The sequence below is a fragment of the Burkholderia sp. GW821-FHT14F03 genome (assembly GCF_058803765.1).
This window is the reverse complement of record NZ_JBXAPG010000012.1, coordinates 17,704-75,374: the sequence shown is the minus strand read 5'-3', so window position 1 is coordinate 75,374 and position 57,671 is coordinate 17,704. Positions and strand designations below refer to the sequence as shown.

At 68.0% G+C, this 57,671-nt stretch carries 45 protein-coding genes and 4 pseudogenes (1 of these 49 running past the window's edge); 27 read left to right on the top strand and 22 right to left on the bottom strand.

The genetic code is table 11. The annotated features are described in order from the left end of the window. The 4 genes in view from cbiE to cobM are tightly spaced (at most 31 nt apart) and all read left to right on the top strand, a layout consistent with a single transcriptional unit that may run on beyond the window. Positions 1–182 carry the 3' end of a precorrin-6y C5,15-methyltransferase (decarboxylating) subunit CbiE gene (gene cbiE / locus AC1RQF_RS10375; protein WP_274003234.1) on the top strand. The gene continues 1,042 nt to the left of window position 1, outside the view, so only the last 182 of its 1,224 coding nucleotides appear in the window; its start codon lies off the left edge, out of view; the stop codon is at positions 180–182. Beyond that, entirely contained in the window at positions 182–1,270 is a 1,089-nt protein-coding gene (locus AC1RQF_RS10370; RefSeq protein WP_492871967.1) for a cobalt-precorrin-5B (C(1))-methyltransferase, read from the top strand. Before cbiE ends, AC1RQF_RS10370 begins: the two co-directional genes overlap by 1 nt. Then, positions 1,267–1,992 (top strand): cobalt-precorrin-6A reductase, encoded by a 726-nt coding sequence (locus AC1RQF_RS10365; protein ID WP_492871965.1) that lies wholly within the window; start codon positions 1,267–1,269, stop codon positions 1,990–1,992. Before AC1RQF_RS10370 ends, AC1RQF_RS10365 begins: the two co-directional genes overlap by 4 nt. Positions 1,993–2,023: 31 nt before the next feature. Next, positions 2,024–2,752 carry a precorrin-4 C(11)-methyltransferase gene (cobM, locus tag AC1RQF_RS10360; protein ID WP_492871964.1) on the top strand — a complete coding sequence of 243 codons (729 nt, stop codon included), beginning with the start codon at positions 2,024–2,026 and terminating at the stop codon, positions 2,750–2,752. Here cobM and AC1RQF_RS10355 read toward each other — a convergent pair whose 3' ends face one another. Continuing rightward, complete coding sequence (locus tag AC1RQF_RS10355; protein ID WP_492871963.1) at positions 2,753–3,922, bottom strand: MFS transporter; 1,170 nt, start codon at positions 3,920–3,922, stop codon at positions 2,753–2,755. Between the two features lie 127 nt (positions 3,923–4,049). Here AC1RQF_RS10355 and AC1RQF_RS10350 point away from each other — a divergent pair, with 127 nt between their 5' ends. Beyond that, positions 4,050–4,541: a MarR family winged helix-turn-helix transcriptional regulator gene (locus AC1RQF_RS10350; RefSeq protein ID WP_274003225.1), complete on the top strand. Its 492-nt coding sequence runs from the start codon at positions 4,050–4,052 to the stop codon at positions 4,539–4,541. 19 nt (positions 4,542–4,560) lie between these two features. On the opposite strand, the gene AC1RQF_RS10345 is transcribed toward AC1RQF_RS10350, so the two are convergent. Next, positions 4,561–5,265, bottom strand: a complete 705-nt coding sequence (locus AC1RQF_RS10345) for a glutathione binding-like protein (protein WP_492871962.1) — start codon at positions 5,263–5,265, stop codon at positions 4,561–4,563. Between the two features lie 484 nt (positions 5,266–5,749). Between AC1RQF_RS10345 and AC1RQF_RS10340 the strand changes: the two genes are divergently transcribed. After that, entirely contained in the window at positions 5,750–7,495 is a 1,746-nt protein-coding gene (locus tag AC1RQF_RS10340; RefSeq protein ID WP_492871960.1) for a VWD domain-containing protein, read from the top strand. An 81-nt stretch (positions 7,496–7,576) separates the two neighbouring features. Here AC1RQF_RS10340 and AC1RQF_RS10335 read toward each other — a convergent pair whose 3' ends face one another. Then, complete coding sequence (locus AC1RQF_RS10335; protein ID WP_492871959.1) at positions 7,577–8,482, bottom strand: sigma-70 family RNA polymerase sigma factor; 906 nt, start codon at positions 8,480–8,482, stop codon at positions 7,577–7,579. Positions 8,483–8,703: 221 nt separating this feature from the next. Between AC1RQF_RS10335 and clpP the strand changes: the two genes are divergently transcribed. Next, the gene (clpP, locus tag AC1RQF_RS10330; protein ID WP_274003218.1) at positions 8,704–9,369 is read left to right on the top strand and encodes an ATP-dependent Clp endopeptidase proteolytic subunit ClpP; all 666 of its coding nucleotides are present in this window, start codon (positions 8,704–8,706) and stop codon (positions 9,367–9,369) included. A gap of 25 nt (positions 9,370–9,394) precedes the next feature. On the opposite strand, the gene AC1RQF_RS10325 is transcribed toward clpP, so the two are convergent. The 10 genes from AC1RQF_RS10325 to osmF all read right to left on the bottom strand — a co-directional run bounded on the left by AC1RQF_RS10325 (position 9,395) and on the right by osmF (position 23,271). Beyond that, a complete protein-coding gene (locus tag AC1RQF_RS10325; protein WP_274003216.1) occupies positions 9,395–11,026 on the bottom strand; it encodes a methyl-accepting chemotaxis protein in 1,632 nt (543 codons plus the stop codon). 856 nt (positions 11,027–11,882) lie between these two features. Continuing rightward, positions 11,883–12,797 (bottom strand): GNAT family N-acetyltransferase, encoded by a 915-nt coding sequence (locus AC1RQF_RS10320; RefSeq protein ID WP_274003213.1) that lies wholly within the window; start codon positions 12,795–12,797, stop codon positions 11,883–11,885. Further along, positions 12,794–14,056 (bottom strand): phenylacetate--CoA ligase family protein, encoded by a 1,263-nt coding sequence (locus AC1RQF_RS10315; protein ID WP_492871958.1) that lies wholly within the window; start codon positions 14,054–14,056, stop codon positions 12,794–12,796. The genes AC1RQF_RS10320 and AC1RQF_RS10315 overlap by 4 nt, the downstream gene beginning before the upstream one ends. A gap of 30 nt (positions 14,057–14,086) precedes the next feature. Next, a complete protein-coding gene (locus AC1RQF_RS10310) occupies positions 14,087–16,492 on the bottom strand; it encodes an acyl-CoA reductase (protein ID WP_492871957.1) in 2,406 nt (801 codons plus the stop codon). Position 16,493: 1 nt separating this feature from the next. After that, entirely contained in the window at positions 16,494–17,624 is a 1,131-nt protein-coding gene (locus AC1RQF_RS10305; protein ID WP_274003207.1) for a LuxE/PaaK family acyltransferase, read from the bottom strand. Further along, complete coding sequence (locus AC1RQF_RS10300) at positions 17,621–18,868, bottom strand: MFS transporter (RefSeq protein ID WP_274003206.1); 1,248 nt, start codon at positions 18,866–18,868, stop codon at positions 17,621–17,623. Before AC1RQF_RS10300 ends, AC1RQF_RS10305 begins: the two co-directional genes overlap by 4 nt. A gap of 596 nt (positions 18,869–19,464) precedes the next feature. Then, entirely contained in the window at positions 19,465–20,223 is a 759-nt protein-coding gene (locus AC1RQF_RS10295; protein ID WP_274003205.1) for an ABC transporter permease, read from the bottom strand. A gap of 17 nt (positions 20,224–20,240) precedes the next feature. Then, a complete protein-coding gene (locus AC1RQF_RS10290) occupies positions 20,241–21,170 on the bottom strand; it encodes an ABC transporter ATP-binding protein (protein WP_274003204.1) in 930 nt (309 codons plus the stop codon). Beyond that, positions 21,167–22,345, bottom strand: coding sequence for an ABC transporter permease (locus AC1RQF_RS10285; protein ID WP_492871956.1), 1,179 nt, complete (start codon positions 22,343–22,345; stop codon positions 21,167–21,169). Before AC1RQF_RS10285 ends, AC1RQF_RS10290 begins: the two co-directional genes overlap by 4 nt. Beyond that, on the bottom strand, positions 22,342–23,271 hold the full coding sequence (osmF, locus tag AC1RQF_RS10280; protein WP_274003200.1) for a glycine betaine ABC transporter substrate-binding protein OsmF: 930 nt from the start codon (positions 23,269–23,271) through the stop codon (positions 22,342–22,344). The genes AC1RQF_RS10285 and osmF overlap by 4 nt, the downstream gene beginning before the upstream one ends. A 293-nt stretch (positions 23,272–23,564) precedes the next feature. On the opposite strand from osmF, the gene AC1RQF_RS10275 reads away from it, so the two are divergent. Continuing rightward, a complete protein-coding gene (locus tag AC1RQF_RS10275; RefSeq protein WP_274003198.1) occupies positions 23,565–24,335 on the top strand; it encodes a class I SAM-dependent methyltransferase in 771 nt (256 codons plus the stop codon). Between the two features lie 13 nt (positions 24,336–24,348). Here AC1RQF_RS10275 and AC1RQF_RS10270 read toward each other — a convergent pair whose 3' ends face one another. Beyond that, positions 24,349–24,843, bottom strand: a complete 495-nt coding sequence (locus AC1RQF_RS10270; RefSeq protein ID WP_274003196.1) for a cupin domain-containing protein — start codon at positions 24,841–24,843, stop codon at positions 24,349–24,351. 294 nt (positions 24,844–25,137) lie between these two features. Between AC1RQF_RS10270 and cysS the strand changes: the two genes are divergently transcribed. Further along, complete coding sequence (gene cysS, locus AC1RQF_RS10265) at positions 25,138–26,541, top strand: cysteine--tRNA ligase (RefSeq protein WP_492871955.1); 1,404 nt, start codon at positions 25,138–25,140, stop codon at positions 26,539–26,541. 368 nt (positions 26,542–26,909) lie between these two features. On the opposite strand, the gene AC1RQF_RS10260 is transcribed toward cysS, so the two are convergent. Both AC1RQF_RS10260 and AC1RQF_RS10255 read right to left on the bottom strand, forming a co-directional pair. Then, positions 26,910–28,316, bottom strand: coding sequence for an MFS transporter (locus AC1RQF_RS10260; protein ID WP_492871954.1), 1,407 nt, complete (start codon positions 28,314–28,316; stop codon positions 26,910–26,912). A 110-nt stretch (positions 28,317–28,426) separates the two neighbouring features. After that, entirely contained in the window at positions 28,427–28,732 is a 306-nt protein-coding gene (locus AC1RQF_RS10255; protein ID WP_274003193.1) for a HigA family addiction module antitoxin, read from the bottom strand. Between AC1RQF_RS10255 and AC1RQF_RS10250 the strand changes: the two genes are divergently transcribed. The 4 genes from AC1RQF_RS10250 to AC1RQF_RS10235 all read left to right on the top strand — a co-directional run bounded on the left by AC1RQF_RS10250 (position 28,725) and on the right by AC1RQF_RS10235 (position 35,590). Continuing rightward, positions 28,725–28,982: a hypothetical protein gene (locus AC1RQF_RS10250; RefSeq protein WP_492871953.1), complete on the top strand. Its 258-nt coding sequence runs from the start codon at positions 28,725–28,727 to the stop codon at positions 28,980–28,982. The two genes, AC1RQF_RS10255 and AC1RQF_RS10250, sit on opposite strands and share 8 nt — an antisense overlap. Before the next feature lie 153 nt (positions 28,983–29,135). After that, positions 29,136–32,663 (top strand): CHAT domain-containing protein, encoded by a 3,528-nt coding sequence (locus AC1RQF_RS10245; protein ID WP_492871952.1) that lies wholly within the window; start codon positions 29,136–29,138, stop codon positions 32,661–32,663. 56 nt (positions 32,664–32,719) lie between these two features. Next, on the top strand, positions 32,720–33,220 hold the full coding sequence (locus AC1RQF_RS10240) for a hypothetical protein (RefSeq protein WP_274003189.1): 501 nt from the start codon (positions 32,720–32,722) through the stop codon (positions 33,218–33,220). Between the two features lie 504 nt (positions 33,221–33,724). After that, on the top strand, positions 33,725–35,590 hold the full coding sequence (locus AC1RQF_RS10235; protein ID WP_492871951.1) for an ATP-binding protein: 1,866 nt from the start codon (positions 33,725–33,727) through the stop codon (positions 35,588–35,590). A gap of 295 nt (positions 35,591–35,885) precedes the next feature. Here AC1RQF_RS10235 and AC1RQF_RS10230 read toward each other — a convergent pair whose 3' ends face one another. Then, positions 35,886–36,770, bottom strand: a complete 885-nt coding sequence (locus AC1RQF_RS10230) for an AraC family transcriptional regulator (RefSeq protein ID WP_492871950.1) — start codon at positions 36,768–36,770, stop codon at positions 35,886–35,888. On the opposite strand from AC1RQF_RS10230, the gene AC1RQF_RS10225 reads away from it, so the two are divergent. The 8 genes from AC1RQF_RS10225 (at position 36,769) to AC1RQF_RS10190 (ending at position 45,589) form a co-directional block, all read left to right on the top strand. Further along, the gene (locus AC1RQF_RS10225; protein ID WP_492871949.1) at positions 36,769–37,995 is read left to right on the top strand and encodes a multidrug effflux MFS transporter; all 1,227 of its coding nucleotides are present in this window, start codon (positions 36,769–36,771) and stop codon (positions 37,993–37,995) included. The two genes, AC1RQF_RS10230 and AC1RQF_RS10225, sit on opposite strands and share 2 nt — an antisense overlap. A 141-nt stretch (positions 37,996–38,136) precedes the next feature. Then, positions 38,137–38,328, top strand: coding sequence for a DUF3562 domain-containing protein (locus tag AC1RQF_RS10220; RefSeq protein ID WP_274003178.1), 192 nt, complete (start codon positions 38,137–38,139; stop codon positions 38,326–38,328). A 618-nt stretch (positions 38,329–38,946) separates the two neighbouring features. After that, positions 38,947–40,023: an LLM class flavin-dependent oxidoreductase gene (locus AC1RQF_RS10215; protein WP_274003177.1), complete on the top strand. Its 1,077-nt coding sequence runs from the start codon at positions 38,947–38,949 to the stop codon at positions 40,021–40,023. Positions 40,024–40,040: 17 nt separating this feature from the next. After that, positions 40,041–40,637, top strand: a complete 597-nt coding sequence (locus AC1RQF_RS10210) for an isochorismatase family protein (RefSeq protein ID WP_492871948.1) — start codon at positions 40,041–40,043, stop codon at positions 40,635–40,637. Then, positions 40,634–41,668, top strand: a complete 1,035-nt coding sequence (trpD, locus tag AC1RQF_RS10205; RefSeq protein WP_492871947.1) for an anthranilate phosphoribosyltransferase — start codon at positions 40,634–40,636, stop codon at positions 41,666–41,668. The genes AC1RQF_RS10210 and trpD overlap by 4 nt, the downstream gene beginning before the upstream one ends. After that, positions 41,665–42,885, top strand: a complete 1,221-nt coding sequence (trpF, locus tag AC1RQF_RS10200; protein ID WP_492871946.1) for a phosphoribosylanthranilate isomerase — start codon at positions 41,665–41,667, stop codon at positions 42,883–42,885. Before trpD ends, trpF begins: the two co-directional genes overlap by 4 nt. Before the next feature lie 23 nt (positions 42,886–42,908). Further along, on the top strand, positions 42,909–44,177 hold the full coding sequence (locus AC1RQF_RS10195; RefSeq protein ID WP_492871945.1) for an MFS transporter: 1,269 nt from the start codon (positions 42,909–42,911) through the stop codon (positions 44,175–44,177). After that, positions 44,174–45,589 (top strand): UbiD family decarboxylase, encoded by a 1,416-nt coding sequence (locus AC1RQF_RS10190; RefSeq protein ID WP_274003168.1) that lies wholly within the window; start codon positions 44,174–44,176, stop codon positions 45,587–45,589. Before AC1RQF_RS10195 ends, AC1RQF_RS10190 begins: the two co-directional genes overlap by 4 nt. 12 nt (positions 45,590–45,601) lie before the next feature. On the opposite strand, the gene AC1RQF_RS10185 is transcribed toward AC1RQF_RS10190, so the two are convergent. Then, a complete protein-coding gene (locus AC1RQF_RS10185; protein WP_274003167.1) occupies positions 45,602–46,393 on the bottom strand; it encodes a class I SAM-dependent methyltransferase in 792 nt (263 codons plus the stop codon). A gap of 269 nt (positions 46,394–46,662) precedes the next feature. Here AC1RQF_RS10185 and AC1RQF_RS10180 point away from each other — a divergent pair. From AC1RQF_RS10180 to AC1RQF_RS10160, 5 genes and pseudogenes are all read left to right on the top strand, one after another. Next, positions 46,663–46,871: pseudogene (locus AC1RQF_RS10180) on the top strand (COX aromatic rich motif-containing protein); the annotation flags it as partial. Between the two features lie 3 nt (positions 46,872–46,874). Next, positions 46,875–47,851: pseudogene (locus AC1RQF_RS10175) on the top strand (cbb3-type cytochrome c oxidase subunit I); the annotation flags it as partial. 80 nt (positions 47,852–47,931) lie between these two features. After that, a pseudogene (cyoC, locus tag AC1RQF_RS10170) lies at positions 47,932–48,536 on the top strand (cytochrome o ubiquinol oxidase subunit III). Further along, a complete protein-coding gene (gene cyoD, locus AC1RQF_RS10165; RefSeq protein WP_492871944.1) occupies positions 48,537–48,869 on the top strand; it encodes a cytochrome o ubiquinol oxidase subunit IV in 333 nt (110 codons plus the stop codon). It begins immediately after the preceding pseudogene. 285 nt (positions 48,870–49,154) lie between these two features. Continuing rightward, entirely contained in the window at positions 49,155–52,151 is a 2,997-nt protein-coding gene (locus AC1RQF_RS10160) for an amino acid adenylation domain-containing protein (protein ID WP_492871943.1), read from the top strand. A 118-nt stretch (positions 52,152–52,269) separates the two neighbouring features. Here AC1RQF_RS10160 and AC1RQF_RS10155 read toward each other — a convergent pair whose 3' ends face one another. The 4 genes from AC1RQF_RS10155 to AC1RQF_RS10140 form a co-directional block, all read right to left on the bottom strand. Further along, positions 52,270–53,037: a 2-keto-4-pentenoate hydratase gene (locus tag AC1RQF_RS10155; RefSeq protein ID WP_492871942.1), complete on the bottom strand. Its 768-nt coding sequence runs from the start codon at positions 53,035–53,037 to the stop codon at positions 52,270–52,272. A gap of 218 nt (positions 53,038–53,255) precedes the next feature. Further along, entirely contained in the window at positions 53,256–53,702 is a 447-nt protein-coding gene (locus AC1RQF_RS10150) for a hypothetical protein (RefSeq protein ID WP_274003157.1), read from the bottom strand. 262 nt (positions 53,703–53,964) lie between these two features. Then, positions 53,965–54,180 (bottom strand): hypothetical protein, encoded by a 216-nt coding sequence (locus AC1RQF_RS10145; RefSeq protein WP_274003155.1) that lies wholly within the window; start codon positions 54,178–54,180, stop codon positions 53,965–53,967. A gap of 55 nt (positions 54,181–54,235) precedes the next feature. Beyond that, complete coding sequence (locus tag AC1RQF_RS10140; RefSeq protein ID WP_492871941.1) at positions 54,236–55,729, bottom strand: tetratricopeptide repeat protein; 1,494 nt, start codon at positions 55,727–55,729, stop codon at positions 54,236–54,238. A gap of 763 nt (positions 55,730–56,492) precedes the next feature. Here AC1RQF_RS10140 and AC1RQF_RS10135 point away from each other — a divergent pair. Further along, positions 56,493–57,671, top strand: a pseudogene (locus AC1RQF_RS10135) (YadA-like family protein); the annotation flags it as partial.

Genomic DNA, 57,671 nt, shown 5'->3' with positions numbered 1-57,671 from the left:
TCGCCAATGCGGTCACCCTCGAAGGCGAGGCCGCGCTGGTCGCGTGGCGCGCGCGGCACGGCGGCGCGCTCACGCGCATCGCGCTCGCCGAGGCCCAGCCGCTCGGCGGCTTCGAGACCTGGCGCGCGGCGCTGCCCGTCACGCTCTACGCGGTGGACAAGCCGCGCGAGGACGCGCGCTGATGCGCGACGAGACCCCCGAACAGCCCGCCCCGCTGCGCAGCGGCTACACGACGGGCAGCTGCGCGACGGCGACCTCGCTCGCGGCCGCGCGGCTGCTGTTCGACGACGTGCCCGGCGACGCGGTCGAGATCGTGCTGCCGAAGGGGCAGCGCGTGCTGATGCGGCTCGCGTTCTGCCGGCGCACCGACGACGGCGCGGAAGCGGGCACGATCAAGGACGCGGGCGACGATCCCGACGTCACCCACGGCGCGCTGGTGTTCGCGAGGGTGCGGCTCGCGGCCGCGCCCGGCGTGCGTTTCCACGCGGGGCCGGGCGTCGGCACGGTGACCCGCGCGGGGCTCACGCTGCCGGTCGGCGAGCCGGCGATCAACCCGGTGCCGCGCCGCATGATGAGCGAGCACCTGGGCGCGCTCGCGGCCGAGCACGGCTATGCGGGCGGCTTCGAGGTGACGATCGGCGTCGAGGGCGGCGAGGCGCTTGCGCTCAAGACGATGAACCCGCGCCTCGGCATCGTCGGCGGCCTGTCGATCCTCGGCACGACCGGCATCGTGCGGCCGTTCTCGTGTTCCGCCTACATCGCGTCGATCCACCAGGGCATCGACGTCGCGCGCGCGAACGGCATCCGCCATCTCGCCGCCTGCACCGGCAACGCGAGCGAGGACACCATGCGCGCGTATTACGGCCTGCCCGACATCGCGCTGATCGAGATGGGCGATTTCGCGGGCGCGGTGCTCAAGCACCTGCGCCGCGCGCCCGTCGAACGGGTCAGCCTGTGCGGCGGCTTCGGCAAGCTCAGCAAGCTCGCGGCCGGCCATCTCGACCTGCACAGCCGCCATTCGAGCATCGACTTGCCGCAGCTCGCCGAGTGGGCCGCGCAGGCGGGCGCGGCCGCCGCGCTGCTGGACGCGATCCGCGCCAGCAACACCAGCCAGCAGGCGCTCGCGCTCGCGCATGCCGACGGCATCGCCCTGGGCGACGCCGTCTGCGCCCGCGCGCTGCGGGTCGCGCGCGACATCGTGCCGCCGTCGGTGGCGGTCGAGATGTTCGCGATCGACCGCCAGGGCGGCATCGTCGGCATCGCGCGATGACGGCCGCGCCGCGCATCCTGCTGCTCGGCGGCACGGGCGACGCGCTGCGGCTCGCGCGCGCGCTCGGCCCGACGGCGGTCTACAGCCTGGCCGGGCTCGGCAAGGTGCCGGACGACCTGGCCTGCGCGGTGCGGGTGGGCGGCTTCGGCGGGGCGGACGGGCTCGCGCGCTATCTGGCCGAGGCCCGCATCGACCTGCTGATCGATGCGACCCATCCGTACGCGGCGCGCATCAGCGCGAACGCGGCGTGCGCCTGCGGGCGGGCACGCGTGCCGTACTGGGCGCTGCGGCGCGCGCCGTGGCAGCCGGGCGCGGGCGACGACTGGCGCGGCGCGCGCGATTGGGATGCGGTGCGCGCGCGGCTCGCGCCGTTCGCGCGGCCGCTGTTTACGCTCGGCCGCGAGCCGCTCGCGCATCTCGACGCGGTGCCGCCGCACCAGCACTGGACCGTGCGCTGCCTCGACGCGCATCCGGGCCGCGCGCGCGCGCGGGTGCTGGCCGCGCGCGGCCCGTTCACGCCGGACGGCGAACGCGCGCTGTTCGCGCAGTACGGCATCGACGTGGTGATCAGCAAGAACAGCGGCGGCGCGGCGACGGAAGCCAAGCTCGAGGTCGCGCGCGAGCGCGGCCTGCCGGTGATCATGGTCGAGCGTCCGGCGCTGCCGCCCGCCGATCGCGAATTCGACGGCGTCGCCGCGCTGCGCGCCGCGCTCGACCTTTAACGCCTGTCGGACAGGCCAGACGGAGCAGGACATGACGGTGTATTTCATTGGCGCGGGGCCGGGCGACCCCGAACTGATCACGGTGAAGGGGCAGCGCCTCGTGCGCACCTGCCCGGTGATTCTCTACGCGGGTTCGCTCGTGCCCGAGGCGGTGCTCGAAGGCCATCGCGCCGAACAGGTCGTGAACACGGCGGAATTGGATCTGGACGCGATCGTCGCGCTGCTCGCGGCTGCGCATGCGAAGGGCCGGGACGTGGCGCGCGTGCACTCGGGCGACCCGTCGCTGTACGGCGCGATCGGCGAGCAGATCCGCCGGCTGCGCGCGCTCGACATTCCCTATGAGATCGTGCCGGGCGTGACCGCGACGGCCGCCTGCGCGGCAACGCTCGGCGTCGAGCTGACGCTGCCCGACGTCGCGCAGACGGTGATCCTCACGCGCTACGCGGGCAAGACGACGATGCCGGCGGGCGAGGCGCTGGGCGGCCTCGCCGCGCACCGCGCGACGCTGGCGATCCATCTGGGCGTGCGCCATCTCGCGAAGATCGTCGACGAGGTGTTGCCGCACTACGGCGCGGATTGCCCGGTCGCGGTCGTGTATCGCGCGAGCTGGCCGGACGAGGTGCGCGTGACGGGCACGCTTGCGGATATCGTCGGGAAGATCGCGGCGACGCCGATCGAGCGCACCGCGCTGATCCTGATCGGCCGGGTGCTGACCGCCGACGGGTTCGCGCGCTCGACGCTGTACGCGAGCGCGGACTGATCAGGCGCGGCTCGCGGCCGCGACGGGCAGCGGCGCGAAGCGTGCGGCCATGGCGAACATCACGAGGCAGACGACGGCCATGAAGGCCCAGGCGGGCGTGAGGTCCGCGAGGTTCTGCCGGATCAGGCCGGCCGCGAACGGGAACAGGCCCGCGATCAGGTAGCCGATGCCCTGCACGAACGCGGTCAGCGCGCCGGCCTCGGCCGGCTGCGTGACGTGATCGAGCGCGACGATCAGCGACAGCGGAAACAGCGCGCCGATCCCGAGACCGATCAGCAGCGCGGCCGGCAGCGCGAGGCCGAGCGGCGACGCGATCAGCACCAGCAGGCCGATGAGCAGCGAGCCGATCGCCGCGAACAATGCCGGACGACGATCGCGCAGGCGGTCGATGAAGCTGGAAACGAGCAGGCCCGCGGTGACTTCCGCGACCGTCACGCCGCCGAGCAGGCCGCCCGCGGCCTCGGGCGACCAGCCGAGCGACACGAAGTACGGCGGCAGCCACGCGAGCACCAGCGTATAGGCGCCGGTGCCGAGCCCGAAGAACAGCGCGAGCAGCCACGCGCGCGAACCGCGCGCGCCGTGGCGGCCTGTCGTCGCGGCGGGGCCGCCCGCCCGGGCGCGGCTCGCGAGCGGCCACAGCACGGCGGCCGCACAGGCGGGCAGCGCCCAGCCGGCGAGCGCGGCGCTCCAGTCGACGCGCGCCGCGGCGAACGGCGTGACGACGCTCGCGAACACCGCGCCCCCCATGATCGAGGTCGAATAGAAGCCCATCACGCTGCCGGCGCGCGCGGCGAAATGCGTCTTGATGAAAGTCGGCAGCAAGGCCTGCGCCATCGCGATGCCGGCGCCGGCCGCGAGCGCGCTCGCGAGCAGCACGGCCGGATGCGCGGCGGCGAGCCGCGCGGCGCAGGCGAGCGCGATCAGCGCGACGCCGAGCCAGACGCCCGCGCGCACGCCGGCGTGACGCTGCAGCCAGCGCGCGCCGAGCGCGCCCGCGCCCATCAGCAGGATCGGCACGGTGGTGAGCAGGCTTGCAGTGCTGTCGCTGATCCCGGTCGCGCGCTGGATCGTGTCGAGCAGCGGGCCGAGCGAGGCCAGCACCGGCCGCAGGTTGAGGCCGACCAGCACGATCGCGGCGAGCCGCCAGGCGGGGGAAAGCAGGAGTGGCATGAGGCGGAAATCCCTGAAGCGCGGCGCGCCTCAAGAAGCGCGCCGACCGTTGCGTATAATTATCTCGATATCAAGATAGTGGTGATTTATCTTGAGGTCAAGATAACTGGGACGATCAGGAGGGTTAATGGACCGAGCCGCCCATGCGGTCGAGCAGTGGCGTCGCGAGCGCCCGGATCTCGATCCGATGTCGATGTTGCTGCTGGGCCGCCTGCAGGAGACGGCCCTCGTGATCGCCCGCGACCGGCTCACGCCGCTGTTCGCGCGCTACGGTTTGCAGCCCGGGGAATTCGATGTGCTTGCGACCTTGCGTCGCAGCGGCAGGCCGTATGCGCTGACGCCGACCGCGCTGTACGACGCCGCGATGATCTCGTCGGGCAGCATGACGAACCGCATCGACCGGCTCCAGCAGGCGGGCTGGGTCGAGCGCCGGCCGAATCCCGCCGACGGGCGCGGCACGCTGGTGGGGCTGACGGACGAGGGGTACGCGCTGATCGAGGCGGCGGTCGGGGCGCACGTCGACAATCAGCGCGCGGTGCTGAGCCCGCTCAGCGAGGGCGAGCAGGCCCAGCTGGCGGCGCTGCTCGACAAGCTGTTGCAGGGGCAGACGCGCGCCTAGCCGCGCGCGTCCGGACGCGTCACGCGCGGGCGGGAATCTCGAGGCCGCGCGTGACGGCGGGGCGCGCGACGAACGCGGCGAGGGCGCGCGCGACGTGCGGATACGCGTCGAAGCCGACCAGCTCGCCCGCCTCGTAGAAGCCGACCAGGTTGCGGATCCACGGGAAGGTCGCGATGTCCGCGATCGTGTAGGTGTCGCCCATGATCCAGGCGCGCGTCGCGAGATGGCCGTCGAGCACCGCGAGCAGCCGCTTCGCCTCGGCGACATAGCGGTCGCGCGGACGCTTGTCCTCGTAGTCGCGGCCCGCGAACTTGTGGAAGAACCCGACCTGGCCGAACATCGGGCCGATGCCGCCCATCTGGAACATCAGCCACTGGATCGTTTCGTAGCGCGCCGCCGGATCCTGCGGCAGCAGCTGGCCGCTCTTGTCGGCGAGGTAGATCAGGATCGCGCCCGATTCGAACAGCGCGAGCGGCCGCCCGCCCGGGCCGTCGGGATCGAGGATCGCGGGAATCTTGTTGTTCGGGTTCAGCGACAGGAAGGCGGGCGACAGCTGGTCGTTGGTGTCGAAGCGCACCAGGTGCGGTTCGTAGGCGAGCCCGGTTTCCTCCAGCATGATCGACACCTTCACGCCGTTCGGCGTCGGCAGCGAATAGAGCTGGATGCGGTCCGGATGCTGCGCGGGCCATTTCTGCGTAATCGGGAAGGCGGAAAGATCGGGCATGGCGAGGCTCGTGTCGAAGGGGTGGAGAAAAATCGGCGCGTGGCGGTTGGGCGCCCAACGATGGACCGCACAATGTAGCCGATTCGTCGCGATTTCGCTTGGGCCGCCGTCAGCGCGCCGAAAGGCTGTTGAGCGCACCGGCGCCGCACCGCATAGGCGCTTGCGCACCCCGATACCATTTCCTAGAGTAGGCCTAAACAATCTCTCGACGTAGCGACGACCGGTTGCGGAGATGCGAATCAAATGGCATGACGGGACTGGCCAGCTTGGGTCGGGGGGAGTTCGCGCGAAGCGGTACATCGCGCGTTGCCAAAGTGGGGGGATGACAATGCCGAGCTTCAATACGAAATCCAGCACGCGGCTCGCGGTGCTGGCTCTGTTGCTGGGCGCAGCTCGGGTCATCGCGGCCGGTGCGGAGGATGCACCGGCTGTGACACACACGCCGATCCAGCTTACGCCGGCGACGAGTGCCGGCATTCGGGCGGTGACACCCGAGATCGCCGCTTCCACGGCCGCGCAGCGCGAGACGTGGCGGCTGAAGCTGGTGCACACGGCGCGCCCGAAGAAAGCCTGCTATACGGCGACCTATCCGGAAACCCAGTGGCGCGAGGTAGCCTGCACGATTCCGCCGCATCGTTTCTTCGGACCGCGACGCGGGCCCATGCTCGATACGGTCGGTAACGGCAATGACTATGTCGCTCAGCCTGCAAGTCCGATCACGCTCGCGAACGGTTCGTTCGACAGCGTGACCAACGCGACCAGCCTCGCGACCCAGGGCGCAGGAACGGGGGGCGTGAACGGCAACAACTTCTTCACGCTGCAGCTCAATTCGAACTTCTTCACGACGTCGGTCTGCAGCGGAGGCGCGTCGTCCTGCAAGGGCTTCGCGCAGTTCGTGTACGACAATTCGTCGAGCAGCGCCTATATCCAGTACTGGCTGGTGAGTTACGGCTCCGCCGCTTGCCCGGGCGGCTGGAGCGCGTATGGCGGCGATTGTGTGCGCAACGCTTCCAACGGTGTGGCGGCGCCGATGGCCCTGAGCGTCGCTGATCTGCACGACATGAAGCTGACCGGCTCCGCTGCCTCGGGCGGCTCGCTGATGTTATATGTCGGCGGTTCGATGGTCTCGACGCCGGGCGACGACATTCTGCCCGACCTCGCCAGCAACTGGGGCGACGCGGAGTTCAACGTGTTCGGCGACGGCGGCGGCGGGCAGGCGGTGTTCAACAGCGGTGCGACGCTGGTGGTGCGCACCCAGGTCGAGACCGGCAGCAATATCCTGCCCGACTGCGTGATCGGCGGCTGGACCCTGGAGACCAACAATCTCAATCTGGTCAGCACGCCGACCGTGGTGCCGAAGCAGCAGTACCCGTCGATCGTGTTCGATGAGAGCAACGCTGCGGGGACGTCGTCCGCCTCGTGTTCGACGAGCGTCGGCGACACCCATGTGACGACGTTCGACGGGCTCTACTACGATTTCCAGGCAAGCGGCGACTTCATCCTGGCCGACGCCGGGCCGGATTTCATCGTGCAGGCGCGGCAGGAGTCAGGCGCGAAGGTGTTCAACAACCCGAACGTGACGATGAACACCGCGGTCGCGGTGCGGATGGGCGCGAACCGGATCGCGATCTATGACGACCCGCCGCGCGTGCTGATCAACGGCAAGCTCACGAGCGTTGCCGACAACGCGATCGTGACGCTGCCGGGCGATGTGTACCTGATGCGCGGCGGCAGCGCCTATGTCGTCACGCGCGCCACGGGTGAGATGGTGCGCGCGCAACTATATAACGGTTGGTTGGACGTGACGGTTGGCCTGGGGCACCGCCCCCGGGCGAACACACACGGAATTCTAGCGAGCCCCAGCAATGTCGCGCTGGCGATGCGCAACGGCACGCAGCTCCGGCAGCCGGTATCGGCCGTCGATCTCTATCAGCGCTACGCGCCGAGTTGGCTCGTGCAACCGAAGGAGTCGCTGTTCGCCGAACAGACTGTGAAGTATGTCGCACCCGCCAAGCTGTTCTATGCCAGCGACCTCGCGCCGCAGGTGTATGAGCAGGCACGTGCCGCATGCGCGGCGGCAGGGGTGACCGACGGCACCCACCTCGATGCCTGCACGCTCGACGCAGCCGTGCTGAAGAACACGATCGCAGTCAAGGCGTTTACGCATGCGATTCCACCACGGATCGCGCTGCGCCCGGTCGGCCCGATCAGCGCGATCGAACCGAAATAGCAGCACCGTACGGCGCACACCGTCCGCCTGGGCGGTGCGCATGCCGGGTCGGGAACGCGAGGCGGTAAGGGTGCGGCCGGCTCAGCCGGCCAACGCGATGACGGACATACCATGAGCGATGCGCGCGAGCAGCGCGCCAAGCGCCGCGCGCCCGAACACGCGATTGACGGCGGCCAGCGCGCCGGGACGCACGATCACGCACAGCATCGTCTGCCCGTCGTCATCCAGGAGCGGCACGAGCAGCGCAACGATCTCCGGCGTGTGCGCCGAGAACAGCGCGAGCGCGGCCTCGCCGCCGAGCGCGAGCGGTTCCGCGCGCGCCGCCGCCAGCACCGGCGCGGCCGACGGCGAGGGGGCGTCGCTCACGATCCGGACCCCGTCCAGCACGGCGAGCAGCGCCGTTCGATCCTGCGCGTCGATCGCGGCCCGCAGCGCGTCGACGATGCGGCGCTGGCGCGCGGGATCGGCGGGCGCCCGCACGTCGCCCGCGCGCCCGAGACGGCCTTTCGCGCGATGCACGAGCTGCCGGCAGTGCACCTCGGGCTTGCCGAGCGCCGCGCCGATGTCCGCGTAGTCGCAGTCGAACCCCTCGCGCAGCAGGAAGGCCGCCCGTTCGTCGGGCGTCAGGCGTTCGAGCAGCAGCATCAGCCCGTACGACAGCTGCGCGCCGACCAGCGCGCGGGTCTCGGCCGACGGCGCGAGCGCGTCGAGCCACGGCTCGGGCAGGGCGCCGTCGTGCTGCGCGGCCCGCTCGGTGCGCAACTGCCGCAGCCGGTCGATCGCGAGCCGGGTCACGACCGTGGTGAGCCACGCGGCCGGCACGTGGATCGCATCCGCGCGCGCCGCGTGCCATTTCAGCCAGGCGTCCTGAATCAGATCCTCGGCTTCCGCGCGGCTGCCGAGCATCCGGTAGGCGAGCGAAAAGAGGCGGGCGCGCTCGGCTTCGAACGCGGCGTCGGGAAGGGAGAAGCGCAACGTGATCGTCATGCGGAAAGCTCCGGAAACGGGGCGCGGGCGACGGCGGCCGCGCCGCCAGTCTGCCAGAACGCGAAGAAATCCGTACATGACGGATGACGCGTGCGCCGCGTGACGGCGCGACGCAAAAAAATCCTCGTCACGCGGGATCGCGCCGGCCCGTCAACAGGGTGACGCGCCACCCGAGGCGTCTCCCGCTCATCTTCCCGCCCGAAAGGCGAAAGGCCACCCCCATGATCTCCATTCCCCGTTCTCCCGCGGCGTCGGGCCTCGGTCTCGTGCCGACCGTCATCGAACACACCGGGCGCGGCGAGCGCGCGTACGACATCTACTCGCGCCTGCTGCGCGAGCGCATCGTGTTCCTCACGGGACCGGTGAACGAGCAGTCGGCGAGCCTGGTGGTCGCGCAGCTGCTGTTCCTGGAGTCCGAGCAGCCGGACAAGGACATTTCGCTCTACATCAACTCGCCGGGCGGCTCGGTCTACGACGGGCTCGCGATCTACGACACGATGCGCTTCATCCGGCCCGAGGTGTCGACGCTGTGCACCGGCTTCGCCGCGAGCATGGGCACCTTCCTGCTCGCGGCGGGGCAGCGCGGCAAGCGCCATGCCCTGCCGAACGCGCGCATCATGATTCACCAGCCGTCGGGCGGCAGCCAGGGCACGGCGGCCGACGTCGAGATCCAGGCGCGCGAGGTGCTGTACCAGCGCGAGCGCCTCAACGCGGAAATGGCGGCGTTCACCGGGCGCTCGGTCGAGCAGATCGCGCGGGACACCGACCGCGACCATTTCATGTCGGCGGACGAAGCCCGCACCTACGGCCTGATCGATGACGTGCTCGCGCAGCGCGCCGCGCTGTCGCCGTCCGCCCCGCCGGGGGCGGACGGCACGCGAACCTGAAACCGCGTTCGGCGTCGCACATGGCTCAGGCCACCGCCGGGCGCCACACGGCGGGCTCGTCCCAGTCGGCCGCCGCGCCGCGCGGCGCGACGCCGCCCGCCGGCAGGCGGAAGGTCGCGACCGTATCGTTCAACGCGTGCCCCTGGCTTTCCAGCGACTTCGACGCGGCCGCCGCCTGTTCGACGAGCGCCGCGTTCTGCTGGGTGGTCTGGTCCATCTGCGTGATCGTCAGGTTGACCTGGTCGATGCCGCGGCTCTGCTCGGCCGACGCGGCGGCGATCTCGCCCATGATGTCGGTCACGCGCGCGACCGCCTGCGTCACCTCGCCCATGGTCTCGCCGGCCTGATTGGCGAGCGTCGAGCCGTCGCGGATCGTCTGCACCGAGGCCGAGATCAGTTCCTTGATTTCCTTCGCGGCGCTGGACGAGCGCTGCGCGAGGCTGCGCACCTCGCTCGCGACCACCGCGAAGCCGCGCCCCTGTTCGCCCGCGCGCGCCGCTTCGACCGCCGCGTTCAGCGCCAGGATGTTGGTCTGGAACGAGATGCCCTCGATGATGCCGGTGATGTCGGAGATCTTCGAGGAGCGGTCGCCGATCTCGGTCATGGTGTCGACCACGCGGCCCACCACCGCGCTGCCGCGCTGCGCGACGTCGGATGCGTTCGCGGCGAGCTGGCTGGCCTGCTGGGCGTTCTCCGCGTTGAGCCGGACTGTCGAGGTGAACTGTTCCATGGTGGCGGCGGTTTCCTGCAGGGACGCGGCCTGTTCCTCGGTGCGCTGGCTCAGGTCGATGTTGCCCGCGGCGATCTCGCCGACCGCGGTCGCGATGCTGCCGCAGCCGTCGCGCACGCGGCTGACGATGCCGGTCAGCCGCTCGTTCATGATGTTGAGGGCGTCGAGCAGGTCGCGGGTCTCGTCGCGGCCATGCACGACGACCTCGCTGCGCAGGTCGCCTTCCGCGACCGTGCGCGCGACCCGCACCGCCTCGCCGATCGGCCCGGTGATCGAGCGGGTGATCCACAGCCCCGCGACGATCGCGAGCGCGATCGCGGCCGCGCAGATCGCGAGCAGGAGGTTGCGCTCGTACATGTAGCGGTCGGTGAAGTCCTGCGCGATCGCCGCCTCGCGCTCGTGCGTGTAGCTGGCATAGGCGTTGGTGGCCTGGATCAGCGCGACGAGCAGCGGGCGGCACTTGGTGTCGATCTCCGCGATCGCGGCGTCGCGGTTGCCGGCGAGCGCCGCATTGACGATCTCGAGCGCGACCGGGCCGTAGCTGGCCTCGACGCGGTTGATATCGGCGACCAGCGCGCGGGCGCGGTCGGTCGTGTCGTCGGCCTTGGCCATCATCGCGTTCAGGTCGCCGAGCCGCGACTGCACGTCGGCATGCGCGCGCTGCACATCGGCTTTCTCCTGCTCGATGTCCTCGGGGCGGGTCACGAGCACCAGGTTGCGGGCGGCGATCGCCCGCCGGTCGACGGCCGTGCGGACCTGCGCGGCCAGGTTCGCGCGCGCGTTGATGCCCTGCGCATAGCGGTTGAACGCGTCGTTCGATTCGGACAGCGCCTTCAGCGACATGCCGGAGACGATCGCGACGATCGCCGCCAGCACGCCGAAACCACCGAGGAGTTTGATCCTGATGGTCACCCGAAATGATTTCATCGTTTGCCCCTTGCAAGGAAGACTGCGCGTGGTGATTGACTCGCGACGGAAGCCCATGTCGTGCGTGAATTAACGGGGTGAGTGGGCTTTTCTTTAGCCTTATAAACCCTAGTTTCCGGAAATGTGAAAATCTTTTTTGATCGAAATAAACAAATTATTTATTGGTTGACTTAACTAAATTTAGCTGACTTTCGCGATGCTTTCGGTGGCCCGGGTGAAAGGCTTGGAGGCTTGATGGCCGGAGGTTTGGTGGGATTTATAGTGTCCGCGCGGGACAGATAATCGGGTTTTTGAGGCATTCAATATGGAATTCGTAAGCAAAGAATTTCCTTTTTATTCATGATCCGTATCTCTCGTGGTTGAATTTTATCGAGATAATGGCGCGCGAATGACCGGGCAAATAAGCCGGTGCGCAGGCAACCGTCTCGATATCAAATCAACGAGGTTCGGGCGAGAACCGGGCGCACCGGCCCCTGAACAGCGACGGCCCGGCACAGAAAATCGCGCGGCGGCGCGTGGGGGCCGGCGCGCCGGGAAGAACCCGCGGCGTGAAGTCGGCGCGAGCGGCAACGCGAGCCGACGGGCGGCTTACGGCGAGGTATACCGCAACCGACAGGCGAAGCGCGGCGAACACGCGAGCCGGCTCGTGGACGCGTTCGTGCCGGCGCAGATGAGGAGCGATGCCGGGCCGCGGTCGATGTCGATGTTGATCACGGAGAATGCCGGTCCAGGACGCCCGCGCCGGACATCGACGGCAGCCGCCTTGTGGATGGAAGCGGGGGCGTCGCGGCGTGCGATCGTCCGGGATGACACGGCCCGCGGCGAACGCGCCTCGTGAGACGCGCCGGCGCGGCGCTTACGCCGGCCCCGCGTAGAGCCGATACAAGCGTTCGCCTTGCCGGTCGCACAGGTTGAGCGGCCGCGGGCTCCGACCGCGCAGCCAAAGCAGCCGCCAGCCGCCGCTCGCGGCGGGCAGCAGGCCGCCGAAGCGGAACCCGCCGCGCGTCAGGGCGGGCGCGTGCGCGAGGTTTTCCGCCGTGGCCGGCAGGAGCAGATCGAGCAGCGAGCGGGCCGGGAGCGCGGCGATTTCGGCCAACTGGGCGTCGCTGGCGCGTGACGCCTCCAGGACGACGCGCAAGCCGTCCTGCGTCACGCTGAAGTCCGCCGCGGCGGCGTGCGGCGTCGGCGGCGCCTCGCCGAACACCGCGCGCAGGCCGTCCAGCCATTCATGCCAATGCGTCGGCCAGTCGAGCCGGGGCAGCGGCCACGCGCGCAACGGCAGGCACCCGACGACGATGCTCTCCCGTTCCGCCCGCCCGAACGGCGATTCGACGTAGTCGATCAGCAGCGCCGTGCTGCGAAAATCGAGCGCCAGCGCGACATGCTGGCTGCGCGGATGCGAACAGACCTGCTTGATCGTCATCATGCCGACGCCGAGCTGTGCCGCCGTCGCGCGCAGGTGGCGGGCGAGCCGGCTCGCGATGCGTTGACCGCGGGCGTCCGGATGCACGACGTTCAACGCGAGTTCCGCGAGCCCGGGCTGCGCCGCGTCCCGCCACAGTGTCGCGTGTCCCAGCAGCCGCCCGTCGCGCACCGCCACCGCCGAGCGCCATTGTCCGCTGACGTTGTGCGCATCGATGCGGCTCGGCAGATAGACGTCCGGATACACGTAATGCTCGCCGTAGACCGCGCGGAACAACGCGCTGACGGGCTCGGCGTCGCTCGCCCGATAGTCGCGCACCGACGCCTTCAACTGATCGGCCGCGCTCATCGCCCGGCCTCCGCGTGCGCGTAGTCGCGCCGGTCCACGATCCGCAGCAGCTTGCCCGAACGCGGGTGGGTGAGCATGTGTTTCAGCGGCGTTTGCCGCAGCGTCACGCGGACTTGATGTCCGGCGCACTGTTGCGCGAGCGCCGGCTGGGCGGCGAGCACCTCGGCGCGGATCCGCGCGAGATCCAGCGGCGCGCGCGCGGCGAGCAGGAACGTCAGGCAATCCGCGCCGTCGGCACGGGAGAGTTCCAGTTGCCAGCCCAGCAGCGCGCCCGCGGCGTCGAGCGCGCGCCCGAGCGCGTCCGGAAACAAGGACAGCGTGCCGACGCGGATCCGATGCGCCTGCGCGGCGCGCCCCAGCAGCGCGAACTTGCGCGCGGGGCCCGGCGGTTCGCGCCAGCACGCGAGATCGCCGCTGGGATAGCGGATCACCGGCATCAGCCGGCGCTGCAGGTTGGTGACCAGCAGGCGGCCGGGGCGGCCGGCTTCGTCGATGGGCTCGCCGCTGTCCTCGTCGACGATCTCGATCAGGCTGTCGTCGTCGAACCGGCGATGCTCGCCATGCCCGCAGGCGGGATCGGCGTAACCGATCAGGCCCGCGTCGACGCTCGCGCAGCCCACCGAGCCGAACCGGGCGTGCGGCAGCACCTGTGCGAGCAGCGCGATCTGCTCGTCGAACAGGCTTTCGCCGCCGTAGAGCACGGTCCGCACCTCCGGCAACACCTGGCCCTGCGCCGCGAGGTGATGGGCGAAGCGCAGCAGTTGCGCGGGCACGCCGGCCAGCACATTGATGCGGTGCTGGCGAATCGCGGCCGCCAGCACGTCGTGGTCGACCTGGCAGGTGAACGGATATTCGACGATCGCCGCCGGCGCATGCGACAAGGCGCCGTGGATGAACAGCAGGCTGGTGTAGAGATCGCCCGCGAAGAACAGATTGGCGACGCGGTCGCCGTCGCGCAGCTGGTGCGCGAGGCCCGCGCCGAACGCCTGGACGAACGCGCGCCATTCGGCGCGGCTGAATACCGACAGCTTGCCGTCGCCGGTGGAGCCGCCCGTCTTGAACACATGGGCGTCGTCCAGCGCGGCGGTCAGCACGGGCCAGCGGGTCAGGTCCTGGGAATCCCGCCAGTAGTCGGCGGGATCGGTCGGCGGCAGGTCGGCCAGTCGCCAGCCGTGCGCGGGCAGCGCACGGTACAGCGCGCGATAGTGCGGCGAATGCGCGCGCGCATGCTCGACGAGGAGGGGAAGGCGTGGATGCATGGTGATGGTGGATGAATGGACGACGGGGACTCAGCCGCGCAGATCCAGGACCAGCGGCGTCTTGCCGCTGTGCGGATGGCGGCGGAACGTGGCGGCCGGATGGGCGCTCACCTCGAAGCGAAGCAGTCCGCCGTTCACGACCATGCTCAACTTGGCATCGTCCAGCAGGCGGGCGCGGATCGACGCCGGATCGCCGTCGACGAGCAGCTGGATGCGGTCGCGCCCCGCGTCGTCGCGATCGATGAGCCACTGCATCGGCCGGCCGATGGGCCGGCTCAATTGCTCGGGATTGACGAAGATCGTGCCGATCCGCAGCAGCGCGCCGTGGCGGCCGGCGAGCCGGAAGCGCGGCGTCTCCAGGCCGCAGGCGCAGGCGCCCGGCAACCACCGGCCCAGATCGCCCAGGTCGTAACGCAGCACCCGCTGGGCTTCGCGGCGGCGCGACGTGAACACCAGGCGGCCGATCTCGCCGGGCGCGGCCGGGGCGTCGCGCCCGGGTTCCAGCACTTCCAGCCATTGCGTGTCCGCCAGCAGGTGGAATTCGCCGTCGGCGCAACACGCGCAGGCATGGCCGAGCGGACCGGCGTCCACCGAGCCGTAGATCGCCGAGCGGATCGATTCGACGCCGAAGCCCGCGAGATAGGCGCGCTGCCCGGCGTCGACGTGCTCGCCGCCGCAGAACACCTTGCGCACCCCGCCATAGCGGCGCAGCACCTCGCTTTCGCGCTCGAACAACCGGTGCACGGTGCTCGGCATGCCGATCAGCGTGTCGACGCGCTGCTCGACGATCAGCGCGGCGATCTCGCTGAAATCGTCGCCGACGGGGCCGCCCATCGGATACTGCGGCACCCCGAGCGCATCGAGGATCGTGAAGAAGCTGAGCATGCCGCCGTACAGATTGCCGCCGTAGAGGAGATTCATGACCCGGTCGGTGGCGGGATCCAATCCGGCGGCAAACAGGCCGTCAGCCGCGGCGCGCATCTGGCGGTGGTAGTCGCGATAGCTGAAGCGGGCCAGCTTGGGCGCGCCGCTGCTGCCGCCGCTGCGGAAGTAGAGCTGGGCCCGCGCGTGATCGGGCTGGCTCTGGAACGCGGCCCTGTCCATCACCGGCAGCGCGTGCAGGCCCTCCGGCGCGGCGGGCGGCGCATCGAGGTGGGCGTGACCGGGCAGCACGGCGGCGTCGAGGCTCACCGACACGCGGCGCGACAGGCGTTGCAGCGCATAGACGCCGTCGTGCGGTTCGCCGGCATAGCCGTCGTGCATGCGGCCGACGGGCGCGATGCGGCTCACGCCCGCCGCGAGCAGCAGCCGGCACAGGCCGGGCAGGCGCTCGGCGGGGGCGATCAGACCGCAACTTTGCAGGTGCGTGCGCCACGGACGCAGGATGCCGGCCAGCCGCGCGCGCGGAGCCGGGCGCAACTCGACGGTGCGAAACAGCGGCGACGGCGTCAATTCCTCGCGCCACGCCCACGCGATCCGCCAGCCGTCGCCGTCGATGACCTCGCCGGGCGCGTCGGCGAACGCCTGGTCCAGCCGATGGAAGGCCATGCGGGTGCTGATCTCCGCCGCTTCCTGCCGATCCGCCCGCAGCGCGGGCCAATGCGGCGCCCGGCGGCCGAGCGCATCGGCGAGCCGGCGCGCGAGCGCCCCGAGCGTCGCCGGATCGTCGCTGTCCACGAGCACGGCCTGCGGGCTGGAGCAGGCCTGCTGATCGTGACGGCACACGTCGTCGGCGAGGGCGTCGAGTTGCGCCTCGCGCGCGGCGTCCGGATCCAGGTAGGCGAAACTGATCCGATGCCCCCAGTCGATCCAGCGGCAGCCGGGCGGCAGTTGCGCGCGCAGGGCCGCGAGCGCCGTTGCGCCGCCCCACGCGGACACGCCGTCGACATGGGCCAGCAAGGCGCCGAGCCCGGCGCTCGGCGCCGGCAGCACGGCGACGTGCGCGGCGAGCCGGCCGCTGGCGTCGTGCCGCAGCAGTTCGGCGAGCAGGCGCGCGTTCAGGTCGTCGGTGCGGCTGCTCGGGCGCAGCCAGTTGATGTTGCCCGCCAGCAAGCCTTCCAGCACCGCCATGAAGGGCAGCAGCGCGGCATTGGCGGGCGTCACGTGCAACACCACGCCGAGGGGGCGCCATGCCTCGAAGTGCGGCTCGCGGTAATTCGCGCGGCGCAGCGAGCCGGGCTGTCCGCCCAATTCCCGCGTGAGCTTGGCCTGCAGCGCCGGGCGGCGGCAGAACGCGGCCAGTTGGGCGCGCGCCGCCTCGTCCGGCAGCGCGGACGGTGCGCCGTCGTCCAGCGCGGCGGCGAAACGTTCGGCGCAGGCGAGCACGGTCTCGTGGTCGAGCGGTTCGGCCAGCGTCTCGGCGAGTCGCTCGCGCAGCGTCGCGAGCGCCGTGTCGAGCGCGTAGTCGGCGTGCAGCATGCCGTGCAGCAGATACATGTCAATGCTCCTTGATGAGTTCGGATGCCGCCATCGCGCAGCTGCGGTTCTTGCTGGTGCCGGCGCGGCCCAGCAGCTCGAACCAGTCGGTGGGCAGGCCGCAGCCGCAGCGCTCGGCCGGCTGCAGCACGGCCAGATCGCTCAACAGCAGGCTGTGCGCCGGGCTGGAGGAAATGTAGGGCGACGCCAGCTGGAGGAAGCCCGCGGCCCCGTAAGGCAGCCGGGCCAGCGTGGCGGTGTCGCGCGCCCAGGCGCGCGCCCAGCTCGGCACGTGAAAGCGATGGTGGGCGCACTCGACGTAGGGCACCGGATGCTCGACCGAGCCGTAGCCGTCGCGGCAGCGCGGATCCGGCACGCCGAGCTGTTCGCCCAGCCGGCGATACAGTTCGTGCTTCGGAATCGCCGCATCGGCGTGGGTTTTCCAGCCGCCGCCGAGGAACACCAGCGAGTCGGGATGCAGCGTCAGCGGCGGGACGCCCATGTCGTCCATGCGTTGCAGCGTGAACCACAGGAACGCGGGAAAGCCGAGGATGCGCACCGGCAGACCTTCCTCGGCGAAACGCTGCAGCGCGCGGATCGCGCCGAACGGATCGAACTCATGGCCCGAACCGGTGTGGCGCAACGCGTAGACCGCCTGGTTGACCGGCGCGTACTTGCACAGAAACTGGTCGGTATAGGCCGTGCCGAGCGTGATCGCCCCGCGCGGTTCGTAGCTGAGCAACAGGTAGTTGCAAGGCTGCTGCGGCGTGTGCCAGCCGTAGTGCGCGAAGATCCGGTCGACCATGTGCTGGGCGGCGCCCATGCTGCGCGCGTCGTAGCGCATGCGGCTCTTCTGGCCGGTGGTGCCGGACGACGTCAGCTCGAGCGCGTCGCGCCCGGCTTCGCTGAGCAGCAGATTGCGCTTGAAGTAGTTGGCGAACACGGGCGGCAGCTCCGACCAGTCGGATAGCTGGTCCAGGCGCTCGGGCGGACAGCCGTTCCGTTCCAGCCAGCGGCGGTAGCCGGGGCTTGCGTCGCAGTGGTAGGCGACGAGTTCGCGCATGGCGGCGTCGAACAGGCGGTCGCAGGCGTCGTCGGCGCGGTAGGGATGGTCGAGCGCGCACAGGGCGTCGACATGAGGCAGCGTAGTCATCGGTTAGGAGAGCAGGGAAGGGTTGCGGCGGGGGCGGGGCGCAGCACGCGCCGGAGCAGCGGCGCGCCGAGCAGCGGGATCAAGCCGGCGCAGACGGCGAAGCGGGCGGGCGAATCGCCGCCGCCGGCCCAGGTCAGGACCGAGCCGCCGGCGGCCAGCATCGCGGTGGACAGCATGCCGAGCAGCGCGGCGACGCTGCCCGTGGCGTCGCCGGTGCTGTACAGCGTCAGCCGGTAGAGCGTCGCGTTGCCGAGACCCACGCCGAACGCGTAGACGGAGAGCGCGGCGACCAGCGCCGGCAGCGTGGGCGACAGCGGCGCGACGACCAGAAGCAGCAGCACGCCGGCCGCCGTCGGGTACAGCGCGACGCGCAGCAGGCGAGGCAAGTCGAGCCGGGCGGCAAGCCGGTTCAATGCCAGGTTGCCGGCGATCACCGCGCCGAACACGGGAAGCTGCCAGAGTCCGTAGGCCAGTCCGTCCTGGCCCAGGTCGCGGATCAGCAAGGGCGACAGGCCGATCCAGGCGATCAGCGGCAGCGGCAGCAGGCCGAGCGCGAGGCTGCCGCACACCAGGTCGCGCTGACGGAGCAGCGCCGCATAGTTGGCCAGCATCGTCCTTGCGCGCAGCGACCCGGGCGCCGGCGCGGCGCGCGCGGTTTCCGGCATCCAGCGCCACAGGGCGAGCGTGATCAGCGCGCCGGCCATGCCGAGCGCGACGAACTGCTCGCGCCACGACAGCACGCGCAGCAGCAGCGTGCCGGCCAGCGGGCCCGCGAGCGGCGACAGCAGGGCGATATTGGCGAACAGCGCCATCAGGCGCACCGCGTCGCGTTCGGCGAAGGTCTCCTGCAGCGCCGGGTAGCTGACCACGACGATGAAGCCGAGCGCGGTGCCCTGGACGAATCGCAGCAGGTTGAAGCCGGCGATATGCTGGCAGGCGGCCGTGGCCAGGCAGGCGGCCGAGAATACGAGGGTGCCGGCGAGCAGCAGCGGCCGGCGACCGAAGCGGTCCGACAGCGGACCCAGCAGCCATTGGAACGCGATGCCGCCGAGCAGGAACGCATAGAGCGCGCCGGGCACGTGGTGCCGCGCGGCGGACAGATCGTGGGTGACCTGCAGCATCGCGGGCATCACCATGTCGCTGGCGAGATAGGCGAGCAGTTCGAATGCGGTCAGCGCAAGGCAGAACAGCACGGCTTGTCGGCGGGAAATATCCAGCAATGGACGAAACACGAATTCAGGCATGAGCGATCAATGCGCGATTGAGAATGGCGTCGGATAAAAAATTAATCGGCCCGATGGCGCGCGCTTTAGTTTCGTGCGCGGTGCATGAGGGGTTTTGCGATATCGGTAAATAATCGATCGATTGGCGGCGGATTAATTGAATTATTCCGCCGCGAGGCGTGACGACGCCGCCTCGGCCCCTCCGGGAAGGAGCGAGATTCAGTGGAGGCCTTGCCGGTAATGGAGGCTAGGACGACGAAATCCGGCCGCCCACCCGGGCGGCCGAATGCTTGAAATTAATCAAGGCCGATTTTCCCAAGGGAAAGCCGGCTTTGGATAATTTTATAAAAATGAATAGTTGGCGCGATAAATTTAAAAATCAAATGTCATGCGATGTATTGTAATGCACATGAAATGGATTTGAAAATTTTAGGCGAGCCACGGTGCGATAAATCAATTGACCGATTGGGCCAGCCGACGGCGGGAAGCCGATGAAATCGACAGGCGTGAGGCGGACCGTCGATCATCCGCGGCTTGGGGGGGGGGGGGGGGGGGGGGGGGGGGGGAGGGAAGGGTCAGGTGTGGAGAAGAGACAGATCCAAGCGCGCGGGAAAAACCTAGCCGCGCGGCTCGGCGGCCGTCACCGGCGCGAGCCGCCGCGCCACCCATCCCAGCGCGTCGTACACGAGCACCGCGAGCAGCGCGACCACCAGCCCGCCTTGCAGCACGAACGCGGTATTCGACGTCTGCAAGCCGGCGATGATCACGTCGCCGAGCCCTTGCGCGGCCACCGTCGAGCCGATCGTCGCGGTGCCGAGGTTGATGATCACCGCGAGCCGGAGCCCGTTCAGGATCACCGGCAGCGCGAGCGGCAGCTCCACCGCCAGCAGCCGCTGCCGCCCGTTCAGGCCCATGCCGCGCGCGGCGTCGAGCGTCGGCGCGGGAATCTGCTGCAAGCCCGCGAGCGTGCTTTCGAACACCGGCAGCAGGCCGTAGAGCGTCAGCGCGAGCAGCACCGGTTTCGCCCCGAACCCCACCGCCGGCACCGCGAGCGCCAGCACCGCGACGGGTGGAAAGGTCTGGCCGATGTTCGCGATGCTGCGCGCGATCGGCAGGAACGCCGCGCCCGCCGGCCGCGTGACGAACACGCCCGCCGCCAGCGCCACCAGCGCGCCCGCGGCGCTCGACACGGCCACCAGCGCGAGGTGCGCGAGCGCGAGGTCGAGCAGGCTCGCGCGATCGTAGATGGCGGGCGCGCCGTGCTCCACGAGCGGCGCGAACAACGGCGCGAACCAGCCCGGCCGCAGCAGCAGCGCGAGCAGCGCGGCGGCCGCGAGCGCGCGCGCCGCCGCCACCACGATGCGTCCGCCGCTCATGCTCGACGCGCGCCCCGTCACGCGATCCGCCCCGCGTGCGCGCGGATCGCCGCGAGCGAGATCCGGCTCGCCGATGCGCCCGCAAGCGGCAGTACGTCGGCGCCGCGCGCGAGCAGCTCGGACAGCGCGTCGCGCAGCGTCGCGTCGGCCGGCAGCGGTGCGCCGTCGGCCGCGCCCGGCTCCGCGAGCGTATCGGCGCGGGTCAGCGACAAGAGCCGCAGCGGCCGGTCGGCGCCCGCGACGAGCCGCGCGACGAAGCCCGGCTGCGGGCGCGACAGGATCTCGGCCGGCGTGCCGGCCTGCAGGATGCGGCCGGCGTCCATCACCGCGATCTGGTCGCCGAGCCGCAGCGCCTCGTCCATGTCGTGCGTGACGAGCACGATCGTGATGCCGAGCCGGCGCTGCAGTTCGAGCAGGTCGTCCTGCGCCTTGCCGCGGATGATCGGGTCGAGCGCGCCGAACGGCTCGTCCATCAGCAGGATCGCCGGCTCGGCCGCGAGCGCGCGCGCCACGCCGACGCGTTGCTGCTGGCCGCCCGACAACTGGTGCGGCAGCATGCCGGCGTAGCGCTCGGGGTCGAGTTCGAGCAGGGTGAGCAGCGCCTGCACGCGCGCGGCGATGCGCGCGGCGGGCCAGCCGAGCAGGCGCGGCACGGTCGCGATGTTGCGCGCGACGCTCCAGTGCGGAAACAGGCCGTTGCCCTGGATCACGTAGCCGATGCCGCGCCGCAGCGTTTCCTCGCGCACGGTGGCGGTGTCGACGCCGTCGATGCGGATCGCGCCCCGGCCGGGCTCGACCAGGCGGTTGATCATGCGCAGCAGGGTGGATTTGCCGCTGCCCGACGCGCCGACCAGCACGGTCACGGTGCCGCGCGCGATCGTCAGCGTGGCGTCGTCGACGGCGAGGAGGGTGCCGAACGCGCGGCTCACGTGGTCGATTTCAATCATGCCCGGGCTCCTTGCGCGAGGCGGGTGGCGGCTTCGAACACCACGGCCGCGACGAGCGCGAACGCGATCGTGGGCAGCGCGCCGAGCAGCACGAGGTCGGTCGCGGACTGGCCGAGACCCTGGAAGATGAAGGTGCCGAAGCCGCCGCCGCCGATCAGCGCGGCGACCGCCGTGAGCCCGATGTTCTGGACCAGCACGATCCGCACGCCGCTCAGGATCACCGGCAGCGCGAGCGGCAGTTCGACGCGCGCGAGCCGCTGCGCGCGCGTCATGCCCATCGCGGCGGCGGCCTCGGCGACCTCGGCCGGCACCTGGTCGAGGCCGACCACGACGCTCGAGACGATCGGCAGCAGCGCGTACAGGAACAGCGCGACCAGCGCGGGCGCGGCGCCGATGCCGCTCACGCCGAGCGCCGCCGCGAGCGGCAGGTGCGCGGCGAGCAGGCCGAGCGGCACCATCAGCAAGCCGTACAGGGCGATGCTCGGGATCGTCTGCACGATGTTCAGCAGCGGCAGGCAGGCGCTGCGCAGCGTTCGCGAGCGGGCGCACGCGATGCCGAGCGGCAGGCCGGCCGCGAGCGCCGCCGCGACCGAGCCGGCGACGAGCGCCAGATGGCGCGCGGCTTCCGCATGAAAGCTGTCCGCGCGCACCGCGTATTCCTGCATCACGGACAGGCCGTCCCACAGGCCGCCGTGCAGCGCCGCCGCGAGCGCCGCCAGCGCGGCGCCGAGCGCGCCGAGGCGGGCCAGCGGGGACAGCGCGAGCCGCGCCAGCGCGTCCGCGCTCAGCACCGCGCCCGCGAACAGCAACAGCCACGCGCCGGCGGCGGGCGAGACCCGCGCGAGCGGCGTGTCCGGCGTGACGAGCCGCGCGGGCGCGGCGCCGAGCAAGAGGCCGAGCGCGGCCAGCAGCGCGACGCCGGCCGCGAGCCGCCAGCCGGCGCGGCCGACCAGCAGCGCGCAGCCGGCCACGAGCGCGCCGAGCGCGAGGGCGAGGCCCGCGAGCCCGGCCGGATAGGCCTGGAACAGCCCCAGGTCGGCGCCCGCGGCGATGCGGTTCGCGCGCAGCGTGAGCCACGGCAGGCCGAGCAGCGCGACGACGATGAGCGGCGCGACCAGCATGCCGACGGCGTCGACGCGCGCGCGCCGTGCGGCGCGTCGCGCGGCATCCGTCATTTCACGAAGCCCTTCGCTTTCAGATAGCTGGCGGCGACGCTCGCGGCCGGCTCGCCGTTGACCTGGATCCGGCTGTTGAGGGTCTGCAGCGTCTTGAGGTCGAGGCTCGCGAACACCGGCTGCAGGTAGCCGGCGATGTCCGGATGGGCCTTGAGCACCGCCTCGCGGATGATCGGCGTGGGCGCGTAGACCGGCTGCACGCGCTGGTTGTCGTCGAGCACGACGAGGCCGGCCGCCGCGATGGCGCCGTCGGTGCCGTACACCATCGCGGCGTTCACGCCGTCGGTCTGCGCGGCGGCGGCCTTGATGGTCGCCGCCGTATCGCCGCCCGACAGCACCAGCAACTGGTCCTGGCGCAGCTTGAAGCCGTAGGTCTTCTCGAACGACGGCAGGGCCGACGCGCTGTTGACGAATTCGGCCGACGCCGCGAGCTTCACCTTGCCGCCCGCGCCGACCCACTTGCCGAACTCGGAGAAGGTCTTCAGGTGGTGCGCGTTCGCGACCGAGGCGAGCAGCGCGACGCCCCAGGTATTGTTGGCGGGCGCGGGCGCGAGCCAGACGATGCGGTTGGCCGCGTAGTCGAGCTGTTTCGCCTGCGCGTAGCCGCGCGCGGCGTCCTTCCAGACCGGGTCGTCGGCGCGGTTGAAGAAGAACGCCGCATTGCCGGTGTATTCGGGGTAGATGTCGATCTCGCCGGTGGTCAGCGCCTTGCGCACGATCGGCGTCGCGCCGAGGCCGATCTTGTCGGATACCGCGAGGCCGTGCGCCTTGAGGACTTGCGAGATCAGGTTGCCGAGCAGCGCGCCCTCGGTGTCGATCTTCGAGCCGACGACGATGGCGTCGGCCGCGCGGGCGGGCGCGGCGGCCAGCACGCCGGCGGCGGCGCACGCCAGCAGCGCGGCGTGGAGCGGAAAGCGGAACGTCATGGTGGACAAACCTCCTGCGGGGCAGCGAATGGCGAAATCCCGCCCGGAAATAAGGGGCAAAGGGCGGGCGTGCCGGTCAAGGTACTGGACTGGGCGGCCTTTGGCAAACCCGGATGCGTGCGCGGGGAACCGGTTGCATGCGGGTTCAGGTCAAAAAAACGCGCGGCGCGCGGGGCCCGACCTGCTCAATTCTCAAGCAGAGCGATACAATCAGCGTCGCGGCGATTCCATTCCATTCCGGCCGGCCCGCCGCCCGTTGCGCCGGACAGCGCCTAGGTCAAGGAGCGTTCATCGTGAGCAGCGATCCCAGCATCCATTTTTCGCATCCCCCACAGAACATCTACGACGACGCTTCCTTCTTCGAGCGCTACCGCGATCTGCGCGACGAGGACAGCGGCCTGAACGGCGCGCTGGAAGTTCCGGCGCTGCGGCGCCTGCTGCCGAACCTGACGGGCCTGCACGTGCTGGACCTCGGCTGCGGCTTCGGCGAATTCGCGCGCTATGCGCGCGCGCACGGCGCCGCGTCGGTGACGGGCGTCGACGTCTCGTCGCGCATGCTCGACGAAGCGCGCGCGCGCACCGACGATGACGAAATCGTCTATCTGCAGCGCTCGATCGAAACCTACCAACCGTCGCCGCGCGCGTTCGACCTCGTCGTCTCGTCGCTCGCGCTGCACTATGTCGAACATTACGTCGAGGTGATCGAGCGGATCCGCGACGCGCTGCGCTCGAACGGGCGGCTCGTGTTCTCGGTCGAGCACCCGATCTGCACCGCGTATCCGAGCGGCTGGGTGCGCGACGAGGAAGGCCGCAGGCAGCACTGGCCGGTCGACCGCTATCGGCAGGAAGGGCGGCGCGACACGCGCTGGTTCGTCGACGGCGTGATCAAGTACCACCGCACGGTCGAAACCTACGTGAACACGCTGCTGAAGGCCGGCTTCGTGCTGACCCACCTCGGCGAACCCGCGCCCGTGTCCGATGCGCTCGCGGTGCGCCCGGACCTCGAAGCCGATTGCCGGCGCCCGCCGATCCTGTTCCTCGCGGCGACGCGGCCGGCGGCCTGATTCCGCCTCGCGCCTACGACGGCTCGCGGTCCGGCCGCCCGTCATGCGGGCCGAGCGGACGCGCGGGCCAGTCGGTCCAGCGGTCCGCGCGGGTGGCCTCGTAGGTTTCGTTGCGCGGATAGCGGATCCGGTTGTCGTCCCTCGGCCGCTCGCCGATCACCATCAGGCGCACTTCCTCTTCGCTGTTGTTGATGAACGTGTGGCACTGGCCGGTGCCGGCCGGAAAACCCACCGCGTCGCCGGGCGCGAGCCGGTACAGGTGGCCGTCGAGCCAGACGTCGGGCGTGCCTTCCAGCACGTAGACGAATTCCTCCTCGGTGCTTTCCGCGTGAGGGTACGAGGTCCGGCGGCCGGGCAGCAGGCGTTGGTGGTGGATGCCGATGCGTGTGAGCCCGAGCTTGCGGGCGAGCGGGGCGTTGATGCCCATCCGCTCGCTGGAGTCGGGATAGTGTGCGCGGTCCGGATCTTCGAGTTCGGTCCAGTGGCGGATGCAGTCGGGGCGGCTCATGGCGGCGCTCCTTCGATTGTGGGGCCATCATCTGACCACGCGCGGCGGTGCTTGTCCATGCGTTGACCGTCGCGCCGCCAGCCGCTACGATGCCGTTCATGCACACCCTCCCGTTCGTCACCGCCGTCGCGCTTGCCTGCTGTCCGAGCCGGCCGGGGGGAGGCTGCGTGTAGCGCGTCGATTCGCGCGATCCTGACGAAGCGCCCACTGGCCACCTGTTGAAAAACCGGTGGCCTTTTTGTTTTTGGCGCGCGGACTGCCGATTCGGCTCCGCCGCCCTCACCGGAACCGTTCATGCCGCTTGCCCTCTACGACACCTGGTCGCGCACCGTGCGCCCGTTCGAACCGCTGCAGCCCGACGCCGTCGGCCTGTATTGCTGCGGTCCGACCGTGTACGACCATGCGCATATCGGCAACCTGCGCACCTACGTGTTCGAGGACGTGCTGCGGCGCGCGCTCGAATGGCACGGCCACGCGGTGCGGCATGTCGTGAACATCACCGACGTCGGCCACCTCGTGTCCGACACGGACGAGGGCGAGGACAAGATGGAAAAGGGCAGCCGGCGCACCGGCGAATCCGCGTGGGTGATCGCGGAGCGCTACACGCAGGCGTTTTTCGCGGACTGGCGCGCGTTGAACCTGCTCGAACCGGCGGTCTGGTGCCGCGCGACCGACCACATCGCCGAGCAGATCGACTTCATCGCCACGCTGGAGCGCAACGGCTACACCTACCGGACGAGCGACGGCCTGTACTTCGACACCGCGCGTCAGCCCGACTATGGCTTCCTCGCGCGGCTCGACCGGGCCGGCCTGCAGCCGGGCAAGCGCGTCGCGCTCGGCGACAAGCGGCTGCCGACCGACTTCGCGCTGTGGAAGTTCAGCCCGCCCGACGCGCGCCGGCAGATGGAATGGGACAGCCCGTGGGGTCGTGGTTTTCCGGGCTGGCATATCGAATGCTCGGCGATGTCGGCGCGTTATCTCGGCCCGTGGTTCGATCTCCATTGCGGGGGGGAGGATCACGTCGCGGTCCACCACAGCAACGAGATCGCGCAGACCCAGGCCGCGTACGGCACGCGCCTCGCCAATTTCTGGCTGCACGGCCAGTTCCTCACGCTGGACGCGGAGAAGATGTCGAAGTCGGGCGGGGCGTTCCTGCGCCTGCAAACGCTCGTGGCGCGCGGGATCGATCCGCTCGCGTACCGCTATCTGTGCCTGACCGCGCATTATCGAAGCCCGTTGCGCTTCACCTGGGATGCGCTCGATGCCGCGCAGGCGGCGCTCGACCGGCTGCGCGCGCTGTACGCGAGCTGGCCCGAGGGCGGCGAGGCCGATCCGGCGGCGGTGGCGCGCTTCGGCGCGGAACTGGACCAGGATCTGAACCTGCCGCGCGCGCTTGCCCAGGCGTGGTCGGTCGCGCGCGGCGATTTGCCGGAAGCGGTGCGCCGCGCGAGCTTCGATCGCTTCGATATGGTGCTGGGGCTTGGGCTCGGCACGCGGCGGCCGGTCGGGGCCGTCGCGCCCGAGGCGATCCGCGCGCTGGCCGAGGCGCGGATCGCGGCCCGAGCGGCCCGCGACTGGGCGCGCGCCGATGCCTTGCGCGACGAACTGGCCGAGCAAGGATGGCACGTCGTGGATGAGGCGACGGGGCAGTCGCTGCGGCCGCGCGCGGTGGTCGAGGGGACGAGGTCGGAGCGGTGATGGACGCATGGCCGCCGGGTCGATGAAAGGCGTGTTGCGTTAATGCCGCGACCGCTCATGATGGTCAAGGGGGCGGCATCGGAACGGTGGCGACGCACGATCGCCGGGCCGATGCAAGACATGTTGCGTTAGCGCTGCGGCCGCGCACGCTGCGGTCGGATGCGACGGTCGAGGGGGCGCAACAGGAACGACGAAGGGCGTGCCGACGCTGGTCGATAAGAGACGTGCCGAAGCCCTTGCCTGAGCCGCGAGAATGCGTGACCGAGGAATCGGGCGGGCGCGTCATGGGCGAGGCGGGTTGCCCGGCGGCGGGTGCGCGCGGCGCGCCCATGCACCCATGCACCCATGCACCCCTCCCGCCGCCGCCGTCAGGCCGAGGCCCCGCGCCGTGGTCCGTCGAGGCCCGCGCCCGCGTCGGCGGGCAGCGCCGCGAACATCGGCCACGAGGCCAGCACCACCACGGCGAGCGCGGCGAATGCCCAGGCGAAATCCGCATGCGCGGGCTGCGCGCGCCCGCCCGCGAGCATCGTCAGGTGCAGCGAGCCGGCCGCGAGCGCGACACCGACCGCCTTGGTCAGTTGCTGCGCGGTGCCCTGGAACGAAGTCGCGGCGGACAGCTGCGCGGGGGGCACGTCGGCGAACACCAGCGCGCCGAGCGACGCGAAGCTCAGCGAGCGGCTCAGGCCGCCCGCCAGCAGCAGCGCGAAGATCGCCGCGGCCGGCCAGCCGGACGACAGGGTCGCGCAGGTCGCGAGCATCGCCGCGAACGACAGGCTGCCCGTGATCAGCACCGCGCGCATCGTCAGCCAGCGCAGCGCGATGCGCGTCAGCGGGCGCATGCACAGCGAGCCGAGCGCGCTCGCGAGCGAGATCAGCCCGCTGCGCGACGCGCTCGCGCCGAAGCCGACCTGCAGCGTCAGCGGCACGAGGAACGGCAGCGCACCCGCGCCGGCGCGGAACAGGCTGCCCGCGACGGTCGCCGCGTGAAAGGTCGGGATCCGCAGCAAGGACAGGTCGACGGCCGGATGGGGCGTGCGCAGGCAATGCCGCGCGCCGAGCCAGCCGAGCGCGACGCCGGCGGCGATACCCGCGGGCGGCAGCCACGCGGGCGCGAGGCCGCGCCCGATCGTCTCGACGCCGAGCATCAGCGTGGTCAGCGCCGCGCCGACCAGCAGCAGGCCGCGCAGGTCGGCCGGCCGCGCCGGCGCGCGCTCGCCGGCCGGGATCAGCCACGCGGCGAGCGCGCAGCCGAGCACGCCGACCGGCACGTTGATCCAGAACACGGCGCGCCACGACAGCGCGTCGCTCAGGAAACCGCCGAGCGGCGGGCCCAGCAGCGGCCCGAGCAGCGCGGGCATGGTGAGCCAGGTCGTGGCCGCGAGCATCTCGCTGCGCTGCACGCCGCGGAACAGGATCAAGCGTCCGACCGGCACCATCAGCGCGCCGCTCGCGCCTTGCAGGACGCGCGCGGCGAGCAGCGCGGGCAGGTCGTGCGCGGCCGCGCACAGCACCGACGACACGGTGAACAGCGCGATCGCCGCGACGAACACGCGCTTCGCGCCGAGCCGGTCGGCGATCCAGCCGCTGACCGGGATGAACACGGTCAGCGCGATGAGGTAGGCGGTGATGGTGCTGCTGAGAAACACCACGTTCACGTGCAGGTCGCGCGCGATGCTCGGCAACGCGGTGGCGACGACCGTGCTGTCGAGGTTCTGCATGAACAGGGCGCTGGCGACGACGGCGGCGATGACGCGGAAATTGGTCTGGCTGCTCACGGCGGCGGAATGAACGGTCGAGGCGGGGTGGCGGGGGCGACCGTCATGATGCCCGCGAATCGGGCGGGCGAGCAGCCAGGCGGATTCGGCGCGCTCGTCATGCCGGTTGCTCAGAACAGCCCGGGCTGCTGCTCGGGCACCATCTGCACGACCTGCAGTTCGTCGAGCCGCAGGCGCGCCTTCGCGAGATCGTGCAGCAGCTGGCGTTGCAGCCACGTCTCCGCGCCGCCGCCGAAGGCCTTGTCGAGCCGGAGCGCCATCTCGGGCGAGATGCCGGCCTTGCCGGTCAGCAGGTTGGTCAGCGCCTGTCGGCTGACGCCGAGCACGCGCGCGCCTTCGGTCACGCTCAGGTTGAAGCGCGCAAGGCAGACCTGGCGGATCAGCGTACCGGGATGAAGGAATTCAGGGTTGACCATGGCGCATAAGGTATCGGCAAATCGTGCCAGGGTCAATCGTCAAGTGTCGCTTGTCTTCATCGGGGGTTGTGACCGCGCGACGCCCGATGCACGGGCGATTGCGTGCAAACGTGTGCTTCAGGTGCGTCGCAGGAAAACGTCGGGAAAACGGCTGAAATGGGCTGAAACAGACATGCACGAAAAAGGCATGAAAAATCGCCGTGAGCACTGGCAATCGCCAGACGATTTATCCATACTCTGCGTGCGCTGAAGATCGCGATGCGCCTGCCAGCGCGTCGCCAAGACGAAACCGAATCGACTCATCGATCAACTTCGGGGAACACGCGTGGACCAACCATTTCTTCAACCCGGGCGCGCGCCGTTGACGTGCGCGCATTGTCAATACGTCGCCGCGATGCCCGACATGAACGGGGTCGGGCTGATCATCTGCGACTTTCCCGCCAACGCGGCGCCGTTCGACGCGTTCGCCGGGCGCGGCGCCGGCTGGTGGCGCTGTCCGCGCTGCGGCGAGTTCGGGCGGCACGGCTTCGCCAGCGTATTCGCGCCAAGCGACAGCGAATCGGCCGCGGTCCACCCGGGCGCGACGGCGGAGATCGACGCGGCCACGCTCGCATGCACGCTCACCGCGCTCCTCGGGCGGCCAATCACGGCGATCGAGGTCATGGCGGACGCGCGGGCCTGGCGGACCCATCTGCTGCGCTGGTGCTGCGAAGGCCAGGTGGCTTTGCTCAACCAGCTCAAGGCAGCCGCCGGCGATCCGGCGCGGCGCGCCGCCCTCATGCAGCGCTTCCTGAACGAACCGGATCTGATCGGGGCGCGCTTCCAGGCGGCGGTATGGAGCATCCTGGCGGGCTACGTGCAGATCTCCGTCGCGGCGGGCCGCGAGGACCTGCGGGATCGGCCGTATCTGCCGCCCGACGAGGCCGCGCCGCTGATGACCGACGAAGGGCGCGAACGCGCGCGCGCCGACATGCTGGAAATCAGCGTGCTCGTGTATGCGCTCGGCCTTTGCGCGCGCGCCGATCATCGCTGGACCACGCCCTTGCCCGAGGTGCTGGCGCGTCCAAAGCTGCTGATTCCCGCCACGCTCGCCGCCTTCGGCGAGAAGATCGCCGAGGCCTTCGGCCCGTGCATGGTCCACTACGATCGTGCGCACTACGACGGCTGCCGCGCGATCGCCGCCTACGAGGGCGTGCATGCGGCGCAGTACGACGGCCTGCCGTTTCCCAACCCGCGCGTGGTGCAGTGGAGCGAGGCCTATGTCGCGTACCAGCTGATGCTGACCCAGGCCCAACGCGAAGACCCGGCCGAACACGTGCCGCTCGCGTTCGCGCGGCGCACGCTGAGCTTCGACCAGGTGCTGGCCGCCGTGCTGAAGCTCGCGTCCGAGCCGGCGGAGGATGGGCGGACCGCGCTGTCGGTCGCGGGCCTCTCGGTGCTGCGCGTCTTCGACGAAAGCAGTGCGCGCGCGGCGCTCCCGCTGCGTTTCGCGGACGATGCGCTGACCACGCTCCTGAAGGTGATCGCCGAGGTGGAGATCGACCAGCTTCATGGCGTGTGTCGCGAGTACCTGCACGGCGTCACGACGCCTCACGACCTGATGCGTATCGCCGAAGCCGGCGCTGCGCGACTGCTGGCCGCGGGCAGGGCGGACGAACTGATCCTGCTGCTGTGCGACGCCGTTCGGCTGCTGCACCAGATGGGCGAAGTGAAGATGACGCCGGCCACGCTCGACGGCGCGCGCGCCGCGCTCGGCGAGGCCTGGGAGAGCCTGCGCGTCGAGACCCGCGCCGCATTCCTGACCGAATACGGCAACGCGCAGCGCTATGCGGGGCAGAGCGCCGCCGCGCTCGCGACCTATGACGCGTGCCGCGCGTTGATTGGCGATGACCTGCGCGACGCGGACGTCCGCGTCAACGAGCGCAACCGCGCGATCGCGCTGCGCGAAAGCAACCACTTGAGCGAGGCCATGCGGATTCTCGACGCGCTGGCCGCGGTGACCACGAGCGAGGAATGGCTGCAAGTCCAGAACAGCCGGCTCTCCGTGCTGTCGATTCAGCGGGACGAGACGGTGATGCGGCGCACGGTGGACCAACTGGTCGCGCGCGTGCCGGTCGACGGCTGGGCCTTGCCGACCCGCCGCCAGATCGGGCTCGGGATCGCCGGACAGCTCGACGCGCGCGACACGGCGAAGGACCGCGCGACGGCGGAAGCGATCGTGCGCGCGATCCATGCGTCGGCGAGCCGCGACGACGACCTGCTGTGCCGCGGCATCGCGGCATTGATGCTGCGTGACGGGGCGGCGGACGACGCGCAGCGGGCGGACTACGATCAGGACGTCGAGGTGCTGGTGGCCTATTACGACGACATCGACCTGCTCCAGTACCCGACCGCCTCGCTGATCCTGTCGAAACTGCTGACCCTGCCGATCGCGCGCGCATCGCAAGCCGACGTGCTGGACTTCGCGCGCGCGTATCTCGCGCGCTGGTCCGATCTGTCGACGCCGCTTCATGCGTCCGCGCGCTACCATCTCGCGCGCTATGGCGGCGGCGAGGCCGATGCGGCGGCCGACGATGCGCTCGAAGGGCTGGACCAGGTGATCCGGCTCGCCGCGGTGCTCGATCCGCAGGCGGATCCGCATCACGCGCTGGCCCCCTTGCAGCCGATCGTGGATTGGGCCGCGCACCATGTCGGCGAAGCGGGCGACGCCCCGACGTCCGGCACGGAGGCGACGATGCAGCGCGCGCTCGGGGATCTGCAATCGTCGCTCGTGCTGTCGCAGCGGATCTGCCAACGCTCGGGCGCGGGCTTCGACGATATCGACAGCCTGTGCGACCGGCTCGACGAAGCCGTGCTCGCCGGGTGGCTATCCGACGACACCGTGATCGTGCAGCCGGTCGAACGGGGGCGTGGGCTGACGTTCATCGTCACGCAGCGCGAGGGCGCGGCCCTCACGTCGCGGGTCGTGGATTTCCCGTTGCCGACCGCGGTCTGGCACGAGGTGGCCAGGCGGCTGCACTTCAGGCTGCCGTTCGCGATGATGCGCCCCGCGCCCGGCGCGCTCTCGACCGTGCGCGGCTGGCCGGAGCTCGACGCGGCGCTGTACGGGCTGCTCGTGTCGCTCGGCAGGCCGCGCGTGATCTGGAGTTCCGGTCGCTTGCCGACGGCGCCCGTCACACTGGCCGCGCCCGCGGGGCAATCGATCACGTTCGCGCCGTCGCTGCTCGCCTACGCGGGGCTGCAGCATGCGGCGCGCGCGGCGGGGGTGAGGCCGGGCTGGCGGCCGCGCAGCGTGTTCGACGCGGCGGTCTGGCGCATCGGCGACTTGCCCGAGTCGATCGATGCGATCACGGCGGCGTCGCGGCGCTGGCATGCGAGCTGTGACGCGCACGCGATCGCGTGGCGCGGCGCGACGGGCGCGGAGGCGACCGGCCCGGCGATTCTCGCGGGGCTTGCTGCGAGCGACGCGGCGCGGATCGCCTGCCACGGCCGCGTGTCCGAGCACACCGCGGAACTGCTGGTCGCGCACGACGGCAATCTGCCGCCGTCCAAGACGCTGCCGCGCCATCCGGAGGCACTGGTGCGGCATCTGCTCGACTGGGGCGCGCTCGCCACGCTGCGGCATGCGCCGAAGGTGGTGGTCTCGGGCGCCTGCGATTCCGGACAGGCGATCTTTTCCGAGGCGCGCGAGCGGCTCGGCATCGAGCGCGCGATGCTGCTGGCGGGCACGCTGGTTTACGTCGCGCCGCAGTGGCCGGTACTGATGAACGATGTCCAGCCGTTGTCGGCGACGCTGTTCGACGCGTGGCTGAACGAGCCGTCCGCCACGCTCGCCGAACTCGTCACGCGGCTGGCGGACGCGCGCGAGCGCGACGGCATGCCGCGCTGGATCGCGCGCTCGCTGAGCGTGTTCGGGCTGGCCACGCTGTAACCGATCGATGGGTTTGATTGACGCTTCTCCATTAGACAGACACAAGGAATGATTCGATGACGCTCCAACACACCATCAGCAGCCTGCCGGGCCATGCCGTGATCGAGGCGCTGTATGCGCTGTCGATCGACACGCTCGCACTCGACGACGCGCAGGACGCCGACGCGCGCCTGCGCGAACGGGTCGATGCCGATGCTTATGCGCGGGCACAGGCCTTGATCGGCGAACTCGCCGATTCGGGGCAGGAGGTCGACGCGTTCGCGCGCGCGGTGCTCGCGCGTGCGGCGGACGACGATGCGCTGCGCGCGCAGACCGAGGCGGCGGTCGGGCAGGCCGGCCAGCTCGCGTTTCTCGAAGGCGCGGACGTGCTGCAGAACGCGCTCGTGTTCGGGCTGCTGCTGCTCGCGACCAGCAAGGGCAGCGTGACGATCGAGCGCAAGCGCGACGAGAAGCCGGATGGGTCGGTGTCGGAGCAGCGGTCGGTGAAGGTGAATGTGGAACTGGGGGCGAAGGTGCGGGAGTTGTTGAAGTTGTTCGGGGTGGATGGGGAGGAGTGAGGCGGGGGAGGGGATTGGCTGGGTTTAGCTTGAGGGATGCGGACTATCGATATCCGTGAGCAAAGACCCGGTTTTTATGCTTGGTCGACGCGGCGGCAGGTGGCGGGAAATCGTGATTTTGAAGGCGGGCAAGCCGGCCGCACGTTTGGTGCCGATGGAGCGAACCAGGACGACGCGCCGATGTGGTGGACTGAAAGCAAAGGTCATATGGCGGAAGTGTATGAGGCTGGGCTAGACCAAGCTGACAGTGACAAATCGTATGGCTTAGTTAGGTCATCTCCCGCCGTTCGCAAAAGAGGGAGGAATGGCACCTAAACGCCGGCTACGCAGTGGGAGCAGATCTTCACTGCTGCCCGATGACTGTTGTTGCTCCAACTCGCGCATCGCCTTGAATACGACGTTTCGCTTTGGCGAAAGAAAACGGAGTGTGATCTTATGCGCCTGTAGATAGTTGTGGGGCCGCTACACGGATCGCTTGAAGATTTGGGTAAAACGGAGACCAAAATGAGCGTGATTGCAACTGTCGAAAGAGCAAAAACAGCAATTGAGCTTGGCGAGAGCCACTTTAGGGAATTTAAGAGCGCACTCGAGGGGCGCCCGGGCGAGAAAGGAAAGCGCCCAGCTAAGGACGTCGCTACGGATATTGCACAGACCTTAGTTGCGTTTGCCAATGCCGATGGTGGGGAACTACTCGTTGGCGTTGAGGATAACGGTGATGTCACAGGTCTGCCTGGCTTCTCACCGAAAGAATGGAGTATTTTGGAAAATGCATCGACGGAAAGAATACATAAGAACACTCCTTTGCCGTCTGTTAAGCGGCAGAAGATACAGGTTGATGGAAAAGACATCCTGTATTTTTCAGTTCCCAAAAGCACGGATTTTGTCCACGTAACGTCGGATGGCCGTTGTTTGCAAAGACGCGATTTAGAGTCTGTTCCCGTGGCCGCAGAAATAATTCAATTTGACAGAAAAGAGAAAACTTCAAGGGAATATGATCGCCAGTTCGTCGACGGCGTTACCGCCGATGATCTCGATCTGGATTTAGTTCGTGCTGTGGCCGATCAAGTGCTTAAAGGTATGTCGTCGGAAAAATGCCTTCAGTATTTAGAGCTGGCTGAATACGGAATGTCTCAACTTCGATATAGGCGAGCGGCATTGCTTCTGTTTGCAAAAGACCCGAATAAATGGCATCCCCGCCTTCAAGTAAGGATACTGAAAGTAGATGGTGATGAAATTAAAACTGGCGAGGAGTACAATGTTGTTTCTGATCAAATTACTCACGGAAATATTTTAGGATTAGTTGATTCTGCATGGGAGGCACTGCGCCCATATTTGGTTCAAACAAAAATCGACAAGCATGCACGCTTCGAACAGAGGGCAATATATCCTGAGTTGGCGTGCCGAGAGGCGGTCCTTAATTCAATTGCTCACAGGGACTATTCCGACGAGGGGCGCGGAACTGAAATATACATATTTGATAATAATTTAGAGATCCGGAATCCAGGCGCCTTGCTCACTACCATCAGATTGGAAGATATAGTTGATAGGAAGGGGGTCCACCAGTCTCGCAATACATATGTTGCTCGAGTTTTGCGCGAATTGGGATACATGCGCGAGTTAGGTGAAGGAATGAGGCGAATATATGACCTCATGCATAGTAACGAATTAGCCCCTCCGAAGCTTTCAAGTTCCGCTGACGGCTTCGGAATTACTTTATCCAATAAAGCAATGTATTCCCCAAAGGATATGCTTTGGCTAAGCCAGTTCGACGCATATGAACTTGATCGAAAACAGAAAGCGATTGTTTTGATGGGACAAGGAGGGCGAATTTTCTCCGCCGCGAATGTCTGGGATGCTGTCGGGATTGTAGATACAGAGGATTATCGTAAGCTGATCGATTCATTAATGAAACTGGGAATTCTACAGAATGAGGTCGAACGCGCTGTGGCACAGAAGCTCGCGAGAAAAAAGAAAATGCCGTACAAAGAATACCCGCGTTATCGGATTGGTATCCCTGTGGCGCAGCATAAAGCAACAATCCAGGATGCAGGCGATGCAATGGCACGCGCAAGCGCAGCGACGGTTGACGAAGGTCAAATACAATTTCATCGGCTTTATATCGGAAATCTTCCTCCCGACACCAGTAATCAGAAGTTATTTGACATATTTTCAGAATTTGGTGACATTGTTGATCTTAGAATTCCACGTGCGAAAACTATTGCAAAAGGCTTTGCGTTCATCGAATTCGCATCGGCGGATTCGACGGCGCGGGTATTGGCGGCAACTAAAGCGGAGTCACCCATGTATGATGATCGAAAGCTGGTAATTAATATCGCCTTGAAGAAAACTACTAAAGATAAGAGTGCGTAACGGAAGTGCATATGCTGGCTCGACCTGGCCGCGCTAATGGCTATTGGGATCGCCATTGCGTCGCGCCTGATCGAAGGACCACAACGGGGTCAATCACAGTCTTTGATGAGCCAACGTCCAACCAATATCAGATCTGATTTGACGCTGATAGATAGATCAGGTCTCGACTTACACAGCGCAAGGTTTCGATACTCTGCTGCCCGACGATGTCATTGCTGCATTCGAGGGGAGGTCCATGCGACTGCGGCTCGACTCCCCGGTCAGTACCCGAAAGCGATACCGCCCCGCGCATACATCACCCAGCCCCGCGCACCCACTTCCCCGGCGACACCCCATACACCCGCCGATACATCGCAATGAACGCGCTGTCGCTGGCATAACCGACGCCGTGCGCCACGGCCGTCACCGATTCGCCTTCCGCCAATCGCGACTGCGCCACCACCAGACGACATTGCGTGCGCCACTGCGCGAACGTCATCCCGGTTTCCCGCACGAAGGCCCGGGCCAGGGTCCGCTCGCTCGCCCCGACCCGCTCGCCCCACTCGTGAAGCGACAGCGGCAAGGCAGGCTCGTCGAGCAGCGCCTGCGATACCGCCGCCAAGCGTTTGTCGCGCGGCATCGGCAGATGCAGCGGCGCACGGTGGGCGGCCGCGAGTTCGTCGAGCAGAGTGGCGACGAGGCGTCGCTTCGCGGGCGTCAGCATGGCGTCGGCCGCCCATCCCGTCACGCGGAGTATCAGCTCGCGCGCAAGCGCATTGATTTCGATGATGGCGGGGAAGGTCGGCAAGCCGCGATACGTCTCGACATCGAAATAGAGGCTTCGATACATGAAGGTGCCGTGCATCGTGGTTCGATGCCGCAGCCCGGCGGGCAGCCACACGGCCTGCGACGGCGCCAGCTGTCCGACCCGATCGCCCGTATACAACGTCACCGCGCCCGCCGCCTGATAAAGCAACTGCGTGCGCCGATGCGTGTGCCAGTCCGAGCCGTGCCCATGCGTGTCCACCGCGAGCCCGACGATCGGGCACGTCGCGAGATCGGGATCGACCACGGCGTCGGGCGCGTAATACGGCATGGCTGTCTTGCGATGTTTTTTGCCTGAGTCGCGTGATTTTAACTTTCGCGCAGCGGCTACGCTACCGGCCTTCCCGACTCGAATCGCACCAAAGAGAAGCGCCATGCAACCGTCTCGACCCAGCCTCAACCCCACACTGCCGCCTAAATGGCTCGTCATCGCGTGGCTCGCGCTGCCGCAGATCGCGGAGACCATCCTTGCGCCCGCCTTGCCGGACCTCGCTCACGCGTGGCGCCTGGACCCGGCTCACACGCAATGGGTGATGAGCGTGTTCTTCCTCGGCTTTTCCGCGGGCGTCCTGCTTTGGGGGCAGGTGTCGGATCGCTGGGGGCGACGTCCCGCGCTGCTGTCCGGTCTCGCGCTGGCACTGGCCGGCACCTTGATCGCGCTCGTCGCCGCGCGCTACGAATGGCTGCTGCTCGGCCGCTTCGTCCAGGCGCTCGGCATGGCGACCTGCTCGATCACCACCCAGACGATCCTGCGCGACCGCCTGAGCGGCCCTGCGCTGACGCAGTATTTCGTCACGCTCGGCATCGTGCTGGCATGGTCGCCCGCCGTGGGCCCGCTGGCCGGACAATGGCTGTCCGACCGGCAGGGTTATCCGGGCGTGCTGTGGGCCATCGCGGCGCTGGTGCTGTGCCTGATGCTGTCGGGCGCGCGCTGGCTGGACGAAACCCGGCCCGACACCCCGATCCCGACGCCGCTGAAACAGCTGGCGCTGCGCATGGCGGGCGATTCCGCCTTGTGGCGCGCGGCGGCGCTGGTCGCGGGCCTCAATACGCTGGTTTTCTCGTTCTACGCGGCCGGCCCGTTCATGGTCGGCGAACTGCCCGGTCTCGGCTTCGGCTGGGTCGGGCTCGCCGTGGCGTTCGCGGGCAGCGCAGGCGCGGCCTGGAACCGTCGGCTGCCCGGCGGGATCGACCCGGATCGCCGAGTGCGGCTCGGCCTGATCTTCGTACTGCTCGGAGTAGTCGGCCAACTGGCCTGCGGGTTCGTGTCGACACGCCCCGGCGCGCTGTGGGCCGCGACCGCGCTGCCGGTATTCGCGGGATTCGGTCTCGCCATTCCGAACCTCCTGGCGCCCGCGCTGCGCCACTACGGCGCGAGCCTCGGACGCGCCGGGGCACTGTTCGGCGTGACCTACTACCTGATGCTCGGCATGGCGCTTGCCGCCACCACGCTGTTGCCGTTCGACACCCCGATCGCCTTGAGTGCGTTCTGGACGTGCCTGGCCATCGCGATGTTCGTCCTGCACCGGGGAGCGTCCCAGCCCGGGGCGGCAAACGCACAGCCCGGCCGACCCATCGACGGCGACCGGCTGGGCGGGTGAGGCCGCGCACGCCGGGCATCCCGCCCTGAACCGGATAGCGCGGCAGGCAAAGCCGGCCGCGCGCGATTGCTCGATTCAATTGGCGGCCGGGATTTTATCGGATTTAAATGGGCGTCCGCGTGTTCATTCCGGAGAACCTTCATGGCCCAGATCGACGTCGCAGAAATGGTCCAATCCATTGCGGCGGAAACCCGCGTCCCCCCTGAAACCGTATCGCGGCTGTACGAGGAAACGCTCGCGCAATACAGCGAGGGCGCGCGGATCCATGACTACCTCGCCGTGCTCGTCGCCAAGCGCGTACGCGAAAACCTGCGCAACCGCGCCGCCCACTGACCTGTAACGCCTGTTCACTTATCGGGATATTGACCCGCGATTAACGATCGCGCGCATTTTCAAGCGCCACGTTAATTAACAGATGAAGGGTTTACACGAATCGTCACTCGACAGTCGGCTTAATAGACTGCTTTCGTCTCTCCGCCTTGTATAGACAAGCAAGGCCCGCCGCCTCGCCCGATCCCGACCCACGCGCCGATGCCAGCGCCCGGGGGAGGCCGGCCCCGGAACACGCCCTGGCAATCTGTAGGACCTCGTTACACCCGCGCGAGCGGGGATGTCTCGTTGAATCGTGAAGTTCACCGCAAGGATATCGATGAGCACCGTGGAACCGTTCGAGCGCCGCCATCCCGCTTCCGCCCGGCACCCCTGTGCCGCGCGTCGCACGCGTCCGCGCGGCGGCCGCTGACGCCGGCCGCCGCACGTCGATCGCTTTCCCGTTCCAGCACTGGTTTTCCCGCTGTACCGCCGCACCCCGGGCCCCGGCGTCCGGACGCGCGACACCGCTCGCCGGGCGGTGCGCGAGCACGTCCGCTGCCGGCGGCGCGGGTCGATAACCGAGAACTTCGCGCCCGGCGCCGCCGGGTGAGGCGAAGTCCATTCCGAGGACACACACCCATGAAGCTGGGCGCTTTCCTGATGCCTGCGCATCCGCCGTCCCGTTCGCTCTACGACGGCCATCATCACGATCTCGACACGCTCGAATATCTCGACCGGATCGGCTTCGAGGAAGCCTGGATCGGCGAGCACTACATGATGCCCGCCGAGCCGTGCCCGTCGCCCGACCTGCTGCTCGCGCAGGCGTTCCTGCGCACGCGCCGGATCCGGCTCGCGCCAGGCGCGTTCATGCTGCCGTTCCATCATCCGGCCGAACTCGCGCACCGGATCTGCCTGCTCGATCACCTGTCGCAGGGTCGGCTGATGGTCGGGATCGGCGCGAGCGGCACCAACCTCGACCTCGAGATGTTCGACATCGACTACGCGTCGGGCGTGCATCGCGAGATGACGGCCGAGTCGATCGCGATCATGACGCGCTTCTGGGAGAGCGACGGCCCGTTCGAGCATCGCGGCCGCTTCTGGACCGCGCGCCGGCCGGCGGACCAGCCGCAAAAACGCAGCAGCTACCACCTGAAGCCCTGGCAGAAGCCGTATCCGCCGATTGGCGTGACCGGGCTGTCGGCCAGCTCGGCGACGCTGCGGATCGCCGGCGCGAACGGCTGGATTCCGATCAGCTTCTGCTTCACGCCGCAATACCTGCACACGCACTGGGCGGTGGTCGAGCAGGGCGCGCGCGACGCCGGGCGCGCCGTGCCGTCGCGCGACATGTGGCGGGTCAGCCGGCCGTTCCTCGTCGCCGACACGGATCAGGAAGCGTGGCGGCGCGCGGTGCACGGCGAGATGGGCCGCTATTTCCGCGAGGACTATCTGCCGATGCTGGCGGGCAATCAGGCGCTCGGCCTGCTCAAGCACGATCCGGCGGTGCCGGACAGCGACGTGACGGTCGAGTATGTCGCGAAGCACTGCTGGATCGTCGGCTCGCCCGCGACGGTGCGCGCGCGCATCGAGGAGATGCAGGCGCTCTCGGGCGGCTTCGGCGTGCTGCACGTGATGGGCTTCGACCACCTCGACGAGCTGGACCTGATCCGCGACAGCTACGCCGGCCTCGCCGAGATCGTCGCCACCCATTTCGCGTGACCGCGCCCGGAGTCGCCATGAAATCTGCCCATTCCCACCGCGCCGCACTCGTGATCGTCGACATGCAGCGCGATTTCGTCGAGCCCGGCGCGCCGATCGCATGCGCCGGCGCGCCCGCGATCGTGCCCGCGATCCTGCGGCTGCGCGCGTTCGCGCATGACGCCGGGCTGCCCGTGATCTACACCCAGGAAGCGCATCGACGCCAGAAGGTCGACTTCGGCCTCGAACTCGAATACGGCGAAACCGAGCATTGCGTCGAAGGCACGCCCGGCATCGAGATCATCGACGCGCTCGCGCCCGCCGCCTCCGACTACGTGCTCGTCAAGCGCCGCTACAGCGGCTTCTTCGCGACGGATCTCGATCTGCTGCTCAAGGGGCTCGGCGTCGACACCCTGGTGCTGACGGGCGTCGCCACCGACGTCTGCGTGCGGGCCACCGCGCAGGATGCGCTGCAGCTCGACTATCGCGTGCTGGTGCCGCGCGAGTGCGTGGCCGGCACGACGCCCGCGCGCCACGAGGCCGCGCTCGAGCATGTCGGCTACGTGCTCGGGCGCGTGCTGCCGCTCGACGAGGTGCTCGCGCAGCTGCACGCCGGGTCCCGGGCGGCGGCATGAGCGCGCCCACCTATCGCGCGCTGATCCGCACGCTCGTCGAGACCCGCGCGGACCTCGCGCGCGCCGAGGCGGCGGCGCTCGTCGCCGCGCTCCTCGACGGGCACTACACCGACCTCGAAAGCGCCGCGCTGCTGGTCGCGCTCGCGCGCAAGGGCGAGACGGCCGACGAAGTCGCGGGCGCCGTCGACGCGATCCTCGCGCGCAGCGCGCCGCCGCCCCTCGCGCCCGATTGCGACGCGCTCGACATCGGCGGCACGGGCGGCGACCGCGCGGGCACCTTCAACATCTCGACCGTCGCCGCGCTGATCGCGGCCGCGGCCGGCGTGCCGGTCATCAAGCACGGCAATCGCGGCGTGACGAGCGCGTGCGGCAGCAGCGACCTGCTCGCCGCGCTCGGCGCGGACGTCGCGCGCAGCAGCACGCCGGCGCGGATCGCGGCGGATCTCGCGGCCTGCGGCTTCGCGTTCGTCGCCACCGCGAGCTACCACCGCTTCCCGCCGCGCGTGAGCGAGATCCGGCGCGCGCTCGGCGTGCGCAGTCTGTTCAACCTGGCCGGCCCGCTCGTGCATCCGGCGCGCGTGCGGCGGCAGATCGTCGGCGTCGCGCAGCCCGAGCTGCTCGACGTGATCGCGACCGCGCTGCTGCGCCTGGGCCGCGACGCGGCGTTCGTCGTGCACGGCTCGGCGGGCCTCGACGAAATCAGCTGCGCGGGCGAGACGCGGATCGCGCGCGTGCGCGGCGGCGTGCTCGACACCTTCAGCGTCAGCGCGCGCGACTTCGGTTTGCCGGCATGCCGCGTCGAGGATCTCGCGGGCGGAGATCCGGCCCGCAACGCCGCGTTGTGCCGCGCGATCCTCGCGGGCGAGCCCGGGCCGCGCCGCGACACCGCGGTCGCGGCGGCGGGCGCGCTGCTCGTGCTCGGCGGGCGCGCCACCACTTTCATCGACGGCGCAGCCGCGGCACGCGGCGCGCTCGACAGCGGGGCCGCCGAACGGCTGCTCCAGCGTTTTCTCAGCGAGATTCCAGCATGATCAACACGCGTATCAAGATTTGCGGCATCACGACCCTCGTCGACGCGCTCGCCGCGCTCGAAGCCGGCGCGGACGCGCTCGGCTTCGTGTTTTCCGCGAGCCCGCGCCAGATCAGCGCGCGCGACGCCCGCACGATCGTCGACCAACTGCCGCCGTTCGTCACCACGGTCGGCATCTTCGTCGACGAACCGATCGAGCACGTGCGCGCGATGGCCGAGATCTCGGGCGTGGCGGCCGTCCAGTTGCAGGGTAGCGAAACCGACGCGTACTGCCAGCAGGTCGGCCGGCCCGTGATCAAGGGCTTTCGCGTCGGCGCGGACTTCGATCCCGCCGTGGCCAACGGCTACCGGGTCAGCGCCTATCTGTTCGACGCCTCCGTCGCCGGCATCACGGGCGGCACCGGGCAGCGCTTCGACTGGGACCGGCTGCACGGCGTGCGCTTCGCGCGCCCCGTGATCGTCGCGGGCGGCCTGCACGCGGACAACGTCGGCCAGTTGGTCGCGCGGCTCGCGCCGGCCGGGGTGGACGTCAGCTCGGGCGTCGGCGCGAGCGCGACCCGCAAGGATCCGGACAAGCTGCGCGCGTTCGTCGCGGCGGTGCGCGATGCGGATCGCGATGCGCGCCCGCAGCCGAGCGCCGACGCCCCGGACCTGCTGCGCGACGCCTTCGACGCGCGGCCGCTCGTCGAGATCAACGGCCGGCAGTTCCTGGTCAACTCGCTGACCGAGCAGGTGCCGGCCACGCCGGCGCCGCTGCTGCGCGAGGCCGCGCGGCGCGTGTGCGAGGCGCTCGACGTGCAGCCCGGCATGAAGCTGGTCGGCGAGGAAGACAAGGGCGGCGTGCTGCTCGCCGCGGTGTCGCTGCTGTCCGGCCTGCCGTTCGGCATCGCGCGCTGGTATCCGTCGGGCCTCGAAGGGCAGGTGAAGGTCGAGTTCGGCTGCGAGTACACCTCGGGCGAGCTGTACCTGAACGGCGTCGAAGCGGGCGACCGCGTGATCATCGTCGACGACCTGATCAGCACGGGCGGCACGCTGATCGGGCTGGTCGAGGCGGTGCGGCGCGCGGGCGCGAGCGTCGAGCAGATCGTCTGCGTGGCGGAGAAGGCCGACTACGCGGGCGTCGAGCGGGTGCGCGCGGCGACCGGCATCGAGGTGCGCACGCTGGTGCGGGTCAGCGTGGCGGGGACGGCGTCGAGCGTGCTCGACGTCAATTACTGAGCGACGCGGACAGGAGGACGACCATGCGCACAGGTTTCTTCAAGGGATGGAGCGTCGTGATCGCGGCGCACCTGCTGCTCGCGCTGATCTTCGGCGCGGCTTATTCGTTCGGCGCGTTCTTCGTGCCGCTGCAGGCGACGTTCGACGCGGGGCGCTTCCCCGTGGCGTCGGTCTTCTCGCTGACCGCGTTCATCTACTACACGGTCGGGGTGTTCTCCGGCGCGGTCGCCGACCGGACCTCGACGCGCACCGTCGTCGGCATCGGCATCGTGCTGCTCGCGCTCGGCTTCTTCGTCAGCAGTCTCGCGGGCGGCTCGCTGCCGGTGTTCCTCGGCGCGTTCTGCGTGCTGGTCGGGCTGGGCGTCGGGCTCGTCTACGTGCCGAGCGTGACCGCGGTGCAGCGCTGGTTCGTGCGCTACCGCAGCCGAGCGTCCGGGCTCGCGCTCGCGGGCACCGGGCTCGGCACCTTCATCGGGCCGAGCGCCGCGGGCTGGTTGATGCAGCAGATGTCGTGGGCCGCGACGATGCGGGTGTTCGCGGCGGCGATCGCGCTGGTGGGGCTCGCGGCGGCGACCCAGATGCGCGGCAAGCCGCAGGAGCTGGGCCTGCTGCCGGACGGCGACACCGCGCCCGCCGGCGCGACGGCCGCGCCCGCGCGCGGCGGCGCCGATCTGACGCTGGCCGAGGCCGCGCGCGGCGCGCGGTTCTGGTGGTATTTCGGCGCGATCTTCCTCGGCTCGGTCGGGCTGTTCCTCGCGCTCGTGCACATCAATCCGTATGCGCGCCAGCTGGGCCTGTCCGCCGCCGAGGCGAACCTGCTGATCGGCCTGATCGGCGTCGGCAACGTCGGCGGCCGCCTGTTGCTCGGCAGTCTCGCCGACCGGCTCGGCGCGCGCCGGCTGCTTGGGTGGCTGACCTTCGCGCTCGCCGTGTTGAACCTGTGCTGGCTCGGCGCGCACGATTTCGCGACGCTCGCCGTGTTCGCGCTGCTGTTCGGCGCGGCCAACGGCGGCTGCATCTCGCTGTATCCGTCGGTCGCGGCCAGCTGGTTCGGCACCGCGAACCTCGGCGCGATCCTGGGCGCGCTGTACATCTCGGTCGGCATCGCGGCGATCGCGGGCGGCAGCCTCGGCGGCCTGCTGTTCGACCTGTCGCAGAGCTACGCCGTGTCGATCGTGTTCAGCGCGCTGTGCGCGCTCGCGTCGGTCGCGCTGCTCGCGATCGCCGGCTCGCGGCGCGCGGCGGATGCGCCGCATCGCGCGGTTGCGCGCGCAACGGGGCGCCTGCGATGAGCGACATCGTCGACCTGCGCAGCGCGCTCGCCGCGCTCGAACGCCACGGCGGGCGCATCGAGGAGATCGATGCGCGCCTCGATCCGCAGCTTGCGCTGCTCGACGATTACCTCGCGTCGTATCGCACATCGCATGGCGCGTGGATGAGCGCCGAGCAGCCGCTGCGGCGCTACCATGCGCCGGCGCGCGGCGCGTTCCCGGTGCTGCTGGGCGTGTTCGGCAGCCGCGCGCGCACGCGCTTCTGGCTCGATCCGGACGGTCGCGCCGATCCGCGCACGCCGCATGGCGCGCTGCTCGCCGACGCGCTCGCGCGGCCGTTGCCGCCGCAACCGGTGCGCGCGCCGACGCCGCGCCATGTGGTGCGCGATCCCGATTTGCGCGCGTGGCTGCCGGCGCTGACGTGTTCGGCGGGCGATCCGGGGCCGACCGTCACGCTCGGGCTCGCCTATGCGCGCGACCCGGTGAGCGGGGCGGCGAATGCCTCGGTGCACCGGATCACGCTCAAGCACGGTTCGGCGACGATCGCGCTCGGCTCGTCCGGCCATCTGCGGCGCATGCTCGACGCATGCGTGGCGCGCGGCGAGCGCTTGCCGGTCTCGATCAACATCGGGCTCGATCCGGCGCTCTACTACGCGGCGGCGCTGAGCGCGCCCGCGCTCGGCTTCGGCGACGACGAACTGGCCGTCGCGGGCGCGCTGCGCGGCCGGCCGGTGGGGCTGGCCCCGTGCGCGTCGCAGCCGGGCTGGTGCATCGACCACGCCGAGATCGTGCTCGAAGGCAGCCTCGGCGCGGAACAGGCGAGCGAGGGCGATACGCCGGGCGGCCATGCGATGCCCGAATACCTCGGCTACTACTCGCCGGCGGGCGTGGTGCCGGTGCTGGCCGTCAGCGCGCTCGCGTATCGCGAGGGCGCGTGCTATCAGGCGGTCAGCGGGCCGGGGCGCGAGCAGTCGGAATTGCTGGGCGCGGGCCAGGAAGCGGCGGTGTGGCGGGTGCTGCAGCAGGGCGGCGCAGGTTCGCTGGTGCGTGACGTCGGCGCGCTGGCGGCGGGCGGCGGCCATCTGTTCACGGTGCTGCAATGCGCGCCGCGCGACGCCGGGGACGACGCGCGGCTGCGCGAGGCGGCACGGCTGGCGCTCGAACAGGTTGCGTCGACCAAGAACCTGGTGCTCGTCGATGCCGACGTGCAAGCGCACGCGGCGGACGACGTGCTGTGGGCCATCGCGACGCGCTGCCGGCTGGAACACGATCTCACGGTCACGGGGAGCCTGCGCGGCACCTCGCTCGACCCGACCCAGTCCGCCGAGTATTGCGCGGGCGGCGTGCGCGGCCATACCCGCAAGTGCGTGATCGACTGCCTCGTGCCGCTCGACCAGCGCGCGCGCTTCCGGCGCGCCTTCAGCGCGGCGTGACCGCGCGCGGGGTCATTCTTGCCAGACCTGATGGGTGAAGCGCTTCGCCCATGCGGGCGGCTCGCCGCGGAAATAGAAATGAATGCCGTCGGTGAACGACGCGGGGATCAACTGGTGCCGCGCGCCGATCCGCGCGAGCGCATGCAGCGTGAAGAACGAGATGTGGCCGTTGCGCGGCGCGCAGTACCACCAGCGTTCGAGTCCGGCTTGAAGCGCGGCGTCGGTGGCGAGGGTGGTGCTGAACAACAGCGCGCCGCCGTCTTCGAGGAATCCCGCCAGCTCGTCGATCAATGCCTGCGGCTGCGGATGATGCTCGAATACCTCGAACGCGACGACGAGATCGTAACGCCGCGTCGGGCGGATGCTGTTGCCTGTGTAGGGATCGAACGAGTCGACGTGCGCGAAGCCCTTGGCCTTGAGTTCGCGTTCGAACAGGCCGAGGCCCGCGCCGTAGTCGAGGATCGCGACGCCGGCCAGTTCGGGGAAATTGCCGGCGACGATCTCGGCGTTCTGCGCGGCCCGCGCGCCGAGATAGTCGGGGTCGACGCGCACGTACTCGTCGTTGTAGATGTGCGCGGCGAAATCCTCGTGAGACCACGCGTCGAACGCGTGGGTCGCGACGAAGCCGCATTGCTCGCACCGGTGGTAATAGATCGGGACGCCCGCGTAGGGCATGACCCGCGGGCCGACCAGATCGAGACAACTGCGGGAAAAATCGACCACGCCGCACAAGCGGGCGGGCCCGTCGCAACACTTGCAGCGGGTGACGGGCGGGCTGACCGCCAGATCACTGAGCAACACCATGGCTACCTCTTTTGATTCGGAATCTTGAAAGGCGGTGGCGTGCGGATCACCCCGTGCCGGCATTGTACTCCGGCGCGTGACGCGTAAGGCGCGGTGCGGGACGCACGGCTGCGACATCCATATTGAAAGTGTTTTGAATGAATCCATGCAGCCCGGCACGCCGGGTTTCTGCTTCGCCCCCCCGTCGGACCGCATCCGTCTCCGAGCCCGACAGCAGGACTCACTTTCCCGCAGCGCACCGAATCCGGTCAGGCGCCCCCTTTGTCGGCCAAAAGTTCGATGCCTGGGTGCAGAAGGTGAGGGCGTCGTCGGACCGGCTCGACATGAGCGTGTACCGCACGGTCGCCGAGTCGAGCGAGAAGGCGCCCGTGCGCTACTTCTCGTCGGTCGATCCCCGGCTCTTCCACAACATCATCGCGAAATACAACGATGGCACGTCCTCGACCTGAAGGACGCCGCCTGCGGCACGAAGGGATAACGCATGTTCGGCAAACTGACACTTTCGGCGATTCCGTTCGACCAGCCGATCATCATGGGGGCGGGCGCCTTCATGGGGCTGGTCGTGATCGGCATTCTCGCGGCCTTGACGATCACCGGCCGATGGAAATGGCTGTGGAGCGAATGGCTCACGAGCGTCGATCACAAGAAGATCGGCGTGATGTACATCATCATCGCGTTCATCGTGCTGCTGCGCGGCTTCGCCGACGCGATCATGATGCGCCAACGGGCCCGGCTACCTGCCGCCGCACCATTACGAGCAGGTCTTCACCGCGCACGGCGTGATCATGATCTTCTTCATGGCGATGGTGTTCATGGTCGGCCTGATGAACCTGATCGTGCCGCTGCGGATCGGCGCGCGCGACGTCGCGTTCCCGTTCATCAACTCGCTGTCCTTCTGGATGACGGCCGTCAGCGCGATCCTGATCAACCTGTCGCTCGTGATCGGCGAATTCGCGCGGACCGGCTGGCTCGCCTATCCGCCGCTGTCCGAGCTGCAGTTCAGCCCGGGGGTGGGGGTCGACTACTATCTGTGGGCGCTGCAGATCTCGGGCGTCAACTTCTTCGTGACGCATCATCAAGATGCGCGCGCCGGGCATGACGCTGATGAAGATGCCCGTGTTCACCTGGACCGCGCTGCGCACCAACGTGCTGATCATGGCGTCGTTCCCGATCCTGACCGCGACGCTCGCGCTGCTCGCCCTCGACCGCTACCTCGGCATGCATTTCTTCACGAATGACGCCGGCGGCAACGCGATGCTGTACCTGAACCTGATCCGGGCGTGGGGGCATCCGGAGGCGTACATCCTGATCCTGCCGGCGTTCGGGATCTTCTCGGAAGTCATCGCGACCTTCGCGAAGAAGCCGTTGTTCGGCTACCGGACGATGGTCTACGCGACCTGCGCGATCATGGTGCTGTCGTTCCTCGTGTGGCTGCATCACTTCTTCACGACGGCGTCGACGGTCCGGAAGATCGAGGACAACCGCCTCGGCAAGCGCATCGAGACGCGCGTCGACGACTTGGAACTGGAGGTCAACTGATGTTGCAGAAAACTCTCGACGTGAACCTGCACGATCACGCCGACGATCATGGCGATCATCCGCCGTCCCATTCGGTGTTCGGGTTCTGGCTGTGCCTGATGACCGACTGCGTGATCTTCGCGGTGCTGTTCGCCACCTTCGCGGTGCTGGCCCAGCAGTACGCGGGCGGCCCGACCACGAAGGACCTGTTCGACATTCCCGGCGTGGCGCTGGAGACGGCGGCGCTGCTGTTGAGCAGCATCACCTACGGTTTCGCCATGCTGGCCGCGCATCACCAGATGAAGGGCGCGCTGCTCGCCTGGCTCGCCGTGACCTTCGTGCTCGGCGCGGCGTTCCTCGCGATGGAAATGCGCGAGTTCTCGCACCTGATCGCCGAAGGCGCGGGGCCGCAGCGCAGCGCGTTCCTGTCCGCGTTCTTCACGCTGGTGGGCACGTGACCGTGGGCCTCGTGTGAATGGTCGTGCTGGCCGCGCAGATCGTCGGCCGCGCGACGCTGTCGGAACGCGACCTGCGTCGCCTGACCTGCCTGAGCCTCTTCTGGCACTTCCTCGACATCGTGTGGATCTGCGTGTTTTCCTTTGTCTATCTCGCGAGTGTGATCTGAATGGGCCAGTCGCATTCCTCTCAACTTGATGCCGGGCACGGCAGCGTCGGCAGCTACGCCGCGGGCTTCGTGCTGTCGGTCGTGCTGACCGCGGCGTCGTTCGGGGTCGTGACGTGGGGCGGCCTGCCGCCGCACGCGGCACTGATCGCGCCGGCCGTGCTCGCGTTCGAGCAGATCGTCGTGCACCTCGTGTACTTCCTGCACATGAACAGCTCGTCGGGGCAGCGCTGGAACGTCATGGCGTTCAGCTATACGGTGCTTACCACCGGCATCCTGATCATCGGCACGATATGGGTCATGCACAACGTCAGCATGAACATGATGTCGCGCTGAGCGACACGCGCGGACGGTAGGCTGAAAGCGGCCCGAAAGAGCCGCTTTTTTCATGTGCGCTCGCCGGCGCGACGGGGCGGCGTGCACAACCTGGAATGCGTATCGCCCGCACGCCCGTGGTCTCGATCGCGCTGCCGGAATTTCCTGGAAATGAGCAATAGGGCTTCCTATAGTGGATAGCGAAAAATACGCGTGAAATGCAGCGTCTCCCGCATGCGGCCCGCATGGAACTGGTTCTTTTGTTTATCTGAGGTGTGCTTACTTTTTGACAGGGAGGCGCGCACCATGTCCACTCAGGCGAACTTGCTGGAACTGTTCCGGTGCCGGGTATCGCTCGCGGGCCATGCGCCGGCCGCGGTCTCGGAACACGAGACGCTGAACTACCGCGACCTCGACCGACGAAGCGACACGGTCGCCGCCGCGCTGACGGCGCACGGCGCGGGGCCCGGCAGCCTGGTGCCGATCGAGGCGAGACGGAATGCGGATTTCATCGTCGGCATACTCGGGGTGCTGAAGGCGGGCGCCGCCTATGTGCCGATCGACGAGCGCTATCCCGACGCGCGCAGGCAGCACATCCTGGCGCAGTGCAACGCTCCGCTTGCGTTGACGACGCGCAAGCCGGCCGCAAGCGGAACGGGTTCGTACATCAGCATCGCGCAGTTGTGCTCGCAGCATCGGGAACAGGATGCGCCGAGCCCGACGCCGCACGAGAGCGCGGCGAACGATGCGCTCTATGTGATCTTTACGTCGGGCTCCACCGGCGCGCCCAAGGGCGTGATCGTCGAGCACGCGGCCGTGGCCGCGCTCATGCGTTGGCACAACGCGCGTTTCGCGATGACCGGCGAGAGCCGGGCGACGTCGATGGCCAGCCTGGGATTCGACGTCTCGCAGTGGGAGATCTGGTCCACGCTCACGGCGGGCGCGACCTTGTTCCTGCCCGACGACGAAACGCGCCTCGACGTCGACGCGCTGGTCGGTTTCTTCATCCGCCACCGGATCACGCATGCCTATGTGCCGACCGTGCTGGTCGCGGATGTGGTCGCCCTCGGTCAGCCGGCGGGGCTCGCCCTCCGGTATCTTTTCACGGGAGGCGAGAAGCTCGGCCCGGTCGATACGGACGGCATCCGATACACGCTGATCGATTACTACGGCCCGACCGAAGCGACGATCTTCGCGACCTGCCATCCAGTGCCGAGCGCGACGCTGGGTCGGCCGGATTCGATTGGCCGCCCGATCCACGACACGGAAATCCTGATCCTGGACGAGGCGGGGGGCATCGTGCCCACGCCCGAAGTCGGTGAAATCTGCATCGGTGGACCGTGCCTGGCGCGCGGCTACCTGGGCAACCCCGATCTGACCCACATGAAATTCCGCCCGCATCCGAACCAGCCCGGACGGATCGTTTATCACACGGGCGATCTGGGACGCACGCTCGACGACGGCGCGATCCAGTTCCTCGGTCGCCGGGACGACCAGGTCAAGATACGAGGCAACCTGGTCGAGCCGGACGAGGTTCGGAGCACGCTCATGCGCGCGGTCGAGGTGCGCAAGGCGAGCGTGCTGACCGTGCCCAACGCGGCCGGGAGCGGTGTCGATCTGGTCGCGTTCATCGTGCCGCGCGACGCCACGGCATCGCCCGCGCGCGTCATCGCTGCGCTCAAGGCGACTGTCCGGCACTACCTGCCCGACTACATGTGGCCGGTCCGCTATCTGCTGCTGGACGAGATGCCGACCACGGTGAACGGCAAGACCGATCGGGACGCGCTCCGGCAGCGCTTTCATGCGCAACAGCAACCGGACTGGGCGGCAAGCGAACCGTACAGCGCCACCGAGCGTCAGGTCGCGAATGCATTCGCCGCGCTCATCGGCCATGCGCACTTCCACAAGACGGATTCGTTTTTCGATATCGGCGGCAACTCCCTGCTGACGGCGAAGCTCGTCAAGGCGTTGTCGGAGGCGGCGGGCGTGAAGATGCTGATTCGCGAGGTCTACGAGCACGCCTCGGTCGCGGGGCTCGCGGCGGAGATCGAGCGGCGCGTGGCCGCGACCGCGCCGGAACTCGAACGCGAGCCGACCTATGCGCTGGAGCAGGACATCCGCGTGCCCGCCCAGGCGGATTTCAGCGGCCCGTTCGACCCGGCCCGGCTGAGCCGGCCCCGCGCGATCCTGCTGACCGGCGCGACGGGTTTCGTCGGCGTCCACTTGCTCGCCGAACTGCTCGCGACGACGTCGGCGGTGGTGCATTGCCTCGTCCGCGCCGAGGACGCGAGTGCGGGCCGTGCGCGCATCGAGGCGAAGCGACGCGAGTACGACCTGCCTGTGAAGGCGGAAGACACGGCGCGCATCCGCGTCTGGCCGGCCGATATCACGAAGGCCCACCTCGGCATGAGTGCGTCCGACTACGCGGCGTTGAGCGACGAGATCGATGTGGTCTATCACTCGGCGAGCGCGGTCAACTTCATCCAGCCTTACTCGTACATGAAGAAGATCAACGTCGACGGCTTGCTGCAGATCGTGGCATTCGCGGGCAGCCGGCGCACCAAGGCGCTGGTCATGCTGTCGACGATCTCGGTCTACAGCTGGGGGCATCGCTTCACGGGCAAGACCTCGATGACCGAGGCGGACGATATCGACCAGAACCTGGGCGCCGTGCTCGAGGACATCGGTTATACGCGCAGCAAGTGGGTGATGGAAAAGATCGCCGACCTGGCCGCGCAGCGCGGACTGCCGCTGATGACGTTCCGCCTGGGCTACGCGACGTTCCACAGCGAAACCGGGGTGAGCGCGGATTATCAATGGTGGGGGAGGCTGGTCAAGACCTGCCTCGCGCGCGGCACCGTGCCCGATCTGCACGATCTGCGCGAAGGCTTGAGCACGGTCGACTACATGACGAAGGCGCTCGCGTACATTTCGCGCAAGCCCGAGGCGCTGGGACGGAAATTCAACTTGATCAATTCACCCGGCACCAATCTGACGCTCCTGGAATTCTTTGCGCGCTTGAATCGGGATTTCGGTTTGAACCTGCGCATCGTACCGTTCCATGAATGGCTCGATTCCTGGAAGAGCGATGTCGATGCGCCGCTTTATCCGCTATTGAGCCTGTTCAACGACAACATCCGCAACGGCTTGAGCACGGTCGAGCTTTATCAGGACAATTATCAGTGGGATTGCCGCAACGTCATCGAATGCCTCGCCGGCAGCGGGATCGAGCAGCCTACGTTTTCGCGTGCGCAGCTCGCGTTGTATCTGAAGCGGTCGATCGGGTGGTCTGCGGCGGGTTGAGCGTTCTGGCGAGTGGAGAACCGGCGCGCAGCCGGCGGCGCGCCCGGGCGGAATCGCGGCGCTCCTCGCCCATGCCGCGTGGATGGCCGGCGAATCCGGCAGGGGAGGCCACCGATGTTCAGGCGAATCCCTGCATCGAGAGCGCGCCGAGCGCACCGAAGTTCACCCGGAGCGGCTGGCCGCGCGGTACGTCGAGTGCGCCTGCATAGGAGCCCGTCGTCACGATCTGGCCGGCGCGAACCGGTTCGCCGCGTGCGGCGAGGAAGTTGACGAGCCAGAGCAAGGGCTTGAGCGGATCGCCGTCCGGATGGCGGCCGTCGATCGTTCGATCGAGCGCGCCGTGGAAATCGAGCGCGATGGCGTCGAGCGGGACGTGCAGGCCGTCCGGCACCACGGGGCCGACACATAGCCCCTGATTGAACTGGTTGTCCGGGAGCAGCTCGAAGGCGGATGCCCGCTCGGGCTCCGCGTAACGGCAGCCCAGCACTTCGAGCACGAGCCGCACGTCGCGAATCGCGTCACGTACCTCGGCTTCGTCGTAGGGACGATCGCGACGCGGCAGGTCGTGATCGAGCACGAAAGCAAGTTCGGGTTCGATGCGCACGATGGGCGCGTCTCCGGCGACCGGGAACGGCGCGTTCGATGCGTCGTGGATCCGCGATGCGAGGATGGGCGCGACGACGACGCGCCCCGGCGGCGGCAGCGCGCATTTCCAGCCGCCGACGCCATCCCCCGACAACGCGACGACGCGGCGCTGGATCGCCAGTGCTGAGTCGATGTCGTTCGGGCGCGCGGCGTCCGGCAGCCGCGCGCCGGGAATGCCCGCGCGGTGTAGGGCAATGAGGTGCAGGGCGGCGATTTCCGTGTTGTCGGGCGTGGCGGTCATGGGAATGCGGGAGGGGCGCGAGGCGAAGCGAGCATTCTATGCCCGGCGGCGGATGCCGTGTCGGGCGCCGGGCGCTGCCCGTGCCGGCGTCGAGCCCGGCCGCGTGGTTGCCGGAACCCGGCCGGGGCTCGCATCAGGCGCAATCGAGGTGCATCGTTGAAAACGATGCACCTCGCCCTCTCATCCGGTCATCGTGACGGATGGATTGGATCGACGAATCAAGGGATATAAACCGATCCGGAGTTCACCAACGCGGCGCCGCCCGGTGAAACGCCATAAATGAAGATGCGGGTGCCCGGCGGATAGCTTGCGCCCAACTGAATACCGAACCGATGGGAGCCGCCGGCATTACAGGCGGCGTTGACTGCGGGCTCGTTCGCTTGATTGGCAATACCCACGCCGGCCAACATGCCGCCGTTTTCCGGGCTATTGCCGACGTAGATCTGCACGGTAACCGGTTGATAGTTGCCTTGCGCGCAGGCCCAGCCATATACGACGCCGTTGCTGTTGGCCGAATCGATCGTACCGATCACGCCGGCAAGCGCCGCGTGAGAGGAGAGCATGAGCGCCGGGGCGGCGAGCAGGAGCGCAAGTTTCTTCGCGCGCAGCGTGGAGCAAGCCTGCTTCGCAAGCTTGCCGATCGAAACGGTATTTGAAATGCTCATTGAATTCCCCCAAGTTAAAGAAAATTGGTCGGTTTATGGGTTTGTTTCAAAGATGCGAATCGGAATTTTCTCAGCCAGGCTGGATTCGAGGGCGTCCGATCAGAAACCCTCTCAAGTACTTTATTTCAAGCGGCAGGCACCATCAATCACTAATCGCAATCGATTTGATGCGCGTCGGGAGATGTTCGTGTGATTGAGAAGGCCGCGTACGATTGAAAGCGATTTGATTTATGGTTGAATTTAATGATTCAAAGATTATTGATCAAGCAGGAGCGCTGTGCGCCTGCATTGCAGATTTCCACGACAACGCGAGTGCTGTTCCAGAGCAAGCAGACAATGAAACCATTACGTGCTGTACCTGCATCATCTGCTCGTTCGGCGAATATACCGGCGCATCGACGACCGGCCGCAGCGCGTCATCCGTGATCGTGCGTCGCCGCAGACCTTCGCTTTCGGTAAAGGCGCGGTGCGTGCCCATGCATATTGGCGTCGGCGAACGGATTCGCCAGCACGTGGCGTTCGGCATGACAGCGCTAGCGGATTGTTCGCATACCAGACAATGCCTGGGAAGCCCGCGACACGACACCCGACCAATCCGTTTCATCGACTTCCTGCCGAAACAACGTCACGGCACCGGGATACCAGATCGACGTCGAGCCCTGTGCCGCCCATCGCCAATCCGCGGCGACATTTGAAATCAGTATCCAGGTGGGTTTGCCGAGCGCCGCGGCAAGATGCATCGCGGCGGTGTCGACGCCGATCACGAGGTCGAGCCGCGAGATCATGCCCGCGACGTCGGCAAAGTTGGCGGCCCGGCTACCCAGATTGACGATGAAGCGTTGGTCGGTTTCCGCTTGTAGCTCAACGGCAGTCGCATCCTTTTGGAGGCTGACGAAGGTGACGTTCCCACTCTCCCATAGAGGCTTCAGCACCTTCAGCCCCGGCAGCGACCTGACCGAGTCGCTCGGGTTGAGCGGGTTGCCTCGCCAGACCAGGCCGACGCGAAGACGCCCCTTGGGAAGGAAGCGCTCCCATTTCGATGCCGCATTCGCCGGTGCGCGCAGATAGGGCAGTTCGGCCGGGATGGTGGATGGCTGTTCCCGCAGATGATAGGGAATACTCCAGGCATAGGTCCAGAAATCGTGCATCGGACATGCCGATGCATGAAATGCTTCGCGCGGGACGACTGCATCCGCGCCGGGTAGCGCGGCAAACAACGGCAGCGTCGCGTAGCTGCAAACCAGCGTGATTCGCGCGCTACCGAGTGCCTTGAGTCTGCGGATATAGCGCACCAGATGGATCAGATCGCCATGCCCTTGCTCCGGCCAGATCAGAAGCGACGCGCCCGCGATGGGCTCTCCGCGCCATTGAGGGAAGGGTACCGTCGGCGGGCTGGAATGGGCACCTTGGAAAAAAGGCGCGTGGCGTGCTTCGAACAGCAGCAGCCCCTCGGTCCAGTTTCCCTCGGCGAGCAATGCGTTGGCCAGATTCAGCTGATAGGGCGCGTGATCCGGCTGAAGTGCCAACGCGCGTCGATAAGCAGTCTTGGCGTGATCAAGGCGGCCCTGGTCCGTCAGGATAAGGCCGAGCAAATTCAGCGCATCAGAGTGATCCGGTGCTGCCGTGATCAGTTGCGCAATCGTCGATTCGGCTTCTTTCAAGCGTCGCATCGATCGCAGCAGGCTACCCAGATTCAACAACGCGTCCGGATGATCCGGCTGGGCGGCAAGCGCGCGCCGGAACGAGGACTCGGCGGCATCGTGCCGTGACTGGGCGCGATGGAGCACGCCGAGATTGTTGTGAGCGTCCGCGAATGACGGTTTCTCTTGAATCGCTCGAGTCAGATAGGTCAGGGCGTCGGCGTAGTTGTGCAAAGCCAAGTGGCAGGCGCTCGCCAGATTAAGCAGTTCCGCATCGTCGGGATCAACCTCAAGAGCAGATTGCGCCGCGCGTAGGGCTTCGGAAAATTGCCCGCAGAGATAGCGTTCCTTTACGAAAGCAATATTTCGATGTTGATCATGGGTCATTGCGCGCCTTTTTCAATGCAGATCGCTTTACAGCTTTCTGGTTAGGTCATGGCATTGCCGCAGGGCTCGGTTTTGCTCAGACAAAATCGCTGAACCAAGTGAGTCATGGATTGGCAGTCGTGCTGCGACGCTTCGCGCGCGGCTGTCAGACTGGCCTCGGACGCATATTATCATCCGACGATATGACCACGGCCATGGTTCTGTGCTGCCTCCGGTCCCCCGTGTTTCTTGCGCAAATAATTCTTAAGTGGGTGACGTCGCCTGGATGTGCCCAGTCCACTGTATGTCTTCCATTCAGCATGACGTCGTCTAGGCAATATCCATCTTGCGGCACACCGCCTTGATAAGAGTTCCAGGCCTGGCTTGCTTTGACGGGAATGCTCCGCCCCTTGATGGGTTGATGGAGAACCTACCTTTGGCGAGGCACCCTGTATAAAGGGTCGAGGCGAGAATCTGAACTAATTATCACAATTAACGCTTATTATAAATTTACGTGACAAAAGTTTTCTTTGTCGGTCTCGCCGATAAATATCATTCGGTTCGATTGGAGATGGGGCATAAATTCAATTCTTTCAAAGAAATTACAAGTATTTTAAAAGATTGAATGACATTGCCGAACATCCCGGAATATTCAAATTTAAATATATTTGATAAAAACTGCGCACAGTATCTAGCGCAATGCGAAAAACCCACGCCAGTGTCGTGAGACCGCGCATGAACCGATAAGGTAATCGAAATGAATAAGTCGTATCGAACTATTTGGAATGAAGCGCTTGGGGCGTGGGTGGCGGCGTCGGAACTGGATGCAGCGCGGGGGAAGCCGAACAAGTCGGTCGTTGCCGCTGCCACGGCAATCGCTTTGTTTGTGGTCGCTCAAGGTAATGCGCTCGCGCAATACGCTCCGTCTGGCGGTTCGGCCGTTTCAGGGGCAATAGCAATCGGTTCAAATACCGGCACGGGGCCGGTTGCCTCGGCCTCAAATGCTATCGCAATCGGCAACGGGGCATTGGCAAACCAGACCCAGGCAATCGCTATAGGCTTGAATACCAGCGCCACTGGCTCACTCGCAGTCGCGATTGGTTACCTCAACACCGCAAGTGGTTTCGCGTCGACAGCGCTTGGGGATCAAGCAACTGCAACTAACACATATTCTGTTGCACTTGGAACGCTTGCCTATGCATCGGGAAGCAGTGCAACAGCGTTAGGTACATCGGCAAATGCATCGGGAACCAACGCAACCGCGGTAGGTGCTGGGGCAAATGTGGCCGCAACCAATGCAACCGCGCTTGGCCAGTCCGCCGTTGTTTCTGCGGCAGGAGGCGATGGTATGGCGCTTGGCTCAAAGGCAAATGTTTCAGCCACTTCAGCCACGGCCATTGGCCAAAATGCTACGGCCGCCAATGCGAACGCGGTTGCGTTGGGCTCCAGTTCGGTGACGGCGGCTGCAAATCCGACCGCGACAGGAACCGTTGGAGGCGTTACCTATAACTACGCAGGCACGAACCCTGGCAGCGTGGTGAGCGTGGGTGCAGTAGGATCCGAGCGGCAGGTTACGAACGTCGCGGCAGGTCGGGTGACAGCAACCAGCACGGATGCGATCAACGGTTCGCAGTTGTTCGCGACCAACACGGCAATCAACAGCCTGTCCACTTCGACGTCGACCGGTCTGTCGTCGGCCACCAGCTCGATCGCATCGCTCTCGACTTCGGCGTCGACGGGCCTGTCGTCGGCGAACAGCTCGATTGCATCGCTGTCCACCTCGACGTCGACCGGCATCTCGTCGTTGTCGACGGGCTTGTCCACGACGAACAGCACGGTGACGTCGTTGTCGACTTCGGCGTCCACGGGCCTGTCATCTGCGAACAGCGCGATCACGTCGCTGTCCACCTCGACGTCGACCGGCATCTCGTCGTTGTCGACGGGCTTGTCCACGACCAACAGC

Bases quoted from the DNA above. Each gene is read 5' to 3' on its own strand.
- osmF (WP_274003200.1), bottom strand. From the start codon at position 23,271: ATGACGTTCCGCTTTCCGCTCCACGCCGCGCTGCTGGCGTGCGCCGCC.
- AC1RQF_RS10140 (WP_492871941.1), bottom strand. From the start codon at position 55,729: ATGACCCATGATCAACATCGAAATATTGCTTTCGTAAAGGAACGCTAT.
- AC1RQF_RS10300 (WP_274003206.1), bottom strand. From the start codon at position 18,868: ATGCCTGAATTCGTGTTTCGTCCATTGCTGGATATTTCCCGCCGACAA.
- AC1RQF_RS10150 (WP_274003157.1), bottom strand. From the start codon at position 53,702: ATGAGCATTTCAAATACCGTTTCGATCGGCAAGCTTGCGAAGCAGGCT.
- AC1RQF_RS10240 (WP_274003189.1), top strand. From the start codon at position 32,720: ATGACGCTCCAACACACCATCAGCAGCCTGCCGGGCCATGCCGTGATC.
- AC1RQF_RS10235 (WP_492871951.1), top strand. From the start codon at position 33,725: ATGAGCGTGATTGCAACTGTCGAAAGAGCAAAAACAGCAATTGAGCTT.
- AC1RQF_RS10195 (WP_492871945.1), top strand. From the start codon at position 42,909: ATGCGCACAGGTTTCTTCAAGGGATGGAGCGTCGTGATCGCGGCGCAC.
- cyoD (WP_492871944.1), top strand. From the start codon at position 48,537: ATGGGCCAGTCGCATTCCTCTCAACTTGATGCCGGGCACGGCAGCGTC.
- AC1RQF_RS10160 (WP_492871943.1), top strand. From the start codon at position 49,155: ATGTCCACTCAGGCGAACTTGCTGGAACTGTTCCGGTGCCGGGTATCG.
- AC1RQF_RS10245 (WP_492871952.1), top strand. From the start codon at position 29,136: ATGAACGGGGTCGGGCTGATCATCTGCGACTTTCCCGCCAACGCGGCG.
- AC1RQF_RS10210 (WP_492871948.1), top strand. From the start codon at position 40,041: ATGAAATCTGCCCATTCCCACCGCGCCGCACTCGTGATCGTCGACATG.
- AC1RQF_RS10355 (WP_492871963.1), bottom strand. From the start codon at position 3,922: ATGCCACTCCTGCTTTCCCCCGCCTGGCGGCTCGCCGCGATCGTGCTG.
- AC1RQF_RS10320 (WP_274003213.1), bottom strand. From the start codon at position 12,797: ATGAGCGCGGCCGATCAGTTGAAGGCGTCGGTGCGCGACTATCGGGCG.
- AC1RQF_RS10285 (WP_492871956.1), bottom strand. From the start codon at position 22,345: ATGACGGATGCCGCGCGACGCGCCGCACGGCGCGCGCGCGTCGACGCC.
- AC1RQF_RS10305 (WP_274003207.1), bottom strand. From the start codon at position 17,624: ATGACTACGCTGCCTCATGTCGACGCCCTGTGCGCGCTCGACCATCCC.
- AC1RQF_RS10215 (WP_274003177.1), top strand. From the start codon at position 38,947: ATGAAGCTGGGCGCTTTCCTGATGCCTGCGCATCCGCCGTCCCGTTCG.
- AC1RQF_RS10345 (WP_492871962.1), bottom strand. From the start codon at position 5,265: ATGCCCGATCTTTCCGCCTTCCCGATTACGCAGAAATGGCCCGCGCAG.
- AC1RQF_RS10290 (WP_274003204.1), bottom strand. From the start codon at position 21,170: ATGATTGAAATCGACCACGTGAGCCGCGCGTTCGGCACCCTCCTCGCC.
- AC1RQF_RS10220 (WP_274003178.1), top strand. From the start codon at position 38,137: ATGGCCCAGATCGACGTCGCAGAAATGGTCCAATCCATTGCGGCGGAA.
- AC1RQF_RS10270 (WP_274003196.1), bottom strand. From the start codon at position 24,843: ATGAGCCGCCCCGACTGCATCCGCCACTGGACCGAACTCGAAGATCCG.
- AC1RQF_RS10255 (WP_274003193.1), bottom strand. From the start codon at position 28,732: ATGGTCAACCCTGAATTCCTTCATCCCGGTACGCTGATCCGCCAGGTC.
- trpF (WP_492871946.1), top strand. From the start codon at position 41,665: ATGATCAACACGCGTATCAAGATTTGCGGCATCACGACCCTCGTCGAC.
- clpP (WP_274003218.1), top strand. From the start codon at position 8,704: ATGATCTCCATTCCCCGTTCTCCCGCGGCGTCGGGCCTCGGTCTCGTG.
- AC1RQF_RS10185 (WP_274003167.1), bottom strand. From the start codon at position 46,393: ATGGTGTTGCTCAGTGATCTGGCGGTCAGCCCGCCCGTCACCCGCTGC.
- AC1RQF_RS10350 (WP_274003225.1), top strand. From the start codon at position 4,050: ATGGACCGAGCCGCCCATGCGGTCGAGCAGTGGCGTCGCGAGCGCCCG.
- AC1RQF_RS10315 (WP_492871958.1), bottom strand. From the start codon at position 14,056: ATGCATCCACGCCTTCCCCTCCTCGTCGAGCATGCGCGCGCGCATTCG.
- cysS (WP_492871955.1), top strand. From the start codon at position 25,138: ATGCCGCTTGCCCTCTACGACACCTGGTCGCGCACCGTGCGCCCGTTC.
- AC1RQF_RS10335 (WP_492871959.1), bottom strand. From the start codon at position 8,482: ATGACGATCACGTTGCGCTTCTCCCTTCCCGACGCCGCGTTCGAAGCC.
- AC1RQF_RS10145 (WP_274003155.1), bottom strand. From the start codon at position 54,180: ATGGGCACGCACCGCGCCTTTACCGAAAGCGAAGGTCTGCGGCGACGC.
- trpD (WP_492871947.1), top strand. From the start codon at position 40,634: ATGAGCGCGCCCACCTATCGCGCGCTGATCCGCACGCTCGTCGAGACC.
- AC1RQF_RS10230 (WP_492871950.1), bottom strand. From the start codon at position 36,770: ATGGCGCTTCTCTTTGGTGCGATTCGAGTCGGGAAGGCCGGTAGCGTA.
- AC1RQF_RS10295 (WP_274003205.1), bottom strand. From the start codon at position 20,223: ATGAGCGGCGGACGCATCGTGGTGGCGGCGGCGCGCGCGCTCGCGGCC.
- AC1RQF_RS10325 (WP_274003216.1), bottom strand. From the start codon at position 11,026: ATGAAATCATTTCGGGTGACCATCAGGATCAAACTCCTCGGTGGTTTC.
- AC1RQF_RS10370 (WP_492871967.1), top strand. From the start codon at position 182: ATGCGCGACGAGACCCCCGAACAGCCCGCCCCGCTGCGCAGCGGCTAC.
- AC1RQF_RS10365 (WP_492871965.1), top strand. From the start codon at position 1,267: ATGACGGCCGCGCCGCGCATCCTGCTGCTCGGCGGCACGGGCGACGCG.
- AC1RQF_RS10310 (WP_492871957.1), bottom strand. From the start codon at position 16,492: ATGTATCTGCTGCACGGCATGCTGCACGCCGACTACGCGCTCGACACG.
- AC1RQF_RS10225 (WP_492871949.1), top strand. From the start codon at position 36,769: ATGCAACCGTCTCGACCCAGCCTCAACCCCACACTGCCGCCTAAATGG.
- AC1RQF_RS10155 (WP_492871942.1), bottom strand. From the start codon at position 53,037: ATGACCGCCACGCCCGACAACACGGAAATCGCCGCCCTGCACCTCATT.
- AC1RQF_RS10190 (WP_274003168.1), top strand. From the start codon at position 44,174: ATGAGCGACATCGTCGACCTGCGCAGCGCGCTCGCCGCGCTCGAACGC.
- cobM (WP_492871964.1), top strand. From the start codon at position 2,024: ATGACGGTGTATTTCATTGGCGCGGGGCCGGGCGACCCCGAACTGATC.